Annotated in this window: 42 protein-coding genes, 1 tRNA gene and 1 pseudogene (1 of these 44 running past the window's edge); 19 read left to right on the top strand and 25 right to left on the bottom strand. The window is 53.8% G+C overall.

Going from position 1 to position 57,671, the window contains the following annotated elements:
* Together KK078_RS11775 and KK078_RS11780 are read left to right on the top strand one after the other, a co-directional pair.
* Window positions 1–1,887, top strand: a 1,887-nt coding sequence (locus KK078_RS11775; RefSeq protein ID WP_254090475.1) for a glucosidase family protein, incomplete at its 5' end; no start/stop codon positions are given.
* Window positions 1,888–2,162: 275 nt separating this feature from the next.
* Complete coding sequence (locus tag KK078_RS11780; protein ID WP_254090476.1) at window positions 2,163–5,312, top strand: glycosyl hydrolase; 3,150 nt, start codon at window positions 2,163–2,165, stop codon at window positions 5,310–5,312.
* Window positions 5,313–5,657: 345 nt separating this feature from the next.
* On the opposite strand, the gene KK078_RS11785 is transcribed toward KK078_RS11780, so the two are convergent.
* Window positions 5,658–7,553, bottom strand: a complete 1,896-nt coding sequence (locus KK078_RS11785) for a M1 family metallopeptidase (RefSeq protein ID WP_254090477.1) — start codon at window positions 7,551–7,553, stop codon at window positions 5,658–5,660.
* Window positions 7,554–7,599: 46 nt separating this feature from the next.
* Here KK078_RS11785 and KK078_RS11790 point away from each other — a divergent pair, with 46 nt between their 5' ends.
* Window positions 7,600–7,947, top strand: coding sequence for an ArsC family reductase (locus tag KK078_RS11790; RefSeq protein WP_254090478.1), 348 nt, complete (start codon window positions 7,600–7,602; stop codon window positions 7,945–7,947).
* Between the two features lie 164 nt (window positions 7,948–8,111).
* Complete coding sequence (locus KK078_RS11795; protein WP_254090479.1) at window positions 8,112–8,723, top strand: RNA polymerase sigma factor; 612 nt, start codon at window positions 8,112–8,114, stop codon at window positions 8,721–8,723.
* Here the strand turns inward: KK078_RS11795 and KK078_RS11800 are convergent.
* Complete coding sequence (locus KK078_RS11800; RefSeq protein WP_254090480.1) at window positions 8,709–8,984, bottom strand: helix-turn-helix transcriptional regulator; 276 nt, start codon at window positions 8,982–8,984, stop codon at window positions 8,709–8,711. The genes KK078_RS11795 and KK078_RS11800 overlap by 15 nt on opposite strands.
* Window positions 8,985–9,654: 670 nt before the next feature.
* Here KK078_RS11800 and KK078_RS11805 point away from each other — a divergent pair.
* The 8 genes from KK078_RS11805 to KK078_RS11840 all read left to right on the top strand — a co-directional run bounded on the left by KK078_RS11805 (window position 9,655) and on the right by KK078_RS11840 (window position 21,341).
* Complete coding sequence (locus KK078_RS11805; protein ID WP_254090481.1) at window positions 9,655–10,305, top strand: hypothetical protein; 651 nt, start codon at window positions 9,655–9,657, stop codon at window positions 10,303–10,305.
* 3 nt (window positions 10,306–10,308) lie between these two features.
* Window positions 10,309–11,283 (top strand): coiled-coil domain-containing protein, encoded by a 975-nt coding sequence (locus KK078_RS11810; protein ID WP_254090482.1) that lies wholly within the window; start codon window positions 10,309–10,311, stop codon window positions 11,281–11,283.
* Window positions 11,284–11,324: 41 nt separating this feature from the next.
* Window positions 11,325–13,091, top strand: coding sequence for an OmpA family protein (locus KK078_RS11815; protein WP_254090483.1), 1,767 nt, complete (start codon window positions 11,325–11,327; stop codon window positions 13,089–13,091).
* 13 nt (window positions 13,092–13,104) lie between these two features.
* On the top strand, window positions 13,105–13,893 hold the full coding sequence (locus KK078_RS11820; RefSeq protein WP_254090484.1) for an ABC transporter permease: 789 nt from the start codon (window positions 13,105–13,107) through the stop codon (window positions 13,891–13,893).
* Window positions 13,890–14,690, top strand: coding sequence for an ABC transporter ATP-binding protein (locus tag KK078_RS11825; RefSeq protein ID WP_254090485.1), 801 nt, complete (start codon window positions 13,890–13,892; stop codon window positions 14,688–14,690). Before KK078_RS11820 ends, KK078_RS11825 begins: the two co-directional genes overlap by 4 nt.
* A 331-nt stretch (window positions 14,691–15,021) precedes the next feature.
* On the top strand, window positions 15,022–15,531 hold the full coding sequence (locus KK078_RS11830; protein ID WP_254090486.1) for a DMP19 family protein: 510 nt from the start codon (window positions 15,022–15,024) through the stop codon (window positions 15,529–15,531).
* 177 nt (window positions 15,532–15,708) lie between these two features.
* On the top strand, window positions 15,709–19,182 hold the full coding sequence (locus KK078_RS11835; RefSeq protein WP_254090487.1) for a TraB/GumN family protein: 3,474 nt from the start codon (window positions 15,709–15,711) through the stop codon (window positions 19,180–19,182).
* Window positions 19,183–20,609: 1,427 nt separating this feature from the next.
* Window positions 20,610–21,341 (top strand): hypothetical protein, encoded by a 732-nt coding sequence (locus KK078_RS11840; protein ID WP_254090488.1) that lies wholly within the window; start codon window positions 20,610–20,612, stop codon window positions 21,339–21,341.
* A 1,697-nt stretch (window positions 21,342–23,038) separates the two neighbouring features.
* On the opposite strand, the gene KK078_RS11845 is transcribed toward KK078_RS11840, so the two are convergent.
* From KK078_RS11845 to KK078_RS11865, 6 genes and pseudogenes are all read right to left on the bottom strand, one after another.
* Window positions 23,039–23,659 carry a hypothetical protein gene (locus tag KK078_RS11845; RefSeq protein ID WP_254090489.1) on the bottom strand — a complete coding sequence of 207 codons (621 nt, stop codon included), beginning with the start codon at window positions 23,657–23,659 and terminating at the stop codon, window positions 23,039–23,041.
* A gap of 32 nt (window positions 23,660–23,691) precedes the next feature.
* Window positions 23,692–25,209: a family 43 glycosylhydrolase gene (locus KK078_RS11850; protein ID WP_254090490.1), complete on the bottom strand. Its 1,518-nt coding sequence runs from the start codon at window positions 25,207–25,209 to the stop codon at window positions 23,692–23,694.
* Between the two features lie 118 nt (window positions 25,210–25,327).
* The gene (locus KK078_RS11855) at window positions 25,328–26,245 is read right to left on the bottom strand and encodes a tetratricopeptide repeat protein (RefSeq protein ID WP_254090491.1); all 918 of its coding nucleotides are present in this window, start codon (window positions 26,243–26,245) and stop codon (window positions 25,328–25,330) included.
* Between the two features lie 731 nt (window positions 26,246–26,976).
* Window positions 26,977–27,263: pseudogene (locus KK078_RS30805) on the bottom strand (transposase); the annotation flags it as partial.
* A 295-nt stretch (window positions 27,264–27,558) separates the two neighbouring features.
* A tRNA-Ile gene (locus KK078_RS11860) sits at window positions 27,559–27,632 on the bottom strand.
* Between the two features lie 109 nt (window positions 27,633–27,741).
* Window positions 27,742–30,186 (bottom strand): ABC transporter permease, encoded by a 2,445-nt coding sequence (locus KK078_RS11865; protein WP_254090492.1) that lies wholly within the window; start codon window positions 30,184–30,186, stop codon window positions 27,742–27,744.
* Window positions 30,187–30,562: 376 nt separating this feature from the next.
* On the opposite strand from KK078_RS11865, the gene KK078_RS30650 reads away from it, so the two are divergent.
* Both KK078_RS30650 and KK078_RS11875 read left to right on the top strand, forming a co-directional pair.
* Window positions 30,563–31,186: an HAD family hydrolase gene (locus KK078_RS30650; RefSeq protein ID WP_254090493.1), complete on the top strand. Its 624-nt coding sequence runs from the start codon at window positions 30,563–30,565 to the stop codon at window positions 31,184–31,186.
* Window positions 31,179–32,426 carry a site-2 protease family protein gene (locus tag KK078_RS11875; protein WP_254090494.1) on the top strand — a complete coding sequence of 416 codons (1,248 nt, stop codon included), beginning with the start codon at window positions 31,179–31,181 and terminating at the stop codon, window positions 32,424–32,426. The genes KK078_RS30650 and KK078_RS11875 overlap by 8 nt, the downstream gene beginning before the upstream one ends.
* A 6-nt stretch (window positions 32,427–32,432) precedes the next feature.
* Here the strand turns inward: KK078_RS11875 and KK078_RS11880 are convergent, their stop codons facing one another.
* The 6 genes from KK078_RS11880 to KK078_RS11905 form a co-directional block, all read right to left on the bottom strand.
* Window positions 32,433–34,433 (bottom strand): T9SS type A sorting domain-containing protein, encoded by a 2,001-nt coding sequence (locus KK078_RS11880; RefSeq protein ID WP_254090495.1) that lies wholly within the window; start codon window positions 34,431–34,433, stop codon window positions 32,433–32,435.
* Complete coding sequence (locus KK078_RS11885) at window positions 34,433–35,212, bottom strand: PASTA domain-containing protein (RefSeq protein ID WP_254090496.1); 780 nt, start codon at window positions 35,210–35,212, stop codon at window positions 34,433–34,435. The genes KK078_RS11880 and KK078_RS11885 overlap by 1 nt, the downstream gene beginning before the upstream one ends.
* Before the next feature lie 24 nt (window positions 35,213–35,236).
* Window positions 35,237–36,325, bottom strand: coding sequence for a D-alanine--D-alanine ligase family protein (locus tag KK078_RS11890; RefSeq protein WP_254090497.1), 1,089 nt, complete (start codon window positions 36,323–36,325; stop codon window positions 35,237–35,239).
* Between the two features lie 102 nt (window positions 36,326–36,427).
* Window positions 36,428–38,536, bottom strand: a complete 2,109-nt coding sequence (locus KK078_RS11895) for a M43 family zinc metalloprotease (RefSeq protein WP_254090498.1) — start codon at window positions 38,534–38,536, stop codon at window positions 36,428–36,430.
* 220 nt (window positions 38,537–38,756) lie between these two features.
* Entirely contained in the window at window positions 38,757–39,017 is a 261-nt protein-coding gene (locus KK078_RS11900) for a NifU family protein (protein ID WP_254090499.1), read from the bottom strand.
* A gap of 52 nt (window positions 39,018–39,069) precedes the next feature.
* The gene (locus KK078_RS11905; protein ID WP_254090500.1) at window positions 39,070–40,161 is read right to left on the bottom strand and encodes an Mrp/NBP35 family ATP-binding protein; all 1,092 of its coding nucleotides are present in this window, start codon (window positions 40,159–40,161) and stop codon (window positions 39,070–39,072) included.
* A gap of 160 nt (window positions 40,162–40,321) precedes the next feature.
* Between KK078_RS11905 and dnaG the strand changes: the two genes are divergently transcribed.
* The 4 genes from dnaG to surE are packed head-to-tail and all read left to right on the top strand — an operon-like array spanning window position 40,322 to window position 45,084.
* Window positions 40,322–42,268 (top strand): DNA primase, encoded by a 1,947-nt coding sequence (gene dnaG, locus KK078_RS11910; RefSeq protein WP_254090501.1) that lies wholly within the window; start codon window positions 40,322–40,324, stop codon window positions 42,266–42,268.
* Window positions 42,269–42,322: 54 nt separating this feature from the next.
* Complete coding sequence (locus KK078_RS11915) at window positions 42,323–43,549, top strand: bifunctional 3,4-dihydroxy-2-butanone-4-phosphate synthase/GTP cyclohydrolase II (RefSeq protein WP_254090502.1); 1,227 nt, start codon at window positions 42,323–42,325, stop codon at window positions 43,547–43,549.
* Window positions 43,546–44,220 carry a hypothetical protein gene (locus tag KK078_RS11920; RefSeq protein ID WP_254090503.1) on the top strand — a complete coding sequence of 225 codons (675 nt, stop codon included), beginning with the start codon at window positions 43,546–43,548 and terminating at the stop codon, window positions 44,218–44,220. Before KK078_RS11915 ends, KK078_RS11920 begins: the two co-directional genes overlap by 4 nt.
* A 15-nt stretch (window positions 44,221–44,235) precedes the next feature.
* Complete coding sequence (gene surE / locus KK078_RS11925) at window positions 44,236–45,084, top strand: 5'/3'-nucleotidase SurE (protein ID WP_254090504.1); 849 nt, start codon at window positions 44,236–44,238, stop codon at window positions 45,082–45,084.
* A 28-nt stretch (window positions 45,085–45,112) separates the two neighbouring features.
* On the opposite strand, the gene KK078_RS11930 is transcribed toward surE, so the two are convergent.
* Window positions 45,113–45,718, bottom strand: coding sequence for a hypothetical protein (locus KK078_RS11930; protein WP_254090505.1), 606 nt, complete (start codon window positions 45,716–45,718; stop codon window positions 45,113–45,115).
* Between the two features lie 604 nt (window positions 45,719–46,322).
* Between KK078_RS11930 and KK078_RS11935 the strand changes: the two genes are divergently transcribed.
* Window positions 46,323–48,485 (top strand): glutamine synthetase III family protein, encoded by a 2,163-nt coding sequence (locus tag KK078_RS11935; protein ID WP_254090506.1) that lies wholly within the window; start codon window positions 46,323–46,325, stop codon window positions 48,483–48,485.
* Window positions 48,486–48,793: 308 nt separating this feature from the next.
* On the opposite strand, the gene KK078_RS11940 is transcribed toward KK078_RS11935, so the two are convergent.
* The 10 genes from KK078_RS11940 to leuS all read right to left on the bottom strand — a co-directional run.
* Window positions 48,794–50,446: a S41 family peptidase gene (locus KK078_RS11940; protein ID WP_254090507.1), complete on the bottom strand. Its 1,653-nt coding sequence runs from the start codon at window positions 50,444–50,446 to the stop codon at window positions 48,794–48,796.
* 196 nt (window positions 50,447–50,642) lie between these two features.
* The gene (locus KK078_RS11945; protein ID WP_254090508.1) at window positions 50,643–51,398 is read right to left on the bottom strand and encodes a hypothetical protein; all 756 of its coding nucleotides are present in this window, start codon (window positions 51,396–51,398) and stop codon (window positions 50,643–50,645) included.
* A gap of 84 nt (window positions 51,399–51,482) precedes the next feature.
* Window positions 51,483–52,553, bottom strand: a complete 1,071-nt coding sequence (locus tag KK078_RS11950; RefSeq protein ID WP_254090509.1) for a dipeptidase — start codon at window positions 52,551–52,553, stop codon at window positions 51,483–51,485.
* Between the two features lie 14 nt (window positions 52,554–52,567).
* Window positions 52,568–53,680: a D-TA family PLP-dependent enzyme gene (locus KK078_RS11955; RefSeq protein ID WP_254090510.1), complete on the bottom strand. Its 1,113-nt coding sequence runs from the start codon at window positions 53,678–53,680 to the stop codon at window positions 52,568–52,570.
* Window positions 53,667–54,161, bottom strand: a complete 495-nt coding sequence (locus tag KK078_RS11960) for a RidA family protein (protein WP_254090511.1) — start codon at window positions 54,159–54,161, stop codon at window positions 53,667–53,669. The genes KK078_RS11955 and KK078_RS11960 overlap by 14 nt, the downstream gene beginning before the upstream one ends.
* Window positions 54,162–54,211: 50 nt before the next feature.
* Window positions 54,212–54,844, bottom strand: a complete 633-nt coding sequence (gene trhA / locus KK078_RS11965; protein ID WP_254090512.1) for a PAQR family membrane homeostasis protein TrhA — start codon at window positions 54,842–54,844, stop codon at window positions 54,212–54,214.
* Window positions 54,845–54,921: 77 nt separating this feature from the next.
* Window positions 54,922–56,232, bottom strand: coding sequence for a gluconate:H+ symporter (locus KK078_RS11970; RefSeq protein ID WP_254090513.1), 1,311 nt, complete (start codon window positions 56,230–56,232; stop codon window positions 54,922–54,924).
* A gap of 111 nt (window positions 56,233–56,343) precedes the next feature.
* Entirely contained in the window at window positions 56,344–56,568 is a 225-nt protein-coding gene (locus KK078_RS11975; protein ID WP_254090514.1) for a hypothetical protein, read from the bottom strand.
* 17 nt (window positions 56,569–56,585) lie between these two features.
* Window positions 56,586–57,587 (bottom strand): 3-oxoacyl-ACP synthase III family protein, encoded by a 1,002-nt coding sequence (locus KK078_RS11980; RefSeq protein ID WP_254090515.1) that lies wholly within the window; start codon window positions 57,585–57,587, stop codon window positions 56,586–56,588.
* A 45-nt stretch (window positions 57,588–57,632) separates the two neighbouring features.
* Window positions 57,633–57,671: the 3' portion of a leucine--tRNA ligase gene (gene leuS / locus KK078_RS11985; protein ID WP_254090516.1), read on the bottom strand. It continues 2,772 nt past the right edge of the window; only the last 39 of its 2,811 coding nucleotides appear in the window; its start codon lies off the right edge, out of view; it ends in the stop codon at window positions 57,633–57,635.

A 57,671-nucleotide genomic window follows, 5' to 3' on the forward strand; every position in this document is an offset into this window, starting at 1 on the left:
GCCATGGACTACAGCCGGGCCGTAGACGATAAGCTGGTATATACGGTTGGCATATCGTCAGCCGAACGGACACCACGCTTCGATGCCGACACCAAACGGCGTATGTACGTGCGCGACACCACCGACGTCTGGGCGCCGGTAGCGATCGATGCCGGCAAAAGCACGCAGAGCATTACGCTATCGTACTTTGATTTTAACGCGCAGTTCGGTCGGGGTAAGCTGGTGGGCATCGATCAGGAGCAGGTCAGCGCGGTGTTAAACACCATTGCCCGCATTGGCGTGATCGGCAAAAAACATTTCGGCGGCAACAGCTGGCATACGCCGTATGGTCCGATCTGTCTGCATGAACAATATATTGCGCAGATGGGTCTCGGCGTCAATGACGATAACTACCTGGCCGGCTACCGCGAGTGCCTCGACTACTACCGTGACAACGCCATCAAACCCGATGGCCGCGTGTGGCCACGGTGGGCCTACTCCAACGAGGACGCCATGCCCAACGGCTTTACCGACAAAGGCTTCTACGAAGCACAGTGGGGCTACCTGCTGGACTCCAACCCCGACTTTGTCATAAATGTAGCCGAGCTGTATGATCAGAATGGCGACCTCGCGTGGGTGAAAACGCATCAGGCGTCGTGCGAGAAGGCGTTGGATTGGATCGTGGCACGCGATAGTGATGGTGACGGCCTGGTAGAAATGATGACCGACAGCTATACACAAAAGCGCGGCAGCGACTGGATCGACATCATCTGGGCGGCGTATGAAAATGCTTTCGTCAATGCCAAACTGTATCGGGCACTTGTGTTGTGGGCGGGTGTGGAAAGTCAACTCGGCAATGCCGTACGGGCCAACGTCTATACGTCGTTTGCTTTGAAACTCCAGGCGAGCTTCAATAAGCCTACCACGGCGGGCGGTTTCTGGGATGCTGAAAATAACTGCTATGTACACTGGCTGGACAAGGACGGCTCCGTGCACGGCCGGAATATGGTAACGCCCGTGAACTTTATGGCCATTGCTTATGATATTTGTAATGACCCCATGCGCGCCAAGACCATCCTGGATAATATCGAGGTACAGATGCAAAAAGAAGATTTGTTCTTCTGGCCGATCTCCCTGTACAGCTATGCGCCGGGCGAAGGCAATGACTGGCAATTTCCTTTTCCGAATTATGAAAACGGCGACATCTTTTTGTCGTGGGGCTCTGTGGCCGCAAAAGCCTATGCCTCCTACAAACCGGAGATTGCCGTGAAGTATGTGAAGCGTGTGCTGGCGCAATACGCCAAGGACGGTCTGGCGTTTCAGCGTTATGGTCGTGCGCAGCAGGATGGCCGGGGAGATGATATTCTTTCGGGCAATGCGCTTTCGGTGGTGGGGTTGTACCAGGCTATTTATGGGATCAATCCGCTATATAACCGGTTTTACCTCGATCCTCATATCACGCCGGAGCTGGCTGGTACGCAGGTGAAGTACAACTATCGCGGTCAGCGGTTGACGATCGATTTGGCGATGGACCAGTATGCTGTGTCGAATGGACGGTTTACCATAAAGGCCAGCACAGACTTTGGCTTTTACGCTACCGATAACGAATTGTCGTATTTCAAGGGCAATGACCATACCGCGTCGCTACAGGTGAAAGCCTTTGCAAAAGATGAGCTGGTGTTGGATATAAAAAAATATGGCCCGGATGAAGTTGCGTTTACGCAATCGTCCAGGGCAAGTTCAGGAAAATTGGTATATCAACTTCAGGCGCTCAAGCCGGGTAGTTATTATACTGTACGGGTGAATAAAAAGACGTTGAAGCGTGTGAAGAGTACGGCGGAAGGGGTGGTGGTATTTGCGTGCAGCGTAGGCATTGGTGCGCATGAAATCTCGGTTGTGCCCCGATAGGAATATCGTAGATAAATGTATACGCTTGTTGCGCCCTTTCAGGGCTGTTATATCGAGTTGCCTGTTTACCCAGGCCTGCGCTATCGCTTCAGCCTGGGCTATTTTATTGCGCCCCGTTGGGGCTTCTTGTGTGCGATCTTTGACCGGTGGAAGGGAAGTGTAGGCACAAGTCACCACCCCGAGGCGGGGTTCAGACTTGCGCCAGAACAAAAGGAGAACAACTGTCCTGCCCTTTCCCGTACGGGGGCGACATGTAAAATGTGTAGGTTTGTTTTATGGTCTATAGAACGATGTTATCTGCATGCCTGCTGTTCCTGTTGCTTTGCGCGAATACAGCGACTGAAAAAGATCCGCCGGTCGCGGCGCTGCGGAAGGGATTTCGCAACGTGCCCGATAGTGTGCAGCTGGGTGTATACTGGTATTGGATCTCCGACAATATTTCGAAAGAGGGTGTTGTCAAAGACCTGGAGGCGATGAAGAAAGCTGGCATCAACCGGGCTTTTATCGGCAGTAACATTGTAAACGGCGGTACGCCGTATGGTGAGCATAAAGTATTTTCACCCGGATGGTGGGAGGTGGTGCACGCGGCGTTGAAGAAGGCCACTGAACTGAATATTGAAATCGGTATGTTTAACTGTCCGGGGTGGAGTCAGTCGGGCGGTCCGTGGATCAAGCCGGAGCAGAGCATGCGTTACCTGGCGTCGTCGGAGGTGATTGTTGAGGGGCCGCGGAAGATCAACCAGGGGCTGCCGGTTGTTGGCGAGCATGCACAGGACGTAAAAGTGTTAGCCTGGCGGCTTCCGGCGAGCGTCGAAGAGCATCAAGGTCGCCTGCTGAAAGGCGACGGAAATGAGCGATCACTTACGTTTACCGTGCGCGGGAAAAGTCCCATGCGCAGTTTGGTGATCCGTGCCGATGCGTCGATCCAGAACGCGGCCGATGTGTATTATGAAGCAGGGGGTGAATACAAGCTGCTGACGCAGGTTGCGCTCGACCGCGGTAACACGGCGCTGAACGTAGGCTTCGATCCGCTGGCGCCCGTTGTGGTATCGTTGCCCGAGGTCAAAACGACGCGCTATCGTCTTACGGTGGCGAACCCTCTTAGCGCTACCGTAGATGTTACCCTATCATCGCAGCCCCGGGTGGAGCGCTATCCGGAGAAGTCGCTGGCGAAGATGTTTCCCACACCGCTGCCATTGTGGCACGACTACCTGTGGAACCGGCAGCCCCAGGTTTCTGATGCATCCGTGGTGGTGCGTGCCACCGACGTGGTGGATCTCACGGCCCGATTCCAGGACGGAAAATTGGTGTGGGATGTACCCGCCGGTACGTGGAAGATCCTGCGTACGGCAATGCTTACCACCGGTGTTACAAACGCTCCGGCCTCGCCGGAGGCGACCGGGCTGGAGGTCGATAAGATGAGCAAACAACATGCGGCGTATCACTTCGATGCGTTCATCGGTGAGATACTGCGGCGTGTGCCAGCCGAAGACCGGAAGTCCTTTCGGGTGGTGGTAGAAGATAGCTATGAAACCGGAGGCCAGAACTGGACCGACGACATGGAGGCACATTTTAAAAAGGTATATGGCTACGATCCCGTTCCTTACCTGCCCGTACTCAGCGGAACCGTTGTGGGTAGTCCCGATATTTCCGATCGGTTTTTGTGGGACCTGCGCCGGCTGATTGCCGACCGGGTTGCGTACGACTATGTGGGCGGTTTGCGCGATGTATCGCATCGGCACGGGCTTACTACATGGCTGGAGAACTATGGGCACTGGGGTTTCCCGGGTGAGTTTTTGCAGTACGGTGGACAATCGGACGAAGTCAGCGGCGAGTTTTGGAGCGAGGGTGAGCTTGGCAACATTGAAAACAAAGCGGCATCGTCTGCGGCTCATATCTATGGTAAGCGCAAGGTATGGGCCGAGTCGTTTACGGCCGCCGGTCAAACGTTTGGAAGAACGCCCTTTATGATGAAACAACGGGGTGACCGTTTTTTTACCGAAGGCATCAACAGCACCTTGTTGCACGTGTATGTACACCAACCGTACGAAGACCGGTGGCCGGGCATGAACGCCTGGTTTGGCAACGAGTTTAACCGGAAGAATACCTGGTTTGAGCAGTTCGATGTTTTTGCCGCATACCTCAAACGCACGAACTTCCTGCTGCAGCAGGGCACGTATATAGCCGATGTGGCCTACTTCATCGGCGAGGATGCACCCAAGATGACCGGCGTATGCGACCCGGCGTTGCCGAGAGGCTATTCCTTTGACTATATCAACGGTGAAGTGTTGCTCCGCCAGGCATCGGTAAAGAACGGGAAGCTCGTGCTCCGCAGCGGCATGCAATACAGCGTGCTGGTGTTACCGAAGTTAGCGACCATGCGGCCGGCGTTGTTGAAGCGCATACGGGACCTGGTCATGGAAGGCCTGGTGGTGCTGGGGCCTGCTCCGCAGTATTCGCCGAGCCTGGTGAACTATCCGCACGCGGATGGTGAAGTGAAAAAACTTTCCGACGCGCTGTGGAAAAACGTTGCTCCGGATGGCTATCAAAAAGTGGGTAAGGGGTATGTGTTCGGCGAGCAGTCGACGCTGGAAAGCGTGTTTAGCGTGTTGTCTGTTTTACCGGATTGTACTGTGGAAGGCGATGCGCTGGATGTGCGGTTTATACACCGCGTGGTACAGGGTGAAGATATCTATTTCATCTCCAACCAACAGGAAAAGAAAGTGGTGTTCAACGCCACGTTCCGTACGGCAAAAGGCAATCCGGAATTGTGGGATGCACTGACGGGCGAAATGCGCGCTTTACCTCGGTTTGTCCGAAACGAAAAGACGACAACCCTTGCGCTGGAGCTGGAGCCGTTCGGGAGTGCGTTCATTGTATTCAGTGAAGCGAACGCGAAAGCAAACACGGGAGCCGGTAATTTTCCCGCAGGTAATGTACTCGCTACGTTGCGGGGGCCGTGGACGGTGGTGTTCAACGGGCTCTCGGCGCCGCAAGGCATTTTTCGCTTTGATAGTCTCTATGACTGGACGCGCTCGACGGACAACGCCTTGAAATATTTTTCGGGGACGGCGATATACCAAACGACTTTTACATTGAAGTCCGTGCCGTCGCAGCAAACGTATGTTGATGTCGGTCGCGTTGTGGCGATGGGTAAAGTATATGTCAACGATCGGTATGTGGGCGGTGTATGGGCGTATCCCTATCGGCTCAATGTTACGCCGTATTTGAAGAAGGGTGAAAACACGTTGCGAATAGACGTGGTCAATAATTGGATGAACCGGTTGATCGGCGATCAGCAGTTGCCGGAGGACCAGCGTAAGACGTGGGCGGTTTTTAACCCGTATAATGCTTCGTCGGCGTTGCAGCCGTCGGGGTTGTTGGGGGATGTTACCATTCAGGCGTTTGATTACCAGGTGCGGTAGGTCGGGAATCGCGGGTTGTCAGATGGTGGGGGGCGGGTGCGTGCCTCGAATTGTTGCGCCCTTTCAGGGGCTTGGGTAGGTTATATTATTTCTATCCCAGGCCTTCGCTGTCGCTCCAGCCTGGGCTGGTTTGTTGCTATCCCAGGCCTTCGCTGTCGCTTCAGCCTGGGCTGGTTTGTTGCGCCCCTACAGGGCTTGGGTAGGTTATATTATTTCTATCCCAGGCCTTCGCTGTCGCTTCAGCCTGGGCTGGTTTGTTGCTATCCCAGGCCTTCGCTGTCGCTTCAGCCTGGGCTGGTTTGTTGCGCCCTTACAGGGCTTGAATGTGTGAAGGGAAAGGATGTGCTACGGGGGGCCTAGCAGTTTGTCCAGGCTGTTGACGGCCACGAAGTGATAGTTCGGGCGTGCCTTGGCGTAGATGGCCTGTGCCTGTGCCTTCCCTTCTGCGGTTTTGATGAACTCGGTATAGATCGGCATCAGGAACTTGCGCCGGCCGGTGTGGATCAGGAAATCTTCGATCTTGGCGTACGCCGGTGTATACTGGTTGTGGATCGCGATCACGCCCCAGGCGGCGAGGATCTCTGCATTGCCCGAAGCGGTGAAGTGGCCCAGGGCATCGACGTCTTTTAGCTGCGACGGCGTGAGGGAGTCCGGCAGGTGGTTGATGAAGTGCAGCCACTCGTGCGTGGTCCACGGTTTTGTGAGCGCCTCGATCTTTTGTCCTTCCTTCCATTTGGTCATGGCGGCGTCTACGGCGTCAAAACGTATAGACTTGGGTTGTGAACAAGAATTGGGCAGCCCTTCGCCGTAGATCCATTCCTCGAACAGGGTGTCGTTCAGCGTGATGTTGTACTGTTTCTGATAATAATCGCGGATGAAGGGAATGAACGCTTCCGTCGTCATCACCTTAAAGGCGTTCTGCGTAAAGTAATCTTTTACAAACCGGTCGAATTTCTCGCGGCCGTTCATTTCCTCGATGGTACGCAGGAAGAAATAGCCTTTGTTGTAGGCAATGGCCGTTACTCCGTCGTCGGGGTTGCGGCTGGCCAGGTTGAGCTTCAGCTTGGTGTCGGCCGGATGACCATCGTCCGACAGCGACTGGATCTCGCTCTTCAGGTCCTGCAGGTTGAGGGAAGCCAGCATTTCGGCATAGTCCCGGCCGTAGAGCTTCTCCATGATGCGGGTCTCGAAGTATACGGTAAACCCTTCGTTGAGCCAGAAGTCGTTCCAGGTGGCATTGGTCACCAGGTTACCGGACCAGCTATGCGCCAGCTCGTGCGCGATCAGCGATGTAAGCGAGCGGTCGCCCGACAGGATCGTGGGTGTGGCAAAGGTCAGGCGCGGGTTCTCCATGCCACCGAAGGGAAAGCTCGGCGGCAGCACCAGCACGTCGTAGCGTTCCCATTGATAGGGGCCGTATAATTCTTCCGCCCCCGCGATCATCTTCTCGAGGTCGGCAAACTCCCAGGCGGCCTTGCCGACTACGGAAGGCTCGGCATAGATGCCGCTGCGCGGGCTGATGGATTTGAACGATACGTCGCCTACCGCGAGGGCTAACAGGTAGGAGGGGATCGGCTGTTTCATCTCAAAGGTGTATACTCCTGTCTTGTTGCGCGTCTCGGGGTTGGAGGCGCTCATCAAGGCCAGGAGCGCGGGCGGTACGGTTACTTCGGCATCGTAGGTGAACCGGATGCCGGGCGAGTCCTGGCACGGCACCCAGCTGCGCGCCAGGATGGCCTGCGACTGTGTGAAGAGGAAGGGGTGCTTCTTGCCGGCGGTCTGCTGCGGGCTAAGCCACTGCAGCGCCTCGGCGCCGGGGTTCGTACGGTAGTGGATCGTGACTGTCTTGGTGGTCGGCTGGATGAGTACCGCCAGGGCCTGGCCCAGGATGGCGTCGGGCTCGCTCAGGCGGTATTCGGCGGTGGTATCGTTGTCGGTTTGGACCTTCTCGATCGTCAGGCCCTTGGTGTCGAAGGTGATCAGGTCGGCGTCGGCCGCCGCTTCGATCTCCCAGGTAGCGGTGGCGCGGATGACCTGTTGCTCAAAGTCGACGGCGGCTTTCCAGTGCAGGTGTTTGACGCGGGCTTCCTGCGGGTCGGCGTTGGAATGAATATCGGTGGCTTTTGCGGGGGCAGGTGTCATAGGGGCTTCGGGTGCGGATTCTTTCTTGGGTTGGCAGGCAAACGATAGTACCCCCGCTGCCAAAAACAGGGGAAGTTTTGAGATCAGGCTAATCTTCATACCTTCGTTTTAAAGCATAAAAACTACAACTAATTTCGCTGCCGCCATGACCGTTTACGGAATTAAAAATTGCAATACCGTCAAAAATGCGCTCGACTGGCTCAAGAAGCACCAGGTGGAGTACGACTTTCACGACTATAAGACCCAGGGCGTAACGGCCGCCAAGCTCAAGGCCTGGAGTCAGCAGGTGGGGTGGGAGAGCCTGGTCAACAAACGGGGCATGACCTGGCGCCAGCTCGACGCGGGCACCCAGGCCGGTGTTACCAGTGAAAAAGCGGCGATTGCCCTGATGATGGAAAAAACAAGTGTCATCAAGCGACCGTTGATCGAAGTAGACGGCCAGGTGGTAGCCCTGGGCTTTGACGAAGCTACCTACCGCGAGAAGCTCGGATAATTTATTCCCTGTCTCTTTAAAGAACCATCTCCTAAAGGGGATATTTCTTGTTCTGCCGTCTTTTACCTTTATAGCATCGCAGGAAAGCGGCGGTCTCCCGCAGCCGTCAGCGTATAGCCCGTACGGGTTAGCCCTGCGTTGGTTGAATGTAAACCGATGTTTTTATGAAGATTTCAGAACAAGAGGTCAAACGCATGTCGCAAGGCGACCACGACGCCTTTCGGGAGATCTATGAACGCTGCTGGGACACGCTCTATTATTTTTTATTCAAGGAGACCGGCTCGCGCTATTTTGCCGAGTGCGTGGCCCAGGAGGTATTCTCCTCGGTCTGGACCCACCGCGCGCGGCTCAACAGCTACGCCGTGCTGCGCGACTACATGGCGGCCAGCTCGCGCGACTACGCCCTGGTGGCCCTTAAATACTTCGCGAGCAAGACGTTCGTCGGCGCCTTTCCCGACGATGAGACGGGCCGCCGCGAAACGGTCGTGCGCGAGCTGGCCCGCATGCTGGACAGCGAGCACTACAAAGGCGTGTTCAAAAAGATCCTGAACAACCTGTCGCCCACGCAAGCGATCATCTTTCACTTCGGCCTGACCGGCAGCACCAGCGAACAAATGAGCCATTCGATGGACATGCCGGCCGACGCCGTGCAGCGACACTTCTGCGAAGCGATCGTGCGTGTGAACGATTCTCTAAAACGCGAGATGGCCCCGCAGGCACAACGGGTGCTGCTCAGGCCGTCCGGGCAACAAGGTGAGACATCATTTTTTGGGTGAAGGCTTCTTCTTGCTGGGTTTTTCGAATAGGGATTCGAAGAAATCCTCGATGGACAGATCGAAGGCGGCTTCCACGGTTTCGGCCAGCGTACGCAGCCTGGGGTTGCCGATACCCTTTTCGAGACGCCTGTATTGCTCGCGACCGAGGCCACAGTCAAAAGCAAATTGTTCGGAACTGGCGTTTCCCATTTCTTTCCGCATCGCGATCATTTTTTCGCCGATGCGTTTCTGGAGAGAGATTAGAGATGCTTTGTTTTTCACAAATAATATAGGATTTGTTGAGCCGCTAAATTGGCATGTTTGTTCTATTTTATTTACCTCACGTATATCCCATCTTATAAGCAGTGTAATTTAAGTCGCAAATATAGTAAAAGCGCGAATGGAAGCTCTGTGGTGGGATTTTGATATAGACCTTGCGATGGGATTTTTTATTCTATACAACAAAATTTGTCCCCTATAGATCCTGTCGCCACATCGGTGGTCCTGCCGGTTGTATCTTGTATTATACTTCCTGTGGCAATTCTACAGCTTGCGCGCCCGTTTGCCAGTCCGCAGGGTTTGCCTTTTCTTAACGTATAATCCCACCGTTATCCGATCCTGCTTTTGGACTGGTTTGGATGTAAGTTTTTTGCCGGATTTGCATGTTATCCAACCCGAGATATTTTTTGGGATTTTGCATCCATTTTGGGAGGCTTCCGTTTAACCTCTCAATTCCAAGGCATAATAGCAAAATGATCAGCGATCCCCCGGCCCAATCTTAACAAAGATCCCTTCAAAAGGGCCTGAAATCCGTGTTTTCGGAACAAACTTAATCGTGTGCTCCACGGTGCGGGAACACCCCCGTTTTTGACTCTTATTAGCTATATTTGAGTGCGTAAAAACCCAAGTAGCACAAACTTTACCTTTTCATACTTAAACCATTAGAAAAGCTATGGCTGGCATTTTCAAGAAAGCTATGGGCCTCTTCGTCGAATTCGAAGAAGAGCCCCAGAAATCCTCATCACCGTCTTCGTCCTCTACGCCTCCGCCGATCCCCAACCGGGTAGCCCCGGCGCAGGTACTCAACGGCGAGGAGCTGGACAAGTTCGAAAAGCACTTCGAGAAGTTATTCGACCAGGCGAACCTGCCCGGACCGGATTACTATGAGTTCATGAAAATGACCGAGACGCTCGAGGCGCATATCAAGGACGAGAACGCGCGGTTTGCCGCAACGTATGCGTCATTGGCCATTCAGGGTCTGACAAAGGAAAAGCTCGTGGAGACCGCCAATGCGTACAAGCAGATGGTGGGGCAGGACAAGGTGCAGTTTGAAAAGAGCGTGAACGACAAAAGCGAGCGCGAGATCGGCCAGAAGCGCAAGGACCTGCAGAAGCTGGAAGAGTCGGTGAAGCAACATGCCGAGACGATCCAGCGACTGACCAAGGAGATCTCCGACGCGCAGATGGCGATGGGCAACCTGAAGGCTGTCATTACCGAAGAGGAGCATAAGCTTGCCCGCAACAAGCAGGGCTATGTGCTGGCGTGCGACGCCATGATTAAAAAGATCACAGAAGATATCACGAAAATACAGACAACGCTATAACGTATGGAAACACAGATTTTCCCGACCGATGCTCAACAACAATTAAAATCCTACTGGAACAGACCCGGGGGTAAATTCGGGACCCTCGCGGGGCTCGGGATCCTGGCGGCGATCGGCTACTACGTGCTGCCTATCCTCACCAGCATTGTCTGGAACACGCTGAACTTCGGCATCGCCCTGGCATGCCTCGGCATTTTCCTGTATTGCGTCACGCACCGGAAATTCCGCCTCAGTCTTTTTTACTTCTACGAGATCCTGATGAAGAAGCTGGTGGGGGTTGTGATCGAGCTCGATCCGTTCATCATTGCCGAAGATTATATCAACGACATGCAGGAGGAACGCGAGAAGCTGTACAAGCAGGCGACCGATGTCGATTCGCAGAAGGAAAAGATCCACGCCAAGATCCGTGAGAAAGAGGCGGAGATCAACAAGCTGATGAACAAGGCGCAGGTTGCCAAAGAGCGGGACATGATGCCCGAGCTGGGCAACGCCACGCGGCAGATCGGACGGCTGAACGAGTATATCAAGCAACTTTCGCCGATCCACGACAACCTGTCGCGCATCGGTGATTACCTGACGAAGATCCACAAGAACAGCGCTTACCTGATCGAGGACGCCAAGAACGAGCTCGAGCTGAAGAAGGACTTGTACAAATCGGTGACGTCGGGTAACAAGGCGTTGACGTCGGCGCTGAAGATCTTTAAGGGCGACCCCGAGAAGAAGCTGATGGTGGAGCAGTCGATGGAGTTCCTGAAGGAAGACATCGCGAGCAAGCTGGCCAACATGAAAAAGGCGATCAGCTACTCGTCGGACTTTATGAAATCGATCGACCTCGACAATGCCACGTACGAGAAGGAAGGTCTGAAGATGCTGGAGAGCTTCAATCCCGACAGCGAGATGAAGCTTGTGACCTCTTCTTCCTCTCCCGCGCGTCCGGGCTCAAGCTCGTCGGGCGACTATGGTGACCTTTTGCGATAATAATCTTTAACCTTTAAATAGTCTAACCTTTTAAAAATCATATGGCCGTTAAAGTAAAAACTTCGGGTAAAATTGTAATGATCCTCCTGGTACTGGGGGCAATCTTTGCTGCTAAAGTATACTGGTGGGACAAGCGCCCCCAGGAGGCGAAGCAATCACAGGAAATTGGAAAAGTAGCTTTGCCGGATGCACCGGAGGCCTCGCTGGCCGGTAGCGCGACGATGATGCCGCTGCCATCGGAAGAGCAATCTGTCAACGGCGGTACCAAGATCGTGTGGAAGATCATGGCCTGGAACTCCCAGTTCCCGCTGATGTATGCCAACGGCGGCGCGCAGACGACCAAAGGCTCTTTGCTGGACAAGGCCAAGCTGCAGGTGGACGTGCAGCGCCAGGACGACTGTTTCAAGTCGCTGGCGGACATCGTGAAGTTCGCGCAGGACTATAAGAACAATCCCGAGACTCCCGGTGTGTTTGCATCGTTCATGGGCGACGGTATGCCGGCGTTCTTTGCCTCGCTGGCAAAAGAGCTCGAGCCGCTCGGTCCGGAGTATCAGCCGATCGCTTTTTATGCCATGGGTAAGTCGTATGGTGAAGACCAGCTGATGGGCCCGGTGGACTGGAAGAAAGATCCGAAGAGCGCATTGGGTAAGACGGTGTCGTGCGTACTGCGCGACGGTGATATGAACATCCTGCTGAAGTGGGCCGGTGACAACAACCTGCGTGTGAACCCCGACGAGACGACCTACGACAAAGATGCGATCAACATCATTGCGGCCAACGACTTCCTCGACGCCTGTAACAAATACATCACCGGCTACCAGGAAAAGCGCAAGCTGATCAAGGACGGTAAGAAAGTGAGCGAAGAGATCACGGTCGGCGTAGACGCCGTGTCGACCTGGACGCCTGGCGACGTAAACATCGCCAAGCAAAAGGGTGGCCTGGTGACGATCGCCAGCACCAAACAATATTCGTCGCAAATGCCGAACATCACGATCACGATCAAGAAGTTCGCGTACGACCACCGCACCGACATCGAGAACCTGATCATGTCGCTGAGCCAGGCGGGCGACCAGGTGCGTTCGTTCACGGATGCAAAGGCCTTTGCCGCGAAGATCTCTGCCAAAGTATATAACGAGCAGGATGCCGCATACTGGCTGAAGTATTACAACGGTGTTACTGAAAAAGACGTGCAAGGTCTGAACGTGGCCCTGGGCGGCTCGATGGCCTTCAACCTGCAAGATGCGGCCAACATGTTCGGCCTGGGCAAAGACGGTATCGACCGCTATAAAATCGTATACACTACCTTTGGTGACATTCTGTCGAAGATGTACCCGGAATACATGGCCACCTATCCGCCGTACGCACAAGTGGTGGACAAGTCGTTCCTGATGTCGGTGATCGCAAACCATAGCGAGCTGATGGAAGGCAAGGCGTTGGCGGTGACATACTCCAACGAGATCACCAGCGAGGTGTCGTCCAAGTCGTACCAGATCCAGTTCGAGACCGGCAGCGCCGTGATCAAGCCGGCATCATACAGGCTGCTGGATGAAATCCTGGAGAGCTCGGTGGTGGCAGAAGGTTTGAAAGTAGGTGTATATGGTCACACCGACAACGTGGGCGACCCTCAGTCCAACCAACGGCTGTCGGAAGACCGTGCGAACTCGGTAAAAAGCTACCTGATCAGCAAAGGGCTGGCCACGGAACGTATCGAGTCGAAAGGTATGGGTCAGAACACTCCGATCGCTCCCAATACAACGCCTGCGGGTCGCGCACAGAACCGCCGCGTTCAAATTGTACTGGGTGAATAACGGATAGCGATTAATGGAGCTACTCAAGAATATTTTCAGTCCATTAACACAGATAAAAGGGCGTACCTCCATCATCTTAATTGTGGTGGAGGCCTTTTTGGCCCTGCTGCTGTGGGAGATCGTGGGACAGAACGGGTTGATCCCGGTGCCTTCGAAGATCCTGACATCGGTCGTCTCGATCGTGACATCGGCCTACTTTGTCGATAACCTGTTCAGCAGTCTTGCGCTGACGTTTACCGGCATGGGCATTTCCATAGTCCTGGCGTTGCTCGTAAGCTACCTGTCGCTGATACCGGTCTTTGCGCCGGTCGCCAAGTTCATTGTCAAGTGCCGGTACTTAACGCTCACGGGTCTGATCTTCCTGTTCACATTGCTGACGCAGGATGGTCACCAGCTCAAGCTCAGCCTGCTGATCTTCGGCATCGTGCCGTTCTTCGTCACGTCGCTGCTGGCGATCATCGAGGCGATCAACGTGCAGGAGTATGAGCTTTGCAAGACCCTGCGCATGAACAACTGGCAGACGTTGTGGGAGGTGGTGATCATCGGCCGGCTGGACCAGGTGTTTGAAGTGATGCGCCAGAACTTTGCCATTGCGTGGATGATGATCACGATGGTGGAAGGTTTGAGCATGTCGGAAGGCGGTTTGGGTACGATGCTGATCAAGTCGAATAAATACATCGACCTCAGTACGGTATTCGGCATCCTGGTCATCATTTTCGCGCTCGGCATTTTCTTTGACTTCCTGTTGCGCAACCTGCGTCACTGGCTGTTCCCGTATACTAAAATCCAGGTGAAGAAATGACGTCATATTCGAAGAATGAAGTGCTCATCGCGGTAAAGGACGTCAACCTTTCCTACGACAAGCAGATCTTACGGGATATCAACTTTACGATCCATAACATCGTTCGCCCGGGCATGAATCAAGGGCAGGTGATCTCGCTTATCGGCCGCAGCGGCATCGGCAAGACGCAGCTGTTCAAGATTCTGGCCGGGCTGATCCCGCCGAATACCGGCACCGTGCTGGTAGGGTTGGAGCAACAGCCGGTGAAGGCGGGCCAGGTCGGGATCGTCGCGCAGAACTATATACTCTTCAACCACCGCACGGTGTACGACAACCTGCGGCTGGCGATGAAACACGACAGCATTACGCTGGGCGATAAAGAGAAGGACGCGCTGATCAATGATTATGCGGCGAAGTTCGACCTGACGGAGCACCTGAAGAAATATCCGATGCAGCTTTCCGGCGGGCAACGCCAGCGGGCGAGTATCATTCAACAGGTTTTGACCGGTAACAAGTTTATATTGCTGGACGAGCCTTTTTCAGGATTGGATGCGTTGATGATCGACCGCGTGATGGAGCTGCTGTTGCAAGTTTCGACGCTGGACGAGCTGAACACATTGGTGATCGTGAGTCACGATGTGGAGAACTCGCTCGCGATTTCGGATACGGCGTTTATCCTGGCCCGGCAGAAGGATCAGGAGGGGGCGACGATTACGGAGACGCTGGACCTTATCGAGATGGGGTTTGCGTGGAATCCGGCGATCCGGGAGAATGAGAAGTTCCAGCATTTGGTGGCGCAGATAAAGCATAAGATCTGATCTATATCAGGTTCGATAAGAAAGGCTGCCGCACACGGCGGCCTTTTTTTTGGATCAGTCCTGGACAATCCGTGGAATTTCCATCTCGCAGATTTTGATTAGGGGCGGCATCGTATCTACCTTCGGGAAGTATGAAAATTGGAAAAGGGAGGTCAGACAGACAGTTGATAAATGCAACTGGAGATACTAAGAGACGTATCCTTGTATTGATATTTACGCTGATAGCGGCCTCTTGTTCTGATAAGAAACAGGAATCGCCAGTTTAGGAGCGGCCGGGCGAAAAATAGTAAGACAAGACCTCTGTAGTCAATTAGATAGACAACAAACTTTTATGAGTGAAGATAATAAATACGACTTTTCAAAAATATTTGACAAAATTCTGCATCGGCCAATTTATAGCCGATTGACAAACGATCTGATAAAAAGCACACCGGACGAAGACTTAACGCAGCTGATAATCGACAATATAGAAGTCAATAACAAAGGAAAATCTGATGGGGATTTATATTCTGTTTTAACTGCCGGGCAAAAAATAATTTATTCGACGTATGTCTTAGAAACACAAATATTCAACGGTGGATTTGGAGGCTTCTATGTCAATACACAATGTGCATTAAATCAATTTCTGGAGCGAGATCTTATCGCTATCGGTGCAAAATCGTTAGCAGACATTGTCAGGAGCGCTAACGAAATGAGCGTGTTGATTTTGGCGGACAAAGCTGAACCGGAACAACTTTATCCGTTGGATATAGAATTTCGAAAGGTGATTGATGTAGACAGTTTGGATGCGAGACGAGTGACGTATATAAAGGGAAGTAAGGAACAATTTATTTCAGCATAAAGATACTGTTGATAATAGCAACCATCCTCATAACTGCCCATCTGATAGAGTGAATTGCATTGTATTACGCTTAGATAATCCGTATTTGCGGGGACCGGCGGAAAAAGGTTACTTTTGGGGGCTGGATCGTATTTTTCTTCCATGAATCGCTTTTGCTTTATTCTCGTTGCCTGCTGCATGATGGCAACATCTTCTCTCTACGCTCAAAAAACCGAAAAACGAGCCCATCATAAGCTCCTCTGGAAGATTTCTGGCAACGATCTGATAGCGCCGTCGTACCTGTTTGGTACCATGCATGTACAGGACGACCGGGCCTTCGACTTTAGCGACTCGGTGCTGTTAAAAATCTCCGAATGCAAAGCTTTCTCGCTCGAAGTACACCCTGATTCTCTTGTGCGGTTGCTGCTCCCCATCATGGCCGGGCAGGCGTCGAAGGGTCGTAATAAGCTCAAGGAGCTACTCAGTGAGAAAGACTACAGCGAAATCGACAGCCTGGTGAGGAAGCGGACCGGCCTTTCACTCGACCGGCTCAAGACCCCCAGCATGGTCCGCATGTTCCTGGAAAAGCAGACCAGCACGAAGGGAAAAGGAGCGTCGGTGGATGGGTATCTCTATAATATCGCCCGCCGGCAGGGAAAATCCATTATTGGTATTGAGGACGCGCAAGAGCAGTTAGCCGTGCTGGACGACTTTGCGCCGCAAAACCTCGCCGCCGTGCTGTTGGAACAGCTGGAAAACGACTCGACTACTCAGGGGCCTTCCATTGCCACCATGCTTGACCTGTATTACGAGGGTGACATCGAAGCCATATCTCATTACCTGAAAGAGAATATGTCGATGACGCCGGGTTACTACGATAAGCTTATCACCCGACGCAACGTCGGCATGACTGCGAACATCGTTCGGCAGGTTCGGGAAAAGGCAACTTTTTTTGCCGTTGGCGTGGGCCACCTGGCTGGCGAAGAGGGCCTGATTCATTTGTTGCAACAAGAGGGGTACACGGTGCAGCCCGTAAAGGCTACTTTTACCGGCCTGGCAAAGAAATATACGTACACCACGCAGGAAGGGCCTTGGTACGAATACACATCGGCGATCGGAGCGTATAAAGTCAGCATGCCAACAAAGCCCATTACGGTAAAAATGGATTCTTCCGGGTTTGCTCTACAGACCTACGTAGATATAGGCACGTCAACCGTATTTCAGACGACGTACATACCTCTCCACGGTCAGTTTAGAGGCAAACCCGCCAAATATATATTTGACCAATTTGTCGAACGCATGAAGCGCAATGGGAAATTAAAGTTTGACAAACTATCGCGCATCGACGTGCAGGGGCTGGAAGGGCGTGAAATAGTGATGCGACAGGACGGCCAGCTCTTTCGTGCGCAGATTTTATTGCGGGGCGATGTATTGTACCTGCTCCAGGTAGCGCCTACAAAAGCGATTGCCTATTCCGACGACGCCGAGAAGTTTCTGCGCTCTTTCCGGTTGCTGGAGTTCGGTAAAACTGTATGGAAGGAGTTTTCGAACGCCACGGGGGCATTTTCAGTCGAGATGCCAAGTGACGTCAAAACACAGTTGCTGGAGCCCGATCCAGCAACCGTGGGCGGCCGGTATAAGATCAATCTTTACCACGCCACGGATATGGACCTTGGCGAAACCTATCTGATCCGTTACAACGATTTTCCGGCCGGGCTCCAGTCGCTTGACGACAGCGTATACTATGGCAGTCTGATTACCAGCGTCGTGGAAAATATGAAGGGGCGAAACCTCCAGTCTTACGATCGCACGATCGAAGGCCACCAGGGTATCGCGTTCACATTCGACGTTGCGGAAAATGGACAGGTGAATGGGCGAATCCTGCTGCGGGGCGGCCGTACGTACATGCTCATGGGCGTTTCCTCCAAAGATGCCACCGCGTCGGGTATCGATACCTTTCTGGATTCCTTCCGTCTCCTGCCCACGGAAAAGGCTGTGATGCAGGAGTTTGAATTCCCCCTGCACCATGTGAAGGTAAAGCTTCCAGCCTCGTTTACAACGGACTCTATCGGATTCGCGGCTAGGAATAATCTCCAGTACACGGAGGGGTATGGAGAGTATCATGCGCTCGATGCAAAATCCGGCGCGCAATACAGGCTGCGTGTTACGAAACTTTCTCCGTATGAGGGGGCGAAGGATGCGGACGACTTTTTCAATACGTTGAACAAAAGTTATACCGACGACAGCATCCGGATAACGGACCGGAAGCGGGAAGGAAAGACATTGGAGCAGCGACTAGTGGTAACCAATTCCAGATGGACCAGTATCGGGCGTGAACGCGTCGTGGTCGCCGGGCAATATGTGTACACACTCTTTGCTCTGAACGCGCAGGACGCCGACCCCACCGCTGTCGAGGCCTTCTTTAACTCCCTCCGGTTCCCTGAGGCAACCGGTACCTGGACGTTGTTTGCCGACAAGACCGATGTACTTCTGCAGGCGGTTACGTCAACGGACACGGTTGTACTGGACGACGCAGTGCCCGAGCTGCGCAAGTATGAATTTACACCGGCTGCGTTGCCCAAGATCTATGCGGCGATTACCCGCGCGAACCTCGCAACAGACGGTTATCGTCGTGATGCGCGGAGCATCTTGCTGATGAAGCTCGTCGAGGTGCACGACGAAAGCACCGTCGACTTCATCAAAAAGCTATATCCAACGCTCCCTGACAGCATGTCCTGGAAGGGCCATGCCCTGACTGTGCTGACATCGATGAAGACGCAGGCATCGTCACAGGCCTTTCTGGAACTGCTCGAAAAGGAGCAGGACAAACCGGAGTTATGGTCGTTTGCGATTATACAACCCTACAGAGATTCATTAACGTTGCTGAACGATGTATTGCCGGGGTTGATCCGTTTGTCGGATAAGCTGGCAGGACCGGGACACATTTTCTGGATGGCACGCCAGGCCATTGACAGCAACGCCCTGACGCCGGCTGTAAAAAAAGAAGTGCTGGAACTGGCGATTACCAAAGGTCAGGAGCGGCTTGCCGCATTGCCCGCCACGCCTGGCAATGAAGCTGATATCAATGAATATGATATGTATTTCCAGTTCCTGGGGCAACTGTTGCTGCTGGCAGAACCCGGCAACGCGGTGAAAGGGATATTCAACGAGCTTCACAAGCACCCCTCATGGGTTGAGAGCCGTATGGTAACAACCGAGTTCTACCTGAAAAACAATCTGAAGCTGGCACCGTCCGACCTCGAAAGCATTGCGTCCGATCCGTACTACCGAATTGGTCTGTACACGCTGCTCGAAACGTTCGGCAAGGAAAAACTCTATCCGGCAAAATATCTGTCGCAAGAGAAATTCGCGGAAGGCGCCCTGCACCAAAGCATGTCGTCTGACGAAGGTATACCCGAACAGATAAAGCTGGTGGGAGTACGATCGGTGCGGTACAATGGACAGAAGCAAAACCTATACGTTTATCAATACCGGTACGAGGGCGACGACATCTGGCATATAGCATTCAGCGGTCCGTTCCCGGAGAAAGCCAAGTATGTCACGGAGACCGGCGATTATACATTCGCGACGTATAAGGAATATGACAAGGATGTGGATATTGCCTCTGTCATTGCTGAAGTTACGGAAGGGGAGGTCGAGGTGTTGAAATAGCTGTATGCATCATGGTCATTTTGAATGAAAGTTTAAAAGCATTTGTCCTGCTTATGATGATGTCTGCCATCCTGCAGACACCTGGTTAGGAGTATCAGAAAGTTGAATAAATGTGTTTCGTGTACTTTTTGATTCGATACGTTTTCCGGGAGATCCATCGTATTTATATAGTATAACGTATATACGTAAATAATCTGGTGTGACTATTTGAAGGGTTACGATCTTTCAGTAGTGTTGTACACGAGCCCATCATTCTTCTTGCAGGAGGATAATGGGCTCTTGCTTTTTAAAATCTACTCAATTAATCGCTTTTCAATAATATCACATCATGGAACAGTTAATAAGACTCTTCTCTTATATAAGACGATCGCCAAGGGAATTCTTCATTTGGTTCTTCTTGTCATTTTTTATAATTCTTTCAGTTCTCCTATTACTTAGATTAAATGGCATAATTGGCAAATTTTCCTTTATAGATAGTTATCTGGTCTTTGTTGAAGACAATTCTGATGATGGAAAATATTTGTGTATAGAGGGGAATATAAATACAGGTGTAATTCGACAATTAAAAATCATGGAGGCGTATGTGAAATTTCTATTGTTGAGACAAATAACGGCCGTCAATGGAAACTAAATGGTCAACGGAAGTGGGAGCAGTTGAAAGATTCTACCGGAAGTGTTTTTAGGCAAGTGACATTGGAGGGGGCTTACAACTGGCAAACATTTTGGGGAGACTACATAAGTGATAATAGAATAGCGTTTCGTTATGAAATAACAAATTCAAGAGGGCGTAGGTTATTGGGTTATGCCGAAGGAGTCGTACACGAGAACGCCAATTCTGTGAATATAGTGGGAGATTATTGGCAGCTTCCACCTGAAGAGCAATTATATGGTACTTTCGAGTTTATGAGGCAGCGGGATGACAGGGATGTGGCGTGGTAGGCAAACGGGCAGTTCAGCATATCATGGTACTAAAAATATACGCAATTGCGTATATTCGAGTGTCGTAGGTAATTTTCCGGACAATGGTAGAATATATGAATGATTTCTCGATTAAGCATTGCGCCAGATGCAAGGCCTACATTAAGATACCATTCCTGACAGCCGAGCAAAAGAAAGAAGTGGAGACTGTTAGGGAAAAACAAGGAATGGGATCAATACTCGCAAGAATAAGGGAGATTACTCGTTTCGACTTAATGGATTCAAAAATGCTTGCGATCCATATTAATGAATCCGGGCGTTGTAACAGATGCAACTATGATGAACTGGAAGGGGAAAATCAGACTTGTCCTAAATGCAAGTCTTTCAATTTAAATTAGGAATAGAAAACGCATCATAACAATGTGTATGTAATCGCCGGCATCAGCTGACATTTAATTTCGTTATTTTTGGTAGGTCGGCACGCATAGCTAAACCTAGGCCGTAATTTTATGGACATCTTCAGACCCCTTACTTTGATTCTACTCTTCTTAACTACTTCCCCTGTAGTTGGGCAACACAAGGACATTTACAAAGAATTGAATACTCTCTACCAGGGACGGTTAAAGTATAGTTTTGATTCATTCATGGATACTTGGGAAAGGGCGTCAAGGAGCAAGGGGAAAGTTGTTACAATGCTTACTGGAATGGAAAAAACTATTTATCAAATCCACCACGATTTCTTTCAACCACTTAGCTTCAGATTTTATGGGTGGGAAGCATGGGAAGATCGGTCGTGGTTCACTGATACGAAGTACATTGTAATTCAGAATAAAGTACCGTTCAAAGTTGTCGACAATTTAGACTCTTTGAAAGACCAAGTAGATTGTCCCGACACGATATTTAATTTTAGGCCACAAACTATTTTTAATCAAGCCACAACTCTGTACCTCTTGCCTGAATATGAGGACGCATTGAAGAGATTTTTAGACGAGGAATGCTTTCGTGAGCAAGGGCCTGTTAATCCTAAAACTGAGTTTCTTGAAGAAAGGATACGGACGACACTAAAAATCGATTGGACAACGATAATTACACAGCCTGAAATATTTGCAATATATCTTTCAAGAGATTTAAAAAGCGCAGTGATTGATTACCGATTGGCAAGTACTGGCATGAGATCCCTTTTACAAAAGGAACATGAACATTGGGTGATCAAGAAATCAGAAGAATTGTGGATTGAATAAAACTACCGGAACAATGTGGGTCTTGGAGGAACACGTTTAAATGCAGGTTTTGGTAGCGTCTAACTAACTGTGTAAAGGTACGATTGACCAGGTCAATCGATGGTTTCAAAAGTCACTACCTTTAACACAGTACAATGAAAAATAAGAAAGGAATCACATCCTGTTGTCAGTAAGGTTCTCATACCTGAGTTTCTCAAGCAGTTTAGACTTGTATGCCAGGCATGCGGCAGCCATGGAATTGACATAATCGATTTTTAACTTGTCGCCATCGGCAGGGAATTTGAAAATATTCTCGGTGCCGGTTTTGTTGAGCTAACAGAACAAGAGAAACAATACTTGAAGAGAATGGAGACCTTTGAGACGCCAATTGACATTATAAGAAGAAAGATGGGACGGCGGCTACTAACAATGCATATAAAATATGCCGGTAGTGTTGATGAGTAAAAATAATTTTGGTTACCGGCATGCTTTATGCGAACGTTATAACAATTTTTAAGACGGCATTGTGAACGCGAACAAGAATGAAAAACATAGAGGGCTAGAACGTTACTATAAGAAACTCATAATTGAGTTGTGCCGAAGGGGCGTGTCAGCGATTCATGATATAAGAAAATATACGCTATTGCATATATTCGAGTGGTGTGGTAATTTCGGGACGATACTCTACATAGTAAGCAAACCAAAAAGGACAATGAGAATAGGCGAATTTGAGTTCACTTCCGTCAATCATTTTTTGTGGCAATGGAGTATTACTGGTTGATTTTAAACAGGACTTTTTTAGTCTTGATAACGGACGACCAGTTGATTGGAATTAAAGTACACGGACTAATAGGGACTGACAGCAGTGACCCCTTGGTGAATTTGTTACCTCTGACAGTTGACGGGAATCTTCAAAATCCATACTCCTACATCAACGCGAAATATATTGAGGGCATTAAAGGCATAGATTTGAGATCTCATGACTTTCTAGAAGCTAACCACTCCAATTTCAGAATCAACAAGTCGGACATTGTCGAGACCGCTTACGACAAAAAAAAAGCGGGGGATGGGATATTATCCGCATGACGGCAAGGTTTATGTTAAGACGCGAGATGGTAAGAAGAGAGAATTTATAATCCTGGGAGCGCAGTCGGGACAAGACATTAATAACAGATTGAGATAAAAAAAGCTACGCGCAACGTGCATATAAATCATGCCGGCAGATATATTAATAAATAGTTATCATTTTGGCTGTGCACGCTTTAGATGCGAACGTTGGCTGCCCTTTTTCCAATAGCAATTTTGACGAAGAACTAATATGAATGCACATGTTCAAAAAATGTTCAACCTATCTGTCAAATCTCTTTAATTGGAGAAAACGCGGATTTCGGTGGTGTCAGAATGCAGAACTCGGCATTTCTTAACATGCTTTCTTAACATCGATTGAGGGGGCGCGCTAATGTTTGATCGACCGGTAAAGGAAGAGAAGCAGTAAAAAAAGGTCCGGATCGACGAAGAAAGTCTCGTTTAAACATCTCCGTGTCGGGCATCATGGTAGATGCCAGTTTTTAAGGTGTTGCATGCCAACGCGGCAGGTAACGGGACGAATAGAAATATCGCTTCATAATCAGAGGGTAATGACGTTTCAATCGAACAGTACAGTATCTGTATGACCGAATAATGTCGCTATGCCGGAACAGTAACGTCCGCACCGGAATTTAGTCCCAGGAATGTTTTGATCCGATCAACAGCAGACCGCACCGGTTATCGAGAATAACCCACTCGGTCCGGCGGAGAAGAGCGGTATCCGTACCTATCTCGCGGGCGAAAAAGCGCATATCGCTGCGGTTCTGGTAGTCGGCGATATCCAAATGAAAGTTGCCGTTAAAGACCAAATCGGGCCCGCTATAAGCCGTAATGTGATGTTCTTTCAGGAACTTTACTTTCTGTAGAAAAACATTTAACTCATCTCCTTCGAATACACTATCGATGTTGCATTGGGTGGGTGGAAGGTAGCGACGACCACTCAGACAGTTTTTGTAATACAATCTATCGCCTATATGGCCATAACCTGCGTGTGTAAGCATGATGTCATAACGATCGGGAACTCTTCTAAAAATATCATTCATGTACTCCAAATCCTCTGCAATGTGAAGGATGGTTGAATCCGGGTATAGCTGATCGAATTTTTTATACCAGCGTCCGAGGTGCTCTTTTGTCCGGGGCGGTGGTCTGTCAAAATCCCTGAATACATACGCTACAAAAATGATCACGCCTATCAGTGCGAGCAGAGCGACCCCGAAAAGTATGGCGAGTATTTTCAGAACTTTAGAAATCATAATGTTTTCAATTCTCAAGTGGGGCCAATAAACTATTGGCGGGGCCGCATCACAAAATCGTCGAACCGCGCCCACTGATTTGCCGGACCTTGAAAATGTAACCCGGCGCGCGGACTCCGGTCCCACTGCGGCAGATGCGCTACCGGTACAGGTACTCCGGCTCCCAGTGCTTTCCATTCCTTGCCCGGGCGGGCATAGTACGCCTGGCATAATCCGTTGCCCAGCACGACAAACTTTAGCCGGAGGTTCTTCCCCCCGGCGGCATGCAATGTGGTGCTGTCCACTACGGTGCGCACATTGTCTTTTACTTGCCAAAACTCTACGGCATGGCCGCGCACACCGATGCCGATGGCCGCGCCAGCATCGCCGTAAAATACCAGTCCCTTTAATGCATCGTTTTGATTCGTTACGGTCGCTTCCAGCTCGAATGCGCCGGAGCGGGGCCGCACCGTCGCCACCACACCGGTGTTGTTGCCGGGCCCGGTGGTGCCGGTCAGGCGGAGTTTGCCTTTGCGTTGGGTGATGCGGGTTGTTGTGTGCCGGAAGTCGTATTGCCAGTGGGGTGCGACGGAGGGGCCGGAAAAGTCGTCGGTGATGTTTTGGAGCGGCAGGTGTTTGTCGACGGGCGTCAGCGACGGCCAGCCGTTCGCGTTCCAGGAAAGTTGTGCGAGCATGCCCTCGCGGCCGGTAAAGACGTGGCTGCGGCGGTTGTAGGCGTGGTAAAGATAGTATAGGCTACCGTTGTCGGCCTGTACGAACGTGCCGTGCCCGGGACATTTCCAATCGGGTTGGTCGGCCAGGAGCGCGTCGCCGTCATATTTTTCGTAGGGGCCCTGCAGGCTGCGGCTTCGGGCCACGCGTACATGGTAGCTGCACGCCTGCCCGCAGCAGGCGCCGGCCGAATAGAACAGGTAGTAGTAGTCGCCGTGCTTCAGGAGGCTTTGTCCTTCCATGCCGATGCGCTCGTCGTCGCGCAGGAGCGAGAACACGTCACCCTCGAGCTTCAGGCCGTCGGCGCTGAGCTTGCTGCCGAGCAGCTCGATGGGCCGTTGGTCGAGCCCGTAGGCTTTAAAGGTGATGTACAGCTGGCCGTTGTCGTTGTAGAGAAAAGCGTCGATCGCTTCCTTGCCAAAGTCGACGACGATGCCGCGGTCGACAAAGCCGTGGTCGGGATGTTGCGAGGTAGCCACACCGATGCAGGAGACGTTGTCGGACGCGCGGCGTGCCGTATAATAAACATAATAGGTGCCCTGGTGAACAAAATATTCCGGTGCCCAGAAGGAGCCCGTGGTCCACGCGGGTTTTACATCGAACAGATACCCTTGGGGTGTCCAGTCGGTCAGGTTCGTGGAACGGTAGATGGGGTAATACGGCGCCCACTCCGACGAGGTGGCGATGGCATAATACTGGCCGTTTGCCCGGATCACCGACGGATCGGCAAAATCGCCGGGTACGACTGCCGTCGGCGCGCCTTGCGCCAGGCAGGAAACAACCGGCAGGCTAAGGGCCAGCAGCCACGCGCAATATACCTTGGTTATGAGAGAATACATGAGAACGGGGGTTAGACAGCCCTAAGCTAAAAGATTTTGCCGGCTTTTTAAAGGCCGGGGTGTTTGAAATTGGCGGTCACCGCGGGCGTGGAGCATGGAGCACGAACGTTGAGACTGATTAGTGGCAGTGTTCTTTCATCCTTTCGTCTGCCGATTGTGATCCCAGTTCCTTTGCTTTGCTCCAGTCGGCACATGCCAGCTTCTTGTCACCGAGGTTAAGATGGGTGTTACCTCTGTTGAAATAGGCCACGGGATTATCGGTTTTCAATTCAATAGCCCTGTTATAGTCTTCCATTGCGCCTTTGTAATCTCCGTTGTTATCTTTTAGGGCGGCTCTATTCACAATGGCGTCAACAAAGTTCGGGGCCAGCTCAATTGCCTTATCGTAGTCTCTAAGCGCTGACTTCCATGTGTGCAATTCATTCTTTGCGATAGCTCTTGAATAATATGCGTTTGGGTCGTTAGGATTAATTTTCGTTACAAGTGTCCAATTAATAATGGCGGACCCAAGATCCCTTTTATTATATGCATCAAGTCCTGCCTTGAAATAATGAACTTCCAGGGTAGGGTCCATTTTAAGAAACTCCGGTTTCCTGTGGTCCATCATCGCGCCATATCCATCCAGGCGGCAATCAAATGCAAATCCCTTCACATACAAGTCCAATGCCCAATAAAGAAGATTCTCAAGGTCAACAGGAATAGGTTTTGTGTCTCCTGCCATTTCCCAATGGTCGCCAGCTTTCGCCGAAGATTTCATTTTAAATCCATAATTCTGCGTCAGAAATCCTCCCAGTGAATCAAGTTTCTTTTTTGAATCTGAAATGTAAACGATGTCGAAAGTCCCCAGTGCGTTGTCGGTCAGTCCGTTTTTCTTGAATTGGTTATACACGTCCTGAGCTGATACCATTTCTTTTTGGAAGTTCGATACGAATTCCTCGTGCGTAAAATATCTTGTCATTGTTTGCGCTTTATTCTCTTTTGTCGGGCAACAAAAGAATACGATTGATACTGTAAATTGTAAAACTACTCTGTTCATGAGCCTTGCCTGTTTGTGTATATGCTATGGCGCGGATAAAAAATAGTGATTATTTTCTAACAACGACAGCGCCAAATATACCTTCATCTGATTTCAACTTTGCCTTCCATGTGACGATGTCGGAGTCAGGTAGATGAGGTCCGTATAGAAGTTCTTTGTCGAATTCACTGAAAAGGTTGTTGCATTTATAGCATGTCAGAACTTCCGTCCTTCCACCCATATATTGGGGTGGCACGTGCTCGATCGTTAGGAAATTTTTGCTATTATTTTTCTTAACGTCTGATTCATTAAAAGCCATCATACATATGGGGCAGATAACGATATCCTTTAGCGCGTCACGGTTATACTGAGGATTCTCACAAAGCAGTTCTATATTTCTTAGATAGCGCCTGAATAAGTGCAATTTTCGTTTTTCCTTGCTCATGCTTATTGATATTTCATTCTTCCATCATAATCGCCTATGAATAACTGAAGCCTAGAAAGTTTACCAGTTACCGCTACACCCGGAGGGCTCGGGTAAAAGTGATGCTTGTCAAGCATATTGCCTGAGTAAAGCGCGTGAATGTCGGGCGTACTTCGTGTGTGGGCTGAGTAAAGATACAAGGGCGGTATTTATTTCGGTACGCCAGGCTTAAAAGCAAAAGAGGGCGTCTCAAAAGTCGAGATGCCCTCTTTTTGTTTTTGTGGGTTTGGGAGCGAGTTTTTTTAGAGATTAAAAAGAAGGCGACAGCTTACGCCGCCATTTTTGCCAGATTGTGGGCGATAGCAAGTAATCCGGTCTCTATTCGACCTTCGGAAGGCCTCGGAGCATAAAACGCTTGAAGTTTTTATTGTGCTTGATGTTAGCAAACACGGGTTCTATATCCGCCGGGCGGCGTTTGCGATAAGCGATACCCTCTTGGCTTTTTAAGCGGGCATCAGCTTGGCGTTTAAGTTTTCGTAGTCTATGATTGATTTCAACCTGGCGATTGCCTTTTTGCTCATGGCATACATCTCTTAAAGGGCATCGTCGGCAGTTTGATTGGGAGCGTAATCTTTAAAGATTACTTTTGATTTAGTTATCACAAAAGCAAGATAACGCCTTGCACTAAGAAGAGGACCTCGGTCTTCTTCTTTTTTTTGCCCTAACTCAAATAAGAGAGGCTGCCCCTTTTGAGACAGCCTCTTTTCGCTGTGGGCCCCGCCGGGCACGATCCGGCGACCTACTGATTATGAGTCAGCCCCGATAGCTATCGGGGTAAGCAACTGAGCTATTTCGTGAAATCGTAAAACATAAGGTATAAAAAAAGGTCCCGATGTTCATCGGGACCTCGTGGGCCCAGCTGGGCACGATCCAGCGACCCCCTGATTATGAGTCAGGTGCTCTAACCAGCTGAGCTATGGGCCCTTCTTTCGGACGTATAATCCTGAAAGGACGCCAAAATTAACGTTTTTTTCTATTCCGCAACATTCGCACCGGTCATTTTTAGCGACTTCTGTTCCGCCAGAGTCCATTCCTATTCGCTCCTCAAACTCTTCACCGGGTTCGCCACCGCCGCCTTAAACGACTGCCAGCTGACCGTAACCAGCGCAATCAGCATGGCCAGCGCTCCCGACAGCATAAAAATGCCCACACCGATCTCCGTGCGGTAGGCAAAGTTCGTCAACCACTGGTTCATGACATAGATCGTCACCGGCACCGCCAGCACAAACCCCACGACCACCAGCTTCAGAAAATCCTTGCTCAGCAATGCCACAATGCCTGCGACAGAAGCCCCCAGTACCTTGCGCATGCCGATCTCCTTCGTGCGCTGCTGCGCAGTGAACGCTACGAGCCCGAACAGGCCCAGGCAGGCAATAAAGATGGCCATGCCGGCAAAGATGCTGAAGAGGCTGGCGAAGCGCTGGTCGTTGCGATACTGCAGGTCGAAGGTCTCGTCCACGAAGTTGTAGCGAAACAGGTTGCCGGGGAACATGGCGGTGTAAGCCGATTGGATCCTGCCCATCACACCGGCAAGATCTTTTGTGGCCAGCCGCACCGATACCTGGCTGCCGGCGAGCGTGCGGCCAAAGACGATGTTCTGCTGCGCCTGGTGGGCCGACGACCAGCTGAAGTCTTTATAGACGCCGATGATGCGGGCCTCGTTTCCGCCGATGTCGAGCAGCTCGTTCACCGCGGCGGCGGGGAAGGAGTAACCCAGGTTTTTAGCGGCCGTTTCGTTAACGATCACCAGCCAAGGTGAGCCTTCGCCGTCTTCCTGTGCGGTGACATGGCCAAAGTCTTTTCCGGCGACAAGCCGCAGGCCATAGAGCGGTGCGAACGCCGAGTCGATGTAGGTGGCTACGCCGCGCAGGGCATCGGAAGGATCGTCGGTGGCTTTGCGGATGGAAGCGCCATTCCAGTTAAAGCCGCTGCCGGGGAGGGACGACGACATGGCGGCCTGCTGCACGCCCGGCATCTGCCGGAGCTCGGTCAGGAAGGTTTGCATGGCGGAACCGCGGTCGGCGTTGGCGGGAAGTACGCGGGGTGCCTGCACGGCCATCACCTGCTCGAGGTTCAGGCCGAGGTCGAGGCTGCGCATGAAGTCGAGCTGGTTATAGACAATCGCTGTGCCGGCGATCAAGACGATGCAGGCGGCGAACTGAACGATCACGAGCCCTTTGCGGAGCCAGAAGTGCGCCGACAGCGAGGAGCTTTTGCCCTTGAGCGCAGTAGCCGGCCGGAACGACGATAACACAAAGGCCGGGTAAAGCCCTGCCAGCAGGGTGCCCGCCAGCAGTGTACTGCCGAGCGCCAGCAGGAAGCGCGGCTCGAGCCACTGGTCGACGGCCAGCTGCGTTTCGGCAATACTGTTCACCACGGGCAGCAGCATCGACGTAAGCGCCAGCGCAATGACCAGGGCGCACACATTGGTGAAAGCCGACTCATATAAAAACTGGATCACCAACTGCTGCCGTTTGGCGCCGACGGCCTTGCGCACGCCGACCTCGCGTGAGCGGTTGAGCGCCCGGGCGGTGGCCAGGTTGATATAGTTCACGAGCGCGATCACCAGCGTGATCAGTCCGATGACCAGGAAGAAGTATACTGTTTTATAGCTTCCGGCAACGATGTTGTCGGTGCCGTTGATATCGGAGTTCAGGTGGATGTCGGACAGTGGCTGGCCGCGGAAGGCTGCCGACGCACCCTGCTGACGCAGAAAATCGCCGCGATACTTCATATATACATCGGTCATCTTGTGATTCACTACCGTGTGGTCTGCGCCGGGATGAAGCTCGATATAGGTGGTAAAGTTGTTCCAGCTCCAGCCTCCTTCGGGCTCGTTCGCATAATCTTCGCCTTTCAACAGATCGTCCACGGGCAGCAGCATATCAAACTGTAAATGGGAGTTGGCGGGAACGTCGCGGAACACGCCCGAGACGGTAAAGGTCTTTTCGATGTTGCCCGTTACCTCCAGCGACTGGCCTATGGCTGGGCTCTCGCCGAAATATTTCTTCGCGGCAGTCTCCGACAACAACACCGTGCCGGGAGCAAGGGCACGCTCTGCGCTTCCGGATACGAGCGGGAAGGAGAACATCTGCAGGAACGCCGCATCGACATACAGCGCCTTGTCTTCTTCGAACACCTTGTCGGGCGCGGCGGCGTTCACAACAATCGCATTTTCGGAATGCACGCGCGTGACGTTTGCGATCTCGGGCACTCCTTCTTTGAGCGCGGGCGTCAGCGCCTGTGCCGTGTAGGCGCCGGTGCCCATCACCTCGCCGTTGCGCACGTAGGTTTGCACGACGCGGTAGAGGTTCTCTTTCTTTTGGTGGAATTGGTCAAAGCCCGATTCAAACGCTACGTATTGAAAGATGATGAGGCAGCAGGTCATGCCGATGGAGAGGCCGACGATGTTGATGCTGGAAAAGCTTTTGTTGTGGACCAGGTTTCTCCACGCGATCTTGAAGTAGTTTTTAAACATGGCAAGAGGATTAGGTTTCCGAGACTTCGGTCGTGCAACTCTGGCGGCAAGAACGGTGCCATGCAAGGGATTGCCCCTGGCGCCGAAAAACAGCGGCCAGCGTAAAACGCCTTGTGCGGATTTGAACCGCGGTGACTCGGAAACGGACAGCCTGTGTGGCCTCGTGCCGCGTAAGCCATTTCGTAGACATGTACTCAACCTGACCGATGTTGCGCTCTGTCGGATAGATTTTGAAGCGGTCTGTTGCTGCAAAACCAGGATTTTTCAGCAAAGAACAGCGGATTTGCTGTTTTGCCGGGCGGCCGATCATCAGACGATCCTTTGAAAAGGGGGGGTATTATCACATCTTTGGCACTGAATCGTCAAACCAGCATTTGTGGCGCAGGAATCTTCCGTTAAAAACCTCATTTTCGATCTGGGTGGTGTCATCCTGGATCTTTCCGTCGAACATACACTTCAGGCATTTGCCAATATTTCGGGGCTGGACAAATCCGAGGTGACAAAACGGTTTGTCACGTCCGAAGGATTTGTGGCGTACGAGAAGGGCCTGATCGACGACGTGGGCTTTCGTGCCTTTGTGCGCGACACGTACCCGGTACAGGCAGACGACGCCGCGCTGGACGCCGCCTGGAATGCCATGCTGCGCGGCCTGCCGCTGAACAAGCTGCAGCTGCTGCTGCGCCTGAAGGAGCAGTACCAGTCAGTGCTGCTGAGCAACACCAACAACATCCACCTGGAGTATATCAACACGCGCCTGCTGCCGCCGGGCGAGCGGTCGCTCGATCCCTACTTCCACCGCACGTACTACTCGCACCGCATGCACAAGCGCAAGCCCGATGCCGAGATCTTTGAGCAAGTGCTGCACGAGAATAATTTCCAGCCGCACGAAACGTTGTTCCTGGACGACAACGCAGAAAATATTGCCGGAGCCCGCAAGCTGGGCATTCAAACCGTGCACGTCATTACCCCCGATCTGATAATCGATTATTTCCATGCCTGAGGAACGCCGCAGAATCCTGATCCAGACCGGATTGTTTATCGTAACCTTTATCACCACCACCCTGGCCGGAGCGGAATGGGTATATGGTAAATCCCTCTGGATGCTGGGGTACGGCTGGAACGCCGAGTATACCTGGGCCGACTTTGTGAACGGCATGAAGTTCTCCGTGCCCTTTCTCCTGATCCTGACCGTGCACGAGTTCGGCCACTACTTCACGGCGATGTATAACAAGATCCGGTCGACGCTGCCGTACTATATTCCCTTTCCGCCCGGTATATTCCTGTCGCCGGGCACGATGGGCGCTGTCATCCGCATGCAGGACCGCGTGCGCAATAACCGCCAGCATTTCGATATCGGCATCGCGGGGCCGCTGGCCGGGTTCGTGGTGGCGCTGGCGGTCATTGTCTACGGGTTTGCCACGCTGCCGCCAGCCGACTATGTATTCCAATTTCACCCCGAGTATAAAAAATTCGGGATCCACTACGCCGACAGTGTTTATACCAACGAGTTTGTGGTGAAGTATGCGCAGGAGCAGCTCAAACAGCACCAGGAAAAACTGAACCTGACCGACGCTGAGTTCCAGGAAGCCCTGGAGAACGTAGGCGTGACGGATGTGCGGGTGGGCTCGACGTTGTTGTTCGAGATCTGCAAGGTATTCGTAGACGATACATCGCGGATCCCCAACCCGCACGAGCTGATGCATTACCCGCTGCTGCTGGCCGGGTTCTTTGCCCTTTTCTTTACGAGCCTCAACTTGCTGCCGATCGGGCAGCTGGATGGAGGACACATAACGTACGGCCTGTTTGGCTGGAGAACGCACTTCGGGATTGCCTCGGTGGCGTTTATAGCGTTGTTGTTTTATGCCGGCCTGGGGGTGATCCGGATCGGTACACCGAAAGACGGGCTTCCCCTCATGGTGCTTTACAGCGTGGCGCTGATGTTCTTCTACTACGTCTGCTTTGCGGCGTTGGGCGGAAGTAAACGGAACCGGGGCATGTACGCCGTGCTGATGTTTGCCGTACAGGTGTTACTGACGTGGATATTTCCCGCCATCGATGGGTATCCCGGCTGGCTGTTCTTCGCGTTTATCGTAAGCCGCTTTGTGGGCGTGCAACATCCGCCTTCCGAGATCGAGGAGCCGCTCGATACCAAACGCGTGATCCTGGGATGGATCTCGCTGCTGGTGTTTGTCATATCGTTCAGCCCGGCGCCGCTGCAGCTGGCCACGCTGGGACGATAGACCGGATCACCGCACCAATATCTTTTGCGAATAGAAGCTGTCGCCGTGGCGAAGCTGGAGTATATACATACCCGGCGCCGGCTGGCGTAAGGTGATCTGCTGACCGTCGGCTTTCACCTCGGTGTCGAAGCCGATCGGCTGGCCGGTGATGCTGATCACGCGCATCACCTGGTGGTGGCGGCTGTCGAGGTAGAAGGTGCCGTTGCTGGGGTTGGGATAACAATGTACCGGTGTGGCAGTCTCGTCGGGATCAATGCCCGTGACGGGGTTCGGAGGGCCTTTGCCAAAGATGGGGCGGATCATCAGGCTGCCGGTGATGCGGTCGTTGGGTTCCCAGATCTGGTTGATGTAATCGAATATCTTATCGTGTGTGTCCTGGCTGATGTCCAGGCCGAGGGCCGCCACGGAGCTGCCAAAGGCTATGTAGAAGCGATCCTGCACCAGTACGACCTCGGGTATATCGATCCGCTGGAACTCATTTACGCCCCGGCGCTGGAGCGTCTTGCCGGGAATGACATATAAGATCTTGTCGTTGTCGGGCAGGCCATCGGTATCGCCGTAGATGGTAAAGTCCGCCGTGCGGCTGCCCGTGAGCCCGAATGCGGGGAAGTAGGCATAAAAGCCTGCCAGCGTATCGAGCTGCCCGGCGGGAAGGTCGAATGCATAGGCCACCTTGTTGTCGGGCGAAGTCATTTTGGCGGAATATTCCGCGGTGCCGTCGTCGTAGGCATAATAGTCCCGTAGCCAATAGGTAACGGACAGGGTATCGTTCACGGTGAAGTCTACCGGGGCAAAGCCGGGGGCTTGCGGATCGGAGTCGTCGCCGGTGATGCGGAAGGTGAGCTTGATGCGGGTGGAATCGGCCGTGGGGTCGAACTGCGCGGCATCTGTCGTATCGGGCAGGTTCTTGATGTCGAGGGAGGCGTCATAAATAACACTCGACCGCACGCGCTCGAACGGGCTCAGGATACCCCCGGCACTGCCTTTGACACCACGGCTTCCCAACGATGTTACATACGGTGTCGCCACGCCGCCGGTATAATTCCAAAACGTGCCGGTGACGGAATAGTCGATCGAGATCGGTGACGACTGGTTCTTCATATTCTGCACGTCGAACTCCACGGGGCCGATGGTCTTTTTATTCTCGCGGAAGTGCTGGATCGGCACGGCGTAATACTGACCGAACAGCTGCGTGGCGGGCGAGGCAATGGCGCGTTCGGGGAACGAGTCGTCGTTCAGCGCGCGGCCGTCGGCGAGGTAGATATAGTCGAGGTTCCAGGTATCGAACGGGCCGGACTTGCGGCCATAGTTCTGAAAGCGGAATTGAAAGCCTTCGTGATAGTATTTCTCGGCGGTGATGCCGATGATCGTGTCGTAGAACACATCCGGCTGGAAGGTGTCTTTCGTCTGGATGCGCATCACGGTCTCCCAGAATCCGTCGATGTTCTTGAACTGCAGCTGCAGGTAGTCGGCTTCGTCCGGCGGCTCGCCGTGGCCCTGCCACTGGTAAAAGAAGCTCAGGAATACGGTGTTGCGCTGGGCCGTCGGCACCGCCGACAGGTCAATGGCATGCGACATCAGCGTGTCGCGAAAGCCGTTCAGCATGTTGTCGTTGGAGTAGGGTATACCGAGTGCGTCCAGGCCGTCGAACGTGGCCACGTTCAGCGAGGGGGCATTCCAGCCGCCGTTGCTGACGCGTACACTTTTACTCTTGAACCACAGGGAGTCCAGCGGGTAGCCTGAAATGTAATTGGTGTCGCGTTCATCGATGACCGTAAACGAGAAGTCCTCCCAGAAGGGCAGCGCCATTGTATCGAGCACCTGCGGTGCGATACGGGCGGACTGCAACGGGCGTGGCTGCGTGCGCGGCAGGGGTTGCCGGGTAAGCTGGGCCCACGAGGCCGTGGTCAGCAAACACAGCAGCAACAGCGTCAGGGCTGTGCCCGTGCGCATGGTGCGAGCAGGCCGCGCGGGCCCGGGGAGTACGGTACATCGTTTTGTCATCATTATTCGTCTGCAGGCGGTTCGGTTCCTTCTTTGCCTATCCATACCCTAACGATATCACCGAACTTAACAATCTCTCCGCCCGCGGGTTTTTGTTTCAATACTACAGGTACAATGCCGACGGTGTCTTCCACCAGCTCCACTTCCGGGATCAGGTCGGCGCCGCGGATGTAAAAAAGGGCTTCGTCGCATTCCCGGCCTTCCAGGTTGTCCACCGCGAAGCTGCCGCCGTGACCATCCATGACCACCAGGTCGATCACCGACCCTTTCGGCACCCGCACATTGGGCTCGACGTGCGCGCCCTTGTATTTCATTTCCTTCACGACATTAAAGGCACCCCGCACCAGCTCGATGCGGCCGCGCTTCAGCTCATTGCTTTGCAGCACCGCGTCGGCGTTTACGACCGAGCCGTCTACCAGGTTCGGTACCGGCACCGTCGGCGGATTGATGCGATTCACGGAAATATCGATTTTGCGCCCCTCTTTTACCTTGGCGCCCGCGTGCGGGAATTGTTTCAACACGGCCAGCGGCGGATGCTCCGACGAGTACGACGAGTCGTTCACCTCATAGCGCAGATCTTTCGTCAGGAAATTGTCCAGCTCGCTGATCGTCATACCTTCGATGTTAGGCACCGTGATGGTCTCGCCGTGGTTGGTGGCGCGCGGCAGGTAAACGAAGAAAAATAGTACGATCAGGATAATTACAATGATCAGCGCCAGCAAGATGGTAATCAGGATGCCGCCAAGGGTATTACGACCGTACTTCTTATAGATGAAATTCATGTATTCTGGAATATAACTATACGACTAGAATTTGAGCGACGATTTGAAATCGCGTTCAATGCGCTTGCCGCGATCGTACCGTTCCTGCGCAAGCGTGAGCAGCCGGGTGATAAGCTTCGCGAAGCTCACACCGCGCTCTTTCCACATGACCGGGTACATGCTCGAGTTGGTAAAGCCCGGGATGGTGTTGATCTCGTTGACATATACCTTGCCCTTTTTGTCGAGGAACAGGTCGACGCGAGAGAAGTCTTCGCAGTTCAGCGCTTCGAACGCTTTAACAGAAGCCTTGCGGATCTTTTCGGCCACCGGCTTGGAAAGTTTGGCGGGCACGTCTATGCGTACGGCATCGGGGTCGACATACTTGGCGTCGAAAGTATAGAACTCGTACTTGTCGCTGATCACCACCTCGCCCGGGTAAGACGCTTCCGGCGGATAATTGCCCAGGATGGCGCACTCGATCTCGCGGCCGGAGATATACTCTTCGACAATTACTTCATTGTCATATTTGAAGGCGTCGTCAAGCGCCTGCTTAAAATCCTTTTGCGTTTTTACTTTCGACACGCCCACGGACGAGCCGAGGTTGGCCGCCTTTACCATGAAGGGGGCGCCAAGCTGTTTGGCGATTTTGCTGAAGGTAAACTTGTCTTTCTCGTCGTAGCGGAAGGTGAGGAAGTCCGTGACGGGCAGGCCGGCTTCTTTGAGCAGGCGCTTGGACACGATCTTGCTCATGGACATGGCCGAGCCGGTCACGCCCGTGCCGACCATGGGCAGGTCCATGGCTTTTACCAGGCCCTGAATGCTGCCGTCTTCACCGTCGGTGCCGTGCAGCACCGGGAAGACGATGTCGGCCTGAAAGCGTTTGCCGGTTTTGAGGATGATAAACTCGGGTTTGCCCGGGTTGAGAGAAAGTGCCAGTGCCTGGCCGTCTTTGGCGATGTCTTTGCTCACGCCGCTGGTCAGAAACCACTGTCCCTGCAGGTTGATACCGATGGGAAGGGGCTCGTATCTGTTCTTGTCGATGTATTCAAAAATGTTGCGGGCTGAATTGATGGAGACGCCGTGCTCAACAGACCGGCCGCCATAGAGAATGGCTACTTTCTTCTTTTTAGGCATTCAAAAAATGTTTATTGCCGAAAGATAATGAAACCCTGCGCATTATGGCTCACCGAAAGCCGGAACCGGCAGTTTTCTCGCCTTTTTGCCGGGCTACGGGGGCTATTGGCCGCTCCGCACAAAACGGGTGGTCCACACCTGGCTGGAGGTACGGACACGCACCACGTATACGCCTGGTCGGAGGGTATCTACCGGCACTGCATAATCCTGGTTGCGGGCATCGGCCAACGATTCCTGACGCACCAGTTTGCCCAGGGCGTCGACCACTTCAATGGAGGCATTGGTGGCATCCTGGAAGTTGAAGGCGATGTAGAAATTGTCGCTGGCAGGGTTGGGGTACAGCGTGAACGGCTGCGGCACGAAGAAGTTGATGTTGTCGAGGTAGAAGTTGTTGCCGTTGCCGTTGGTAAAGACAAAGGCCAGACGCACGTTTTCTTGTCCGGCGTAGGCGTCGAGGTTAACCCACAGGGTACTCCAGTCGCCGGCCGCCGTGGGGGCCCAGGCTGTCGCTCGGATTTCAGCGGTGGCCAGCAGTATATCTGTCAGCGCGGTAAACGTCGTACCACAATCCGAAGACGCCATGACGGTTACGTAGTCGGCCTGCGCTGTGCCGCGACGCCGATACGACCAGTCAAAGAATAGCGTGGCCCTCGCGGTATGCGAAAAGTCCATGACCGGGCTGACATACCACGCCCGGTCTGACAGCAGCGCGTTGTTGTAGGCATTGAAATAGACCGCGCCGTTGTCGGTAGCGTCGGCGGCGTTACTGTTGGAGGTTTTAACGTACTCCCAATTGTGGTCGCTGCCGGAGTTTGCAAAGGTCCAGCCGGTATCGGGCAGATCGTCGAAATTCACCCGCATGGGAATGCTGCCGGTGGTCTCGTCCCAGAAGGTCTTTTGCGACAGGCTGTTGTTGTACGGATCTTCATCGTCCACGCCGTTGGGCTCGGTCAGCTCAAAGTATAATTCATTTTCGCGCAGGGTGAGCGTGAGGCCCGATACGGTCACATCCATTTGCGCGCCGGTGGCCAGGTTCAGGCCGGTGAACGAGCGGATGATGGGCGTGCCGTCATTGACGCTGTATAACAGGTTAAAGGATGTCAGAGGTTCTGTGCCGCGGTTGGTAATGCGCAGTGTAGGGGTGGGGGTGGCATCGCACGAGATGGTGGGCAGGTCGACTATGGCTGTCAACGCCACGTTGTTCGGCACGGGGTTGGGTTCGAGCAGCGCATGCGATGAGAGCAGTGACTTGCGCCGCGGGCTGTTTTCCAGCACCGTGACCATGCGGCCGATCTGCCCCTGTGTGAACAGGTTCATGCAGGCATCGTCGGTATAGTCCATGTAGTTCTGAAACATGGGCGCTTCGCCGTTGCACCACCTGGCCGTGGGTGACAGCGGGTGGCTGGGGCAGTTGTATGTCTCGGTGCGTTGCGGCGGGGTGTCCGCCACGTAGTCGGTGCCGCCGCAGTTATCGATGTCGCCCCAGATATGCCGCAGGCCCAGAAAGTGGCCCACCTCGTGGGTGGCGGTACGGCCGCGGTTATACTTCGGGTCGAGCCCGGCAAACGTGCCGTAGCCTTCGAACGACGAGCCAAAGTCGGTATAGCTGAACACGGCACCGTCGGTGCTCGCCAGCTCACCCTGGTACTCTTCCAGGCCGGGCAGGTCGGAGACCGGAAACTGCGCATAGCCCAGGTACCCCGACAGGCGGCACACCCAGATGTTGAGGTAGTCTTCCGACGGCCAGAAGCTTTGCGCTTTCAGCTGGCTGTTGTCGTTGATCGTCCAGGTGGACTTCGAACCCTTTACACGCACGATGCCGTTGGTGGGAAGGCCCTCGGGCGTTTGACGCGCCAGGACAAACTCCACGGCGATGCTGCCGGCCACGCCGGCAAAATCCGCCGGAGTCTGGTCGGCATCGGTATTCTGGCGATTATAGTCTTTGTTGAGCACGGCGATCTGCGAAAGGACCTGCTCGTCGGAGATGTTACTGCCGACACCCTCGGGCTCGCCGTTGTGAACGATGTGTACGACGACGGGGATGTGATAGGTAGACGCCTCTGTGCGCAGGGTGGAGCGCTGTTTAGTCTTGCGCTGCAGCCACGACTCGAAGTCGCGTTTCTCCGGAAGCTTCTTTTCCAGGACCAGCTTTTGCTCATACTCCACCGTGGCGCAGCGTTGCTGTGCCTGGAGATCGAATGTAAAAAACACAAGGAGGAGGCAACCGAACGATGTCGACCACCTGAGGCAGGATTGTAATACGGGTAAGGCCTTCACAGAGTTAAGCGTTCAGCAACGTGCCATTGTTAATGGTTACAAGATACTAAGAGTAACCCGAACGGCCGATGCCGGAGCCGGATAGTTGACCGGAAATTAGACGACCGGCGTCTTTTCTGCTACGGCTGAAAAAGGGAGCGGGACGCGCGCAGGATCAGTGTCCGACGGGCGTGAGGTTGATCACCTTGATCGAACGCACTTCGGGCACGGCTTTGCGAATGGCTTCTTCCACCCCGGCTTTAAATGTCATGGTAGACATGGGGCAGCTGCCGCAGGCACCGATAAACTCCAATTGAACCTCGTGGTCTTCGGTGACCTGGTGGATCTTCACGTTGCCGCCATCCGCCTCCAGGTAGGGACGAATGGAATTCAGAGAATCTTCAATCTTTTGGGTGAGGTCGCTAATGGTATTCATCGGGTTGTTTGTTCTGCCTGCTGGATGATGTAAAGGTACTACTTTCGTGCGGTTATCCTGCAACTTCCGTCAGTTGCGTAGGCTGGCCGGCATTGCGGATGGCCACCTGGCGCGCCAGCGTTTCCGCCAGCGTCTGGAAGGCTTCCGCCATCGGCCCGTCTTTCAGGGCCGCGGGCAGGCCGCTGTCGCCGCTTTCGCGGATGCCCTGCACCAGGGGAATCTGCCCTAACAGAGGAACCTGATATTGCGCCGCTAAGTTCTTGCCGCCGTCTTTTCCGAAGATATAATATTTGTTATCGGGCAGCTCTTCGGGCGTGAAGTAGGCCATGTTCTCGATAATGCCCAGGATCGGCACATTGATCTGCGGCTGTTTGAACATGCCGATGCCCTTTTTCACGTCGGCCAGGGCCACTTTTTGCGGGGTGGTCACGATCACGGCGCCGGTCACGGGCACGGTCTGCACCATGGTGAGGTGAATGTCGCTGGTGCCGGGAGGGAGGTCGATGAGGAGGTAGTCCAGGTCGCCCCAGTCGGCGTCGCTGAAGAACTGCTTCAGCGCGGAGCTGGCCATCGGGCCGCGCCACACCACGGCGCTATCGGGCGGTGCCAGAAAGCCGATCGAGATCAGCTTTACACCGTATTGCTCAATGGGAATGATGATGTTGCGGCCGTTGACCTGTTTCACCGCGGGCTGTTCGTGCTCGCAGTTGAACATGGTGGGCACCGAAGGGCCGTAGATGTCGGCATCGATCAGGCCCACCTTGGCGCCGGCCCTGGCCAGCGACACGGCCAGGTTGGACGTGACGGTAGATTTGCCCACGCCCCCTTTGCCCGAGGCGACCGCAATGATATTTTTTACCCCCGGCAGCAGCGGCGCGTTGTCGCGCAGCGTGGTGACGGACGCGGTCATGGTGATGTCGAGGGCAACGTCCGGGCCGATCACGGCTTCTACGGCGTCCACACAGTCCTGGCGGATCTTTTCTTTCAGCGGACAGGCCGGCGTGGTCAATACCACCGTAAAGCTCACCTTGCGGGGATCGACTTTCAGGTCTTTAATCATGCCCAGGCTTACCAGGTCGCGTTTCAGGTCGGGATCGTCTACCGTCGAAAGGGCTTTTAAAATATCGGATTGGGAAAAACTCATGTCTGTGGAAACAGCTAAATCATCAAAAAAGTCTCAAAACCGCCGCAAATTAGTACGAAAATTGTTTTCCCCGACGGGCGCCCCTTGAATCATTGATTAGTATCTTTGACCCCGGCCTCGCTTCACCCAATTTTCTACAGGCCGGAGCGAACCGACCAGCATGATCAGCCGTGAAACGATAGACGAGATCCGGAGCAAACTGGATATTGTGGATGTGGTGGGCGATTTTGTCACCCTGAAACGTTCGGGACAGAACTACAAGGCCAAAAGCCCGTTCTCGAACGAGAAGACCCCGTCGTTTTACGTCGTTCCTTCCAAAGGCATCTTTAAAGACTTCAGCAGCGGCAAAGGCGGCGATGCCATCACGTTCGTGATGGAGCACGAGGGCATGAGCTATGTGGAGACCCTCCGCTACCTGGCCAAGCGCTACAACATCGACCTGAAGGAAGACCACCAGCGGACGGCCGAAGAACAATCGCAATACACCGAGCGCGACAGCCTCTACGGGCTCATGAACTACGCCAAGGACCAGTTCAAGGACCTGCTGTTCAACACCGACGACGGCCGCGGCATCGGCCTGAGCTACTTCCGCGAACGCGGCTTCAACGACCGCACCATTGAAAAATTCGAGCTGGGCTACACCCTCGACCAGTGGGACTACCTCAGCAAAAAGGCGCTCGGCATTGGCTATACCAGCGACCTGCTGGCGAAAGCAGGGCTCATTGTGGTGCGCGACGACGGCCGTTCCTACGACCGCTTCCGCGGACGCGTCATCTTTCCGGTACACAACCTGTCGGGAAAGGTCATTGCTTTTGGCGCACGCATCCTTACCAAAGACAAAGATCAGCCCAAGTATATCAACTCGCCGGAGACGGACATCTACCACAAAAGCCACGTGCTCTATGGAATGTACCAGGCGAAGAATGCCATCCGTCGTGAAGACTTCTGCTACATCGTAGAGGGCTATACGGACGTGATGTCGATGCACCAGGCGGGTATCGACAACGTGGTGGCCTCGTCGGGCACGGCGTTCACCGAAGAGCAGGTCAAGTTGATCCGCCGCTTTTCGGAGAACGTGACCGTGATGTTTGACGGCGACGCGGCGGGCATCAAAGCGGCGCTGCGCGGCATCGACCTGGTGCTGAAGGGCGGTCTCAACGTGCGCGTGGTATTGCTGCCCGACGGCGACGACCCCGACAGCTTCTCGCGCAAGATGCCCGAGACGGAGCTGAAGCAGTACCTGAAGGAGCACGCCAAGGACTTTATCTCGTTCAAGATCGACCTGCTGGCCCAGGAATCGGGGCACGACCCGATCCGCCGCGCCGAGGCGATCCGCGAGATCGTCACCAGCATTTCGCTCATACCCGACCCCATCAAACGGTCGGTCTACATACAGGAGACCAGCACGCTGCTGAAGATCCAGGAGGCTGTCCTCCAGACCGAGCTGAACAAGATCACGTTAACGGAACGGGCGAAGACAACGCCGGCCGAGAAAGGCCGCAACCGGAATATGCCGGGGCCACCGCCCGACGACGTGCCGCCGGTGTTCGTACCCGGCGAAGACGAGCCGGTGTCCACCACCAGCATCGCCGCCAGGATCGAACGCCTGGAACGCGAGACTGTGCGCATGTTGGTATGTTATGCAGACGAGGCTTTTGAGCCTGAAGTACGGGTTATCGATTATATGATGGCCGAGCTGGAAGACGTCGAATTTGAAAACTATATCTATAAAGAGATCTTTACCGCGTTCCTGGAAAACTACCGCAACGGCGAGGTGATCGACCCGATGTATTTTATGGAACACGGCACGTCTGATATAAAAAACATCGTGGCCGAGCTGACCACCCGTCGCCACGAAGCCAGCAAAGGGTGGAATGCCGAGAGCATTTTCTTTCCGGATGAAAAGGAAATCGTTCACGACGCAGTATATTCCTGTGTCATCCGATTAAAGCTTTATAAAGTGCAGGGGATGATGGAAGGTAAAGTGCAGGACATGAAGCAGGCAAAAACAGACGAAGAATTCGAAGAGCATTTCACCATTTTTGAACAGCTCAAAGGCGCTGAAAAAGACCTGGCGGCCGTGCTGGGTATTGTTTTCTCGAGCTAACGGAACAGACCTATATAATTTTTTGTTCACCACCTACAAGTACGGGATTTTGTTATGAACCAGATCAAACTGAACACGATCGAAGAGGCACTGGAAGAGATCAAGAACGGGAAAGTGATTATCGTGGTAGACGACGAAGATCGTGAGAACGAGGGCGACTTTATCTGTGCGGCGGAGTGTGTAACGCCGGAGATCATAAACTTTATGGCCACCCACGGCCGCGGCCTGATCTGCGCGCCGCTGATCGAAGACCGCTGCGAAGAGCTGGGGCTGGACCTGATGGTGGGTAAGAACACCGCGGCGTTCGAAACACCCTTTACGGTGTCGGTCGATCTGATCGGCCACGGTTGCACCACCGGCATTTCCGCGCACGACCGGTTCAAAACCATCCGTGCCCTGGTGGACCCGGAAACAAAACCCGAAGAGCTGGGCAAACCCGGCCACATCTTTCCGCTGCGGGCCAAACGCGGCGGCGTGCTGCGGCGCAGTGGCCATACCGAGGCGGCCATCGACTTTGCCCGCCTGGCGGGGTTTAAACCGGCCGGTGTACTGGTCGAGATCATGAACGAAGACGGCACCATGGCGCGCCTGCCCGACCTGGTAAAGGTGGCGGAGCGCTTTAAGCTCAAGCTGGTGTCGATCAAAGATCTCATTGAATACCGCCTGCAGCAGGAGTCGCTCATCCGCCGCGAGATCGAAGTAGACATGCCCACCGAGCACGGGCACTTCCGCCTGGTGGCATTCGAGCAGACCAACACCCAGGACGTACACATGGCCCTGGTAAAAGGCACCTGGGAAAAAGACGAGCCCGTGCTGGTGCGCGTGCACTCGTCGTGCGTTACGGGCGATATCTTCGGCTCGTGCCGCTGCGACTGCGGACCACAGTTACACCGGGCCATGGAAATTGTGGAGCAAGAGGGAAAAGGCGTGGTGCTGTACATGAAGCAGGAGGGGCGGGGCATCGGCCTGCTCAACAAGCTGAAGGCATACAAGCTGCAGGAGCAGGGGCTCGACACGGTAGAGGCCAACCTGCAGCTGGGCTTTGACATGGACGAACGCGACTATGGCGTTGGCGCCCAGATTCTTCGCAGCCTGAACATCACCAAGATCAGGCTCATCACCAATAATCCGAAGAAAAGGGTTGGACTAATGGGCTATGGTCTGGAAATTGTGGATAATGTTCCGATCGAAATTGTACCCAATCCGCACAATGAACGTTATTTGTTAACGAAGCGTGACAAGCTCGGACATACTATATTGAGGACATCAAAAACTAAATGACAGGAAAACGATCACCGGCCAGCCTCCTTCCGAAAAGACCGGCACCCCGTGCCGCCCGGCTGACGCGTGTCGTTCCCGTATTGATGCTGCTCTGCGCCTGGTCGGGCGTACGCGCCCAGGAGTGGCCCTTTGAGCTGTGGCACGAAGGCAAGATCGTGCTGCTGGAGGGCGATACGCTGCGGGGGCTTGTGAAATACGATCTGCAGCAGGATGTGCTGCAATACAACGGTGCCAGTGGCCAGAAAGTAGTGGCCTACTCCGCCCGGAAGGTCCTCTTCTTCGAGATCTTTGATAACACGGTGCATCGCTACCGTCAGTTCTTTGCCCTGCCTTTTAATACACCCGCGGGCTACAAGTCGGCGGTGTTCTTTGAGCTGCTCGAAGAAGGCAAGATGACACTGCTCGCCCGCGAGGCACTGGAGTACCGCACCTACAACAACCCGTACTCGTACTATGCGTCGTCCCGCCTGGTGCTGGTCTACAAATACTTCTTCATGGACGACAACGGTAAGATCGAAGAGTTTACCGGCGACAAACGCGACCTGCTGGACCTGATGGGAAAAAATGCAGACGACGTGGAGAAATATATCAAGACGAACCGGCTGAAAGTGGACGAAAAGTACGACTTTGCCAAAATAATAGCCTATTACAATTCACTATACGGCACCTAGCCGACACGATTTCGCATGAGCAACGCCAAGCCCCTTATCCTGGTTTCGAACGACGACGGTATCACTTCCAAAGGCATCCTGACCCTGGTCAATGTCATGAAACGGATCGGCGATGTGCTGGTGGTAGCCCCCAACAGTCCGCAGTCGGGCATGGGCCACGCCATTACGGTAGGGGAGTCGCTGCGACTTGAGGAGAACTTCATCTTTGAAGACGTGCAGGCCTTTGAGTGCTCGGGCACCCCGGCGGATTGTGTAAAGATGGCGCGTCACTTTGTATTGAAGGGCCAGCGTCAGCCCGACGTTGTCGTCAGCGGTGTGAACCACGGCAGCAACACGTCCATCAGCGTGTTGTATTCCGGCACGATGTCGGCGGCGATCGAAGGAGCCATCGAGGGCACGCCGGCGATCGGGTTCTCACTGTGTGACTATTCGCACGATGCCGATTTCTCGCATACCGAAGCGTATATCGAAAAGATCACCCGCGAGGTGCTGGCCAAAGGCCTGCCCAAGGGAGTGGCGCTGAACGTCAACTTTCCGCCCGCGAGCCAGGGACCGATCCAGGGCATCCGCATCTGCCGCCAGGCCAATGCCAAGTGGGTGGAGGAGTTCGACCAGCGCTTTGATCCCAACGGCCGCCGCTACTTCTGGATGGTCGGCGCGTTCGTAAACTTTGACAAAGGCGAAGACAACGACGAGTGGGCTATTGCCAACAACTATGTATCGGTTGTACCGTGCCAGTTCGACCTGACGGCCCACACGGCCATACCGTTGCTCAACCAGGACTGGAGCATTCTCGACCGCGCCGACAGCGCTCACCCCGAGGTGAGCGAATACCGCATTCCGGGCAAGGAAGACCGGGCTTGAGGCAGCATGGGTGTGAGCGAAGAAAGGGCTAGCCTGGAAACTCAGCTTTCTCCCGGGGAACAAAGAAACCTTTAATGCAATTGGGGTTTCGAATGCATATCTGGATGTGGTCTTTTTCTCGAAAACCGGCGTTGGGATAAAGCGGCGGTCCTTCCCAGAATACACCCTTTACGGAATCAAACGGTCTTTGATTTCTGCTGCGGTTGATGTCATGCACCGTTTCAATGACGACGCAATCCAGTTCACGAACAAGCAGATCGTTGTGATCTCCTTTGGAGGGCTTGTTTTGCGGAAGCGGGAAACCAGAGGTCTCCACTATATCCTTACGAATTTCGTAGGCAGCCTTTAGAATCGACAGATTCTTATAATCAAGCAAATCGAGGCAATATCCCAGGTCCAATACAGCACTTAATACTGCAGGACTCTTGATTTTTGAATCTTTTCGCTTACTTGAAGTTTCAGCAAATTCTAACGCCCTTGTCGGGCTATTTTCCCAAAAATAGGCCCCATGGCCAAGCCAATCCCAGATGTTTGAGCTGATTTCCAAATGCTGTGTTTCTGAAACAACTTTTTGAACAACGGATTTGTCAGTACCATGGAAAGCCAGTATCAATCCTGGCCTTGCGGAATACATAAGTGCTTATAGGGCTTACGTAGATTTCCTTTCTTTGTGAAAATTCCTGCGTCAATAAGATTTTTTCTTGCTGCTCTTTTGCTGGAAGTAGCTTTTGCTCTGTATAACCGGGCAGCCTCCATGAATTGTTCTCGTTCCTGATCGCTCATAGTTTTTATAACGGTTTGTGTGTATAGTGTAAAGATAAACATCCTATCTCCAGCGGCAAACTAAAGCGGTGGTATAAAAAATACCCTCAAATGCTTAAAAAAGCCATTCTGTTACTAATCCAGTACAGGATCGTTCCGTTAACCACGTCCCCGCAAAGCTAATGAGTATTTCTTCTTTTAGGTGGCCGTTTATCCAAAGTAAAACGCATGACTCGCTTCTTGTAGCATAAAATATTCCGGGCATAAACGATTGAACCATATTTATTCGCAGCTTTTGAAGCGCAAATCTGACACCTTCATAATTTTCGCCGGGGTGGCTTAAAAATTAACTAGCTGCAAACGTGTTCTTAACAAAAAGTTAAAATTCTGCCATCGTTTGTAGGGGAGGTGTTAAAAAAATGAAATAGATTTGGGCCCTGTAGATCAATTTTACAACCACCTTATACAACCATCCTATGGCGCATTTACGATTTGAAGCTCTGAAGAAACTGAGCGAACGCTCCCGGGTGCATGTTGATCTGCCCAACCCGAACGTTGCCAAATTCTTTGGCGAGAACGTATACGGAATGGAGCAGATGCGTGCCACACTGGCTCCGGCTCTCTTTAAAAAGGTAAGCCAGGCTATCAAAAACCACGAAAAAATTGACGAAACAACGGCTGACGCGGTAGCTTCTGCTGCCAAAGCGTGGGCTGTTGCCAAAGGTGCTTCGCACTTCACACACTGGTTCCAGCCGATGACGGGTGGTACGGCTGAGAAGCACGACTCCTTCTTCGACGCCCTGGCCGGCATCGAAAAATTCAAAGGCAGCGAGCTTGTACAGCAAGAGCCGGATGCTTCTTCGTTCCCCAGCGGTGGTATCCGCAGCACGTTCGAAGCACGCGGTTATACGGCGTGGGATCCTACCTCGCCGATGTTTGTATACGGCGCTACCCTGTGTATCCCGACGGTATTCGTGTCGTACACCGGCGAGACCCTCGATACCAAAGCACCCCTGCTGAAAGCACTCAAAGCCGTTGACCTGGCCGCTACCAAAGTATGCCAGCTCTTCGACAAAGACATACAACACGTAGTAGCCTCGCTCGGCGCGGAACAAGAATACTTCGCCGTAGACAAGGCTCTGTTCGACGCACGTCCTGACCTGGTCATGGCCGGCCGCTCCGTATTCGGTCACCCGCCTGCCCGCGGTCAGCAAATGGAAGACCACTACTTCGGCTCGATCCCTTCGCGCATCTACACCTTCATGAAGGACTTCGAGATCGAATGCTGGAAACTGGGGATCCCCGTTCGTACGCGTCACAACGAAGTGGCTCCCAGCCAGTTCGAAGTGGCTCCGCTGTTCGAGGAAGTGAACGTGGCCAACGACCACAACCAGCTGATGATGGACGTGATGTCGCGCGTAGCCGACCGTCACGACCTGCGCATCCTCTTCCACGAGAAGCCTTTCGCCGGCATCAACGGTAGCGGTAAGCACAACAACTGGTCCCTGATCACCGACACGGGTGTGAACTTGTACGCACCGACCAGCAGCGCCCGCGACAACCTCATGTTCCTCACCTTCTTCGTGACGACGGTGAAGGCGGTACACGCCCACGCTGACCTGCTGCGCGCCAGCATCGCCACGGCCGGTAACGACTTCCGTCTCGGCGCCAACGAAGCACCTCCGGCCATCATGTCGACCTTCATCGGTTCGCAAATGTCGGCGGTACTCGACGAGCTCGAAAAGAACGGCAATGTGAAGATCGAGAAAGGCGACAACATGTACATGAAGCTCGGCATCGACCAGATCCCCGAGATCATCCTCGACGCAACCGACCGTAACCGTACATCGCCGTTTGCTTTCACCGGTAACAAATTCGAATTCCGTGCCGTCGGTAGCAGCGACAACTGCGCGGTGGCCATGACTGCCCTGAACACCATCGTAGCCGAACAGCTCGACCAGTTCTTTGCCGCCGTGAACAAAGAGATCGAAAAAGGTGAAGAAAAACGCCTCGCGATCGTAAACGTACTGCGTCAATACATCAAAGAATCAAAAGCGATCCGCTTTGAAGGCGACGGCTACTCGGACGAGTGGGTGAAAGAAGCCGCAAAACGTGGTCTGAGCAACGTTCAGAACACCCCGCGCGCCCTGGATGCCTACCTGTCGAAGTCGTCTCTGGCCCTCTTCGAAAAGCACGGCGTCATGTCACACAGAGAGACAGAAGCCCGCGTCGAGATCCGCCTCGAGAACTACATGAAGCGCGTACAGATCGAAGCGCGTGTGATCGGCGACCTGGCGATGAACCACATCGTACCGACCGCCATCGCGTATCAAACCAAGCTGATTGAAAACGCAAACGGTCTGAAAGGCCTGGGCGTAGACAACACCGCCGTGGTACAAACGATCAAGGAGATCTCCGGTCACATCGATACGATCAAAAACAACGTACGGGCGATGATCGAAGAGCGCAAGCGCATCAACAAAGAAACCGACGCACACAAGCGTGCCATCGGCTACTGCGATGACATCAAAGAAAAATACTTTGAGACCATCCGCGAAGCCGTAGACAAGCTCGAGCTGCTGGTAGACAACGAAGACTGGCCGCTGGTTAAATACCGCGAGCTCCTCTTCCTGCGCTAATTCCGCATACAATACCTGTAGATACAAGAACCCCGGCCGAAAGCCGGGGTTCTTTATTTTATCCTGCCATCAACCCCAGGTCAAAGCCAGGTATACAACAAGGATAAAGCATAGATAAAGCATTCATAAAGCACTGACAAAGCACTGTGGAAGGCGCTGCTTTATCTATGCTTTATGTATGCTTTATCAGTGTTTTAGGGTAGCGACTACTGTGCTGCTTCTGGCGGGCAGAAGATTTGACGGCAGTTACAAACTGCCACCGTATAGGCACAAGTCACCGCTTCGCTCAGACCTGCGCCAGCAAGCGGTTACTGCATATTCAGGATCTTCTTATACTGTGCGCTGCTGTGGAGGACTTCAACAGCTTTCTTTACGTCGTCATCGTATTTGAATCCGGCCTCGATGCTTCCTTTTTCCAGGTGATACCGTGACACGATATCCTCTTCCAGCAACATCTTGATCTCGTCCTTATACATCATCAACTCGTTCTTCTTGCTTTCGGCGATCCGTGTCTGGATCTGATCCAACTGAGCTTTCAGATCGGTATAATACTTTTCTTTCTTCGCCTCCTCGGTGAACTGCTGCAGCTCATATTCCAGATAAGACTTATACTGATAGTTCTTGTCCTTCATCCAGACCGCAAACTCCTTATAGTCCTCGTCGCTCAACGTAAACGTGCGCGGATCCACTGCTTGCGGATGCTTGAGCACATACTGTGTGCCGTAATTAAACAGCAGCCCGCGCTCGAACAGCATCTGCGTGAGCATATGCGCCTCTGGAGATTCGGTCTTAATATCCGGGTCGATACCACCGCCGTCATATACCATGCGCCCGGCCGAGGTCTTGAACGATTTCTTCAATGAATCCGGAATGGATCCCACACTGCCATCTTCACGGCGGTGCGTATAATCCAATACCTGGATGCAGCGGCCCGTAGGAGTATAATACTTCGCTGTCGTTACTTTCAGCTGTGAGTTATAGGAAAGCGGACGGCTCACCTGTACCAGTCCTTTGCCATATGATTTTTCACCGATGATCACGCCGCGATCATAGTCTTGTAAGGTACCCGCCACGATCTCTGATGCCGATGCGCTGCCGCGGTTGATCAATACACTCACCGGTATTTCCGTATCCACCGGCGTGTTCAGTGTTTCGTAGTTCAGGTTGTTCTCGGGTATTTTGCCTTTGGTGCTTACTACCAGCTTACCCTTTGGCAGGAAGATGTTGGTAATGTTCACGGCCTCGATCAAAAGCCCGCCCGGGTTGCCGCGCAGGTCGAGGATCACGCTTTTGGCGCCTTGCTCTTTCAACGCGATCAGGGCGATCTTTACTTCTTTGGCCGCGTCGGGTGTAAAGTCGGAGAGCTGAATATAGGCTACATCCGTACCCACCATGCCGTAGTACGGCACGTTGTTGACCTTGATCTTCTCGCGCTTGAACTGCAGGGTGATGGGTTGTTCCACGCCCACGCGTTTGACGGTCAGCGTTACGGGCGTACCTACCTGGCCTTTCATGAGGTGGCTGGATTGCTCGCGCGAGAGCTTGGCCAGCTCGGCATCGTCGATCTTGAGGATCTCGTCGCCGATGCGCAGACCGCCTTTCTGGGCGCCGTAGCCTTCCATGATCATGGTCACGATCGTACGGTTGTTGATCTCGCGGGTAATGGCGCCGATGCCACCGTACTGGCCGGTGTTGATGGTGCGGAAGTCTTCTACTTCGTCTTCCGGAATGTAGTTGGTATATGGGTCCAGCGAGTTCAGCATGGCGTCAATGCCCGTGCGGACCAGCTTATTGGGGTTGACATCGTCTACGTACAAGGCGTTGACTTCCTTGAACAACGTCGCGAAAATGTCGAGGTTCTTGGCTATTTCGAAATACCGCTCGGCAGGCTTGCTGGCGGCCAGCAGGGCCACGGTGATCAGCAGGGCAGAGGCTAGGAGGATTTTTTTGTTGGTCTTCATGCACGGATACGGTCTACGCAGAATCGCCGGACAAGGGCATTTTCAGCTTTTGAAATTCATCATTTAAACGCTAAAATCATTCCCGATGTATGTTATTCTTTCTTCTTTTCCAAAACCCGCCGAATTCGTTTCCAAAGCCTGTCGGCGTGGATTTCGCCCACGTAATAACGCCGGGGTTTTTTACGGAAAACCCGCCTCAGTATAAACGTACTTTGTACCGGTACCGGCCCCTGTAATACTCCTTCATCTTCATCACCTCCCGCGACTTGTCGGTGATCCAGAAGGTGGCATACGCGCCGCGGCCATAGTCGATGCGCAGCAGCCAGCAGTTGACCTTGCCGGCGTGGGCCAGCGGCAGGTCTTCTTTGCCCGTTACGGTCAGCAGGTAATAATCCGACTTTGGCGTGCCCGGCTCATAGAATGCAATGGCAAACTTCTGACCCACCCTTTTGAAGGGTAGGAGCGGGAAGATCTCCAGGTCCATGGGAAACTCGAAGGCCGGCGGATCCAGCTTTACCCGAAACGTGCTGGCGCGCGGCGTGCGCCGCGCCGAGTCAGGGATGGTCACGACGTTATCCTGAAAGCGAAAGGAGACCTTGCCCCGTTTGCGATAGGAGGCATAGTGCGTCAGCGGTGTGAGCGACGGCAGCAAGCCGGTGGCGGTAGCGTGCATCAGCAGGGTGTCCTGCTGGTACCAGTCCCAGTTGAAAATATAGTGCCGTTGGCGGCCGTCGGCGCCCGGGCGAATATCCAGGCTGCGGTCCCACAGTGCCGCCGAGCCGAGGCGGCGCCCCAGGCTGTCTTCCATATATACCGCATAGGTACATTTTCCTTCTTTGAGCGCGGCGAGGTTGAGTTTTTGGGTACGGGTATCGATGGTGTCGATCTGGGCGAACGATGATACGGTCAGCCCCAGGAGGAAGGCGATCAGCAACGGGAAAATAAATTTCATAGCCATTGGGTTAGGTAGTGATGGTTACCCTCGTGAAACGTATTTTCCGGCGGCAGGTTATCGCTATTCTATAAAAGGCGTTTTTTACTTCCAGGCGTTACGCAGGAAGCGCAGCCAGTTGCCATGCAGGATCTTTTCGATGTCCGCCTGGCTATACCCACGCTTGGCAAACAAGGCCGGCAGCTTCTGCAGGTCGGCAATGGTCTCGATATCGTACGGACTTTGCTCCCGGCCAAAGGCGCCGTCCAGGTCCGAGCCGATGGCGATGTGGTCGGCGTTGCCGGCCAGCTGACAGATATGATCCATGTGGTCGATGAGCTTCTCCAGGCCGCAGTCCATGCTGAGCGGCGTCGACACATTGCGGATCCATTCGGGCACCATCATCCAGGTATCCATCACGCCGCCGATCACGGCACCGCGGCCGATGAGCTCGCGCAGCTGCTCGTCGCTGAACTGGCGGTTATGGTCCACCAGCGCGCGACAGTTGTTGTGGCTGGCCCAGACGTGACCGTGAAAGTGATCCATGGCTTCCCAGAAGCTGTCGTCGCACAGGTGCGTGGCGTCGAGTATAATATTCAGCCGTTCCATTTCGGCCAGCAGCGCGCGGCCGGCGTTGCCTATACCGCCCGTGGCGTTGGTGCCCTGCGCATAGCGTCCGGGGCCGTAGTGGCCGGGGCCTACCGCGCGCAGGCCGTAGGCATGGGCACGTTCCAGGTGCCGTACGGTAACGAGCGAGTCGGCACCCTCCAGGCTTACGATATAGCCGATGGGTTTCTGCTCATTGGGTGTGCCGTCGTTCCACCACGCCAGGTGTTTGTCGAGCCCGGCCCGGTCGGTGATCTGCACCAGCTCGCCGGCTTCTTCCATGGCCTTATACCACGCCAGCTGTGCCTGTGTTTGTGCCCAGGCTTGCTCGGGCGAATGCCACCCGGGTAGCGTATTGTCGGGCGCTACGTAGCGGGCGATCTGCGTGGCCACGACCAGGCCGATGTTGCCCTTGCGCAGCTCCGGAAAACAGACCACGCCGTTGCCCCGATCGGGCTTGTCGGTCATGCCTTGCTCGCGTGCGCGGATCACGTCGATCGGCGTGCGGTAGTCGCGGTTCCATTCCATGGCGTTCATCGCCAGGTCGAGGTGTGCATCGATGATAAACATACCGTTGTTATTTTTTATACCGTCAGGGACCTGTCGCGGGCATGTGTATACCAGTACTGGCTCCACTGGCCGTCTTCGACGATGGCTGCGCGGTCGTGTAACGCTACTGTAGGACAAATGTGATGCGGCACGCCGTAGAGGATGTCGCCCACCTGGTAGCGGTGGCCGGCGCCGGCGCGCAGGATCAGGTGCTCTTCGCTGTGGCCCTCGGGCACCAGCTCGGGCGCATTCAGAAAATATACCCGGTTGTTGAGCGGGCTTTCCGAAGCGATGGATTTGTGGCCCAGGTCGACGCAGATCGTTTCGGCGGTGGGCAGCGACACCACCCGGCTGACCGCCAGCGCGGCAAACAGGAACGGCTGCTCGGGCAGAATGTCCTGGTACCCTTTGTCCCAATAGACGAAGGTGCCCGGGCTGCACTCCACATCCGGGCGGCGGGCGTGTATGGGAAACGTGGGCGTGCCCCCCGCGATGATGCGTGGTGTAATGCCTGTCTCGCCCACGATGGTATCGCGGAGCGCCTCGACCGCTGCAAACGCTTCGTTGCACCGGGCGGTGCGTAGCGCCAGGTCGGGATCGCGCAAGTGGCCGTCGTAGGCGTGAAGCCCCGCCACGACGATGCCGGGCAGCTCCAGCAGCGCGGTATACAGCTTGAAGGCCGCGCCGGGTACAATGCCCGTGCGGTTCATGCCGACGTTCAGGTCGATATAGATGCTGATGGTCAGGGACGCACGCTGAAAGACGTGCGAGAGGTGCTGCCCGGCGGTCATGTTGTCGACCAGGCAGGAGAACGTCGTCTCCGGAAACTTCGCGGCCAGTTCCGCCAGGCGTTCTGCTTTCGGCCCTACCGGTTGGTATGCCAGCAGCACGTCGGGTGCCCCGGCCGTTGCCAGCATTTCGGCTTCGGCAATGGTGGCACATTTAAATTTGCGGATGCCCGCGTCCATCAGCAGGGCGGCTACTTCCGGCGACTTGCTGGTCTTCATGTGCGGCCGCAGGTTGCCGACGTTCGGTACGAAAGTCTTTAGGATGCGGATGTTCTCGCGTACGCGTTCAGGATATATCGCCAGGGCGGGTGTGTCCAGCGTGCCGGCGTTCAGGATGGGGTACCACTCAACGAAATTCATTGCCGCCGTCGTTGGTAAGCTCGAACATCGCTTCGATCTCGACGGGAATGTTGTCGGGCAAGGTGCCCATGCCTACCGCGCTGCGCACGCCGATCCCCATTTCTTCGCCCCACACTGCGGCAAACAGCTCGCTGCAGCCGTTGATCACAAAGGGATGCCGCTCGAACTCCGACACGGCGTTGACCATGCCCAATACTTTTACCACACGCTTGATCTTGTTGAAGCTGCCGAGGTTGGCTTTTAACGTGGCCAGGATCGCCAGGCCTACCTGCCGGGCGGCGAGCTTGCCCTCGTCCATCGTCATGTCTTTGCCGATGCGACCGATGATGAGCGAGCCATCCTCTTTCACGGTGCCGTGGCCGGATACATAGGCCATGTTGCCGACGATCAGAAAGGGTTTATATACGCCGATGGGTTTGGGCGCGGGCGGGAGCTTGAGACCGAGCTTATCAAAGCGCTGGTCGGGGGTAAGAGATTGCATGATCGTATCGTTTAAGCCTGAAATTCAGGCAAAAGATAAGCAATCGCCTCTTACGCCAGCAATGCTACGATCGAAAAGAAATGGGCGGCGCTGCCCGCCAGCACAAACATGTGCCAGATGCCGTGAAAGTAGCGAACGTTGTCGCGTACAAAGAAGACTGTGCCTGCCGTATAGAACACACCGCCCAGCAACAGGAAGATGAAGCTCTTCATGGGCAGGGCGTCGTACAACGGCTTTACCGCCAGCATGCCCATCCAGCCCATCACCACGTAGAGAATGGTGGAAAGCATTTCCTTCTTACCGGTATAAAAAGCCTTGAGCACAATGCCCAGGATGGCACACCCCCAGATCACGCCCAGGATGGTCCAGCCTACCCAGCCCTGCAACGCCGTGAGACAGAACGGTGTATAGGTGCCGGCAATAAGCAGATAGATCGACATGTGATCGAACTTGCGGAAGAGGAACTTGGCGCGGTCGTGTGTGAGGCTGTGATAGAGCGTGGAGGCGAGGTATAAGATCAGCATCGTGGCACCGAAAATGGAAAAGCTCACCACGTGCCAGGCGGTGCCTTTGACGGCGGCGACGATGATCAAAAAGACCAGGGCCACGGCGGCCAATACTGCGCCGAGCCCATGGGTGATGGCATTCGCAACTTCTTCTGCTTTTGTCTGGATTCCTTTCATGGCGATGCTAAGAAAATAAAGTCTACAGTGGACAAACGCAACGCTGCGGCAAAAAGTCCACATACGTCCGAAATTTATTACAGGATCGCCTGCAAAATCATGACGCCGATCAGTCCGCATACAGAAACAATCGTTTCCATCAACGACCATGACCGGATCGTTTCGCGGATCGACAGATTAAAATATTCTTTAAAAAGCCAGAAGCCTGTATCGTTCACGTGCGAGAACATGAGGCTGCCGGCGCCCACCGAGATCACCATCAGGTTCGGATCGACATGCAGCGTGCCCATCAGTGGCGCGAGCACGCCCGCGGCGGTCAACCCGGCCACGGTGGCGGAACCGACGCACACGCGGATGACACTGGCGATGCCCCAGCCCAGCACGAGCGGGTGGATGTCCAGCGCGCCCAGCATGCCGGCAATCTCACTGCTCACACCGCTTTCGATCAGGATCTGTTTGAGGGCGCCCGCGCCGCTGGTGATCATCAGGATCATGGCGACGTCTTTGACAGCATCGCCATACGCATCCATGATGCGCGACATCTTCATCTGCTGCCCCAGACCCAGTGTGAAGGTTGCTACACCCAGCGAGACGAGCATGACGATGGACGGATCGGTGATGAAGGCGACCACCGGCACTTTGGCGGCCGAAGGTTCGATGGCGGCAACGAGCGAGGTCACGCCCAGCAGAATGACCGGCAGCAGCGAGGTAAAGATGCTGATAAAGAGTCCCGGCAACTGGCTTTCGGGCAGGGGCGCTGCGTGCGCCATCTTGCTAAAGGGGGGATTGATGTCGCGCAAGGTGCGTGTAAAGACAGGGCCGGCCAGGATCAGCGTAGGAATGGCGATGACAACACCGTAGAGCAAGGTCGTGCTGATGTCGGCATTAAACTGTTCCGCCAGGGCGGTAGGCGAGGGGTGCGGCGGCAGAAAGCCGTGGGTGACCGACAGCGAAGCGATCATCGGCAACCCGATATATACCGCCGGCAATTTATAGCGGTACGCAACCGAGAAGATCAGGGGCACGACCAGCATAAACCCCACGTTGTAAAACAGCGGTATGCCGATCATAAAGCCCGTGGCCATCAGGGCCCATTGCACATTCTTCTCGCCGAACAAACGCACCATGGACGAGGCGATCTGCTGCGCGGCGCCGCTCTCGGCCACCAGCTTGCCCAGCATGGCACCGGCCACGATGATGATGAGCAGGCCGCCGAGCATATCGCCAATGCCTTTTTGCACGGCACCAGCCACCATGGCCGGAGGCATCTTCAGCAGCAAGCCCGCCAGAATAGAGATGATGAGAAAAGAGAGGAAAGCATTGACCTTGCAGAGCGAGATCAGCACCACCAGCAAGGCGATGCAAAAGAAGATAATGACCAGCGACATCGTTCAGTAACGTGGGGTTAGGGTTGGTTATGCAAACGAAATCTACTGAAAAAAGTAGAAAGTCGTCGCACCATCTATCCCAACGTCACGGCCTTTGCCGGACACGGCTGTCTAGAACTTATCCGGGATCTGGATGATCCGCACGACGATCTCGTGCGGGTCGCCGTCTTTGTCCAGCAGGCTGAACTTCACCATGGGGTTGTCGCGGCGGATGTTGCTTTCAACGTGGATCACCTGGTTGTCCTGCAGGTGTTTTTCCAGTTCCTTTTGGAGTATGTAGAGCGCGTTGGCAAAATCGATTTCAAGCGGACTTGGGTTGTAGGAAGGGGTCTTCATGCTGGGGGTTTAGAGGGTTACCACCGTATCAGGGCCGAAGCCCACGTAAAGCCGCTGCCGAAGGCGGCTAAACAAATTAAATCATTTTCTTTGATTTTACCTTCGGCCCAGGCCTCGCTCAGCGCAATGGGGATCGAGGCGGCCGTCGTGTTGCCGTAACGCATGATGTTGTTATACACCTGCGCATCGTTCAGCTCCAGCTTCTCCTGGATGTACTGGCTGATGCGTAAATTGGCCTGGTGCGGCACCAGCAGGTTGATGTCTTCCTTGCGCAGCTTGTTGGCCTCGAGCGCCTCCTGGATCACCTCCATAAAGCGCACTACCGCGTGTTTAAACACCTGGTTACCGTTCATCACCACTTTAAACGTAGAAGTGTCGGTGATCTGTTCCGGCTGCCGCTCGGCATGCGGACGGCTGCTGCCGGGATCTTTGACATAGAGCTCCTCGGCAAAGCGCCCGTCGGAGTGCAGGTGGGTAGAAAGCACCCCGGGCTTATCAGACGCCTGCAGGATCACGGCGCCCGCGCCGTCGCCAAAGATCACGGCCGTATTGCGGCCCCGTGTTGAAATGTCCAGCGCCGTCGATTGGATCTCGGCGCCGACCACCAGCACGTTCTTATACATGCCCGTCTTGATGAACTGGTCCGCTACCGACACGGCATAGATAAAGCCCGAGCACGCGTTGCGTATATCCAATGCGGCAATGCTTCCGTCCAGCCCCAGCTCGCGCTGCAGCAGCACGCCCGAACCCGGGAAGAAATAGTCGGGCGTAATGGTGGCAAAGACAATAAAGTCGATGTCCGTCTCCTTCAGCTTAGCGCGCTCCAGCGCCATGCGGGTAGCCTTGGCCGCCATGTTGGCCACGGTATCTTGTCCAGGGTCCATCCACCGCCGTTCGCGGATACCTGTTCGCTCGACGATCCAGGCGTCGTTGGTGTCCATGACGGTAGAGAGGTAATCGTTTGTAATTACCCGGTCCGGCACGTGGTGCCCCAGACCTATGATCCTGGAATAGCGCATTCGATTGAGTTTAGTAGGTAAAAATAGGGAAATGTCGTGGCTTTTTTACACCACGATGTTCACGATCCGACCCGGCACGATGAT

Origin of the sequence: Dawidia soli, from assembly GCF_018598185.1 — a bacterium.
Classification (GTDB): Bacteria; Bacteroidota; Bacteroidia; order Cytophagales; family Cyclobacteriaceae; genus Ohtaekwangia; species Ohtaekwangia soli.

Coding starts and splice junctions, on each gene's coding strand:
- KK078_RS11780 (WP_254090476.1), top strand. CDS start 2,163: ATGGTCTATAGAACGATGTTATCTGCATGCCTGCTGTTCCTGTTGCTT.
- KK078_RS11785 (WP_254090477.1), bottom strand. CDS start 7,553: ATGAAGATTAGCCTGATCTCAAAACTTCCCCTGTTTTTGGCAGCGGGG.
- KK078_RS11790 (WP_254090478.1), top strand. CDS start 7,600: ATGACCGTTTACGGAATTAAAAATTGCAATACCGTCAAAAATGCGCTC.
- KK078_RS11795 (WP_254090479.1), top strand. CDS start 8,112: ATGAAGATTTCAGAACAAGAGGTCAAACGCATGTCGCAAGGCGACCAC.
- KK078_RS11805 (WP_254090481.1), top strand. CDS start 9,655: ATGGCTGGCATTTTCAAGAAAGCTATGGGCCTCTTCGTCGAATTCGAA.
- KK078_RS11810 (WP_254090482.1), top strand. CDS start 10,309: ATGGAAACACAGATTTTCCCGACCGATGCTCAACAACAATTAAAATCC.
- KK078_RS11815 (WP_254090483.1), top strand. CDS start 11,325: ATGGCCGTTAAAGTAAAAACTTCGGGTAAAATTGTAATGATCCTCCTG.
- KK078_RS11820 (WP_254090484.1), top strand. CDS start 13,105: ATGGAGCTACTCAAGAATATTTTCAGTCCATTAACACAGATAAAAGGG.
- KK078_RS11825 (WP_254090485.1), top strand. CDS start 13,890: ATGACGTCATATTCGAAGAATGAAGTGCTCATCGCGGTAAAGGACGTC.
- KK078_RS11830 (WP_254090486.1), top strand. CDS start 15,022: ATGAGTGAAGATAATAAATACGACTTTTCAAAAATATTTGACAAAATT.
- KK078_RS11835 (WP_254090487.1), top strand. CDS start 15,709: ATGATGGCAACATCTTCTCTCTACGCTCAAAAAACCGAAAAACGAGCC.
- KK078_RS11840 (WP_254090488.1), top strand. CDS start 20,610: ATGGACATCTTCAGACCCCTTACTTTGATTCTACTCTTCTTAACTACT.
- KK078_RS11845 (WP_254090489.1), bottom strand. CDS start 23,659: ATGATTTCTAAAGTTCTGAAAATACTCGCCATACTTTTCGGGGTCGCT.
- KK078_RS11850 (WP_254090490.1), bottom strand. CDS start 25,209: ATGTATTCTCTCATAACCAAGGTATATTGCGCGTGGCTGCTGGCCCTT.
- KK078_RS11855 (WP_254090491.1), bottom strand. CDS start 26,245: ATGAACAGAGTAGTTTTACAATTTACAGTATCAATCGTATTCTTTTGT.
- KK078_RS11865 (WP_254090492.1), bottom strand. CDS start 30,186: ATGTTTAAAAACTACTTCAAGATCGCGTGGAGAAACCTGGTCCACAAC.
- KK078_RS11875 (WP_254090494.1), top strand. CDS start 31,179: ATGCCTGAGGAACGCCGCAGAATCCTGATCCAGACCGGATTGTTTATC.
- KK078_RS11880 (WP_254090495.1), bottom strand. CDS start 34,433: ATGATGACAAAACGATGTACCGTACTCCCCGGGCCCGCGCGGCCTGCT.
- KK078_RS11885 (WP_254090496.1), bottom strand. CDS start 35,212: ATGAATTTCATCTATAAGAAGTACGGTCGTAATACCCTTGGCGGCATC.
- KK078_RS11890 (WP_254090497.1), bottom strand. CDS start 36,325: ATGCCTAAAAAGAAGAAAGTAGCCATTCTCTATGGCGGCCGGTCTGTT.
- KK078_RS11900 (WP_254090499.1), bottom strand. CDS start 39,017: ATGAATACCATTAGCGACCTCACCCAAAAGATTGAAGATTCTCTGAAT.
- KK078_RS11905 (WP_254090500.1), bottom strand. CDS start 40,161: ATGAGTTTTTCCCAATCCGATATTTTAAAAGCCCTTTCGACGGTAGAC.
- dnaG (WP_254090501.1), top strand. CDS start 40,322: ATGATCAGCCGTGAAACGATAGACGAGATCCGGAGCAAACTGGATATT.
- KK078_RS11915 (WP_254090502.1), top strand. CDS start 42,323: ATGAACCAGATCAAACTGAACACGATCGAAGAGGCACTGGAAGAGATC.
- KK078_RS11920 (WP_254090503.1), top strand. CDS start 43,546: ATGACAGGAAAACGATCACCGGCCAGCCTCCTTCCGAAAAGACCGGCA.
- surE (WP_254090504.1), top strand. CDS start 44,236: ATGAGCAACGCCAAGCCCCTTATCCTGGTTTCGAACGACGACGGTATC.
- KK078_RS11930 (WP_254090505.1), bottom strand. CDS start 45,718: ATGTATTCCGCAAGGCCAGGATTGATACTGGCTTTCCATGGTACTGAC.
- KK078_RS11935 (WP_254090506.1), top strand. CDS start 46,323: ATGGCGCATTTACGATTTGAAGCTCTGAAGAAACTGAGCGAACGCTCC.
- KK078_RS11940 (WP_254090507.1), bottom strand. CDS start 50,446: ATGAAGACCAACAAAAAAATCCTCCTAGCCTCTGCCCTGCTGATCACC.
- KK078_RS11945 (WP_254090508.1), bottom strand. CDS start 51,398: ATGAAATTTATTTTCCCGTTGCTGATCGCCTTCCTCCTGGGGCTGACC.
- KK078_RS11950 (WP_254090509.1), bottom strand. CDS start 52,553: ATGTTTATCATCGATGCACACCTCGACCTGGCGATGAACGCCATGGAA.
- KK078_RS11955 (WP_254090510.1), bottom strand. CDS start 53,680: ATGAATTTCGTTGAGTGGTACCCCATCCTGAACGCCGGCACGCTGGAC.
- KK078_RS11960 (WP_254090511.1), bottom strand. CDS start 54,161: ATGCAATCTCTTACCCCCGACCAGCGCTTTGATAAGCTCGGTCTCAAG.
- trhA (WP_254090512.1), bottom strand. CDS start 54,844: ATGAAAGGAATCCAGACAAAAGCAGAAGAAGTTGCGAATGCCATCACC.
- KK078_RS11970 (WP_254090513.1), bottom strand. CDS start 56,232: ATGTCGCTGGTCATTATCTTCTTTTGCATCGCCTTGCTGGTGGTGCTG.
- KK078_RS11975 (WP_254090514.1), bottom strand. CDS start 56,568: ATGAAGACCCCTTCCTACAACCCAAGTCCGCTTGAAATCGATTTTGCC.
- KK078_RS11980 (WP_254090515.1), bottom strand. CDS start 57,587: ATGCGCTATTCCAGGATCATAGGTCTGGGGCACCACGTGCCGGACCGG.